The sequence below is a fragment of the Duganella lactea genome, assembly GCF_009857505.1.
GTDB lineage: Bacteria > Pseudomonadota > Gammaproteobacteria > Burkholderiales > Burkholderiaceae_D > Rugamonas > Rugamonas lactea.
This window is the reverse complement of record NZ_WWCP01000017.1, coordinates 55,782-109,657: the sequence shown is the minus strand read 5'-3', so window position 1 is coordinate 109,657 and position 53,876 is coordinate 55,782. Positions and strand designations below refer to the sequence as shown.

Genomic DNA, 53,876 nt, shown 5'->3' with positions numbered 1-53,876 from the left:
GCACGGACTGCTGGCCTGGCTGGAGCCGCCGCCGCGGCTTGCGGTGGCCAATCACCCAGCGGCGCCATGCCTGGGAGCCTTTAAGCAGGCCCCGACCGTGGCGCAGGCCGTGCGTAACGCCGGTTACCAGCGGTAGGTCGCTGTCACCAGCACTTGGCGCGGATCGCCGTAGTTGCAATAGCCGCTACCGCATTCCGCCAGGTAGCTGCGGTCGGCCAGGTTTTTCACATTCAGCGCATACTTCCAGTGACCCCGCTGATAATTCAGGCCGGCATCCGCCACCGTGTAGGCAGACACGCGGTAGTTATCGCCGGACGATAGCGTGGAACCGATGTAACGCACCCCGCCGCCCAGACGCAAGCCCGGCAGGCCGAACACCGAGAGCTGATAGTCGGCCCAGGCCGATGCCATGCTGCGCGGCGTATTCGGCTGGCGCAGGCCTACCGAAGCCTGGTCCGCAGCGCTGGCCTTGGTGATCTTGGCGTCGGTGTAGGTGTAGGACGAGATCAAGCGCAGGTCGCGGCTGATGTTGGTGCGCGCTTCAAATTCCACGCCGCGGGCGCGCACTTCGCCCAATTGCACCGAGTAGTCATTATCGACCGGATCCGGCGACAGCACATTGCTTTGCGTGAGCTGGTACACGGCGGCCGACAGTAGGGTATGGCTGCCCGGCGGCTGATAGCGCACACCTGCCTCGTACTGCGTCCCCTTGGTGGGCTTGAAGCGCTTGCCCAGACGGTCGCTGTCGCCCTGTGGCTGGAAGGACTGGCTGTAACTGAGGTAGGGGGCCACACCGCCGTCCGCTAGGTAGACCAGTCCGGCGCTGCCGGTGGTCGCGCTGTTTTTCTCTTCGCTCCAGTCGGTGACGAAATAGTCGCTGTTCCGGTACTTCACATCGTCGTGGCGCGCCCCCACCACCGCGACCCAGCGTTGATCGGCCTTGATCTGATCCTGCACATAAAAACCAGTCAGGCGTTCCTTGCGGCGATAGCCGTCATTGCCGTCGTCGCCATAGGGCTTGGCGCCATACACCGGCGTGAACAGATCCAACGGCGCAATGAGCTGATAGGCGCTTAGGCGGCGGTTATCCGCATCGCTGGCGTTGATGCCGACCACCACGGTATGCGCCAGAGCGCCGGTGACGAAGGCGCTTTGCAGGTAGGCGTCTGTGGTCCACGCCTTGACGTGTTCCATGCGGTTGACCGCAAAGCGGTTCAGAGTGCGCAAATCGTCCTGCAGCGAGTTGCGGCCGGCGTAATTCCAGTGCATCAGCGCGTCGCTGTGGCGCACGGAAAAATTCAGGCTGGTTTGCTCATCTAGCTTATGCGAGATCAGCGCCGCGATGTTCTTGTGTGTGTCTTCCTTCTTGTCGGTGGGCTCGCCGATGTAGCGTCCGGCCGGCAGCTTGCCGTTCGGGTTGTACAGCAGCGAGCCTTCCGGCGCCACGCCCCACTGGCGGTTGTAGCGGGACTTCTGGTACTGGGCTAACAGCGTGATCGAGGTGGTCGCCGACGGTTTCCACGTGAGCGCCGGCGCAACGTACCAGCGATTGTCGGGAACGAAGTCGATGAAGGTGTCGCTGTTGCGCTTCAGCGCAGTGAAGCGGTAGGCCAGGCTGCCGTCGTCGCTGAGGGCGCCACCGAAGTCGCCGGTGACCTGCTTGCGCTGGTAGCTGCCGCCTTCGACGCTGATCTCGTGCAGGCTTTCAGTGGTCGGGCGCTTGGTGACCAGATTGACGATGCCGCCCGGTTCGGCGGCGCCATACAGCAGCGATGCGGCGCCGCGCAGCACGTCAATGCGTTCCAGGCCAAACGGTTCCTGGCGGCCGGTGAAGGTGTTACTCGGCGAACGCATGCCGTCACGGCGGATGCTGCTGTTGTCGATACTGAAGCCGCGCAGGACGATATTGTCGGCGTCGCGGTAACCGTTGCCCTGGATGCCCACGCCGGGCGTAAACCCCAGCGCTTCGCGTAGCGAGGTAGAGCCCTGCGCCTCGATCTGGTCGGCCGTCACCACCGATACCGACTGGGGCGTTTCAATCAGCGGCGTATCGGTTTTGGTAGCGCTGCCGCTGCGCTGTGCGACGTAGCCGTCGACTTTTCCGGTGGCGGTTTCGGCGATGGCGCTGCCGCTGACGGTGACCGTCGTCAGGGTTTTTTCATCGGTGGCGTGGCCCCCTTGCTGGGCATAGGCCCAGCTGCCGCTGCAGGCCGCGCCCATCAGCGCTGCGTGCAGCGACAGCGACAGGACACTGCGGCATGGATGGTTTGGACGCGAAGGTATATCGTTATTTTTCATAGGAGATGCTTGAGTCATGCCTTGGTTGATAAATCATGATGGCCCGCCCATGCCGCCATTGCGGATGGCAAAGACCGGGGAATATAGCCTCGCACCGCTTGCACGGCGACGCCGAAGATGTCGAGCGAGCTCCCGTCCGAGCGCTGCGGCGGATGCGCCACTTTGCAGTGCGGGTTGTAAGGACATAGGGGGCGGCTCCGTGAGGTAGTGCCTCATAGACGTGTGAAGGCGTCATTTGTTTAATTACTAAACATGAGGGGCGCTGCGGCGTCTTAAGCGGAGCGACAGTGGGCAAGGACAATTTATGGGTAGGAAAGCAGTGCGGCTGGTTTCAGTGCTGGTCATCGTGACAGGCGTGCTGGCGCGCGACACCGCGGTGCGGCAGCCGGATGCTGCATGACGCTCTCCGGCCGCATCCTGCCGCAACGAGGTTTGCTGGTTCTGCTGCACCGCTATGTCGGCCTGGTGCTGGCGGGCTTTCTGCTGGTCGCCGGTATCAGCGGCACGCTGCTGGCGTGGAACGATGAGCTGGAGGCACTGGCCGCACCGGAACTGATGCTGGTGGAGCCGCCGCCGGGAGCGCTCCCGCTGGATGCCTTGCTGCTGCGGGAAAAAGTGCTGTCCTACTTTCCGGACGTGGAGCTGCGTTATGCGTCGCTGCATCTGGAGCCCGGCCAGAGCGTGATGTATTCCATCAAGCGTCGGCCGCCCGCGGCGGATGGCAGTGTCGGCGACGACCAGGCCTTCATCAATCCGTACACCGGTGCGCTGCTGGGCACCCGTAAATGGGGCGATCTTGCACAAGGCCGCAAAAACTGGATGCCGTTCATTTACCGCTTGCATACCACGCTGGTGCTCGGTACGGTGGGGACGTATGCCTTTGGCGTAGTGTCGCTGCTATGGACGCTGGATTGCTTTGCCGGCGCCTGGCTGACTTTCCCGCCGCGCACGCAGCGGCCCGCCGCAAAATCCTGGCGCGTGCGCTGGGGGCCGGCGTGGAAGATCCGCATTGTGGGCGGGTACAAGCTGGTGTTTGACCTGCATCGCGCCGGCGGCCTGTGGCCGTGGGCGTTGTTACTGGTGCTTGGCTGGAGCGGCGTCGCCTTCAATCTGAAGGAAGTCTACCAGCCGATCATGGGCAGCCTGTTTGCGCAGCAGTTGACGGAGGACGCGTATCCGCCATTGGCTGCTCCGCAGCGGCATCCAGACCTGAACTGGAGGGCCGCGCGCGCTGTTGCCAGGCGCTTGATGGCGCAACAGGCCGAGGAGGTGGGCTTCACCATCGTTGGCGAGGATTCGCTGGCGCATGTGCCGGAGCGCGGGCTCTATGTCTACGATGTGAAAAGCTCGATCGACGTGGCGCGGGTCAACGGCGTAACACGCGTGATCTTCGATGCCAACACTGGTGAATTCCGGGGGCGCTGGTTGCCGAGCGGTGCGGCCGCAGGTGACACGTTGCGCTCGTGGCTGACCTTGCTGCACCGGGCCGCCGTTGGTGGCTTGCTGGGCGGGCTCCCGATCAAGCTGATCATTTCTGCCGCAGGTGTCGCCGTGAGCATTCTGAGTGTGACAGGCGTATTGATCTGGTGGCGAAAAAGACAGGGGCGGAGCCGCTGAGCAGGCTCTGTTGCCGCCACTCATCGGCCGTTAAAAACTCACTGGTGAGGTGTCAATTGTGGCAATCGTCAGATATTGACTCATAACTGAGGGGAGCGTGCGAAGCCGTGTAGATGGGCTCGACTTCCATCCTCGCCTCCAAAGACTCCTGAGCGGGAGTTGCTCAGTTTGTATAGCGCAACTCTGCCAAAGTTGAGGGTGAGAGTTCGAGACTCTTCTCCCCCCTCAAAAATAAAGAAGGCAGCCTGATTTGGGCTGCCCTTTTTCACATTCACAGTTCATCGAGCAAGCGCACAGAAACTCACGGCGGCGCAGCAAATTGATTACAGCTTGGCTGTAATTGACCCGAATAGGCATGGGCGCCCACCATCCTGGACTAACCTCGATTCAGACCGGGCTTAGAAGTGCTCCCACTCTCCCGCGTCAGCTTTCGAGACTTCTTTCACTGGGTGCGTAGGCACAGGTGGCACGAGTACGATGCGCCGCACGGATGTCTGCGGGGAGAATGGTACTTCGGCAAGAGGTGTTGCCGCGTGGCTACCTGCCGCCGTCTGTTGCCTCAGCTGGAAAATGCTGACGACCTGGGACAACGTTGCGGCCTGCTCTTGCATGGAGTTGGCAGCTGCTGCTGCCTCCTCTACCAGCGCGGCATTCTGCTGGGTTACCTCATCCATTTGAGAAATGGCCGAATTAACTTGTTCGATGCCCGTGCTTTGCTCCAGGCTGGCCGAGGCAATTTCGCTCATGATGTCGGTCACGCGGGTTATGGAATGCACGATGTCGGTCATGGTTACGCCTGCTTCGTCCACCAATTTTCCTCCGGCATCCACCTGGATGACGGAATCGTCTATCAGGATCTTGATTTCCTTGGCGGCGGCGGCGGAACGGTGCGCTAGGTTGCGAACTTCGGTGGACACTACGGCAAAACCTCGTCCCTGCTCGCCGGCCCGCGCTGCTTCGACGGCGGCGTTGAGCGCCAGGATATTGGTCTGGAAGGCGATGCTATCGATTACCCCGATGATATCGACGATTTTTTTGGATGATTGACTAATCGACGCCATCTTATCGACCACCTGCGCCACCACAGCGCCGCCCTTTAGAGCCACTTCCGATGCCGACACGGCAAGTTGGTTGGCTTGGCGGGCATTGTCTGCATTCTGCTTGACGGTGGCGGTAATCTCTTCCATCGATGACGCGGTTTCTTCGAGCGAGCTTGCTTGTTGCTCCGTGCGTGAGGACAGGTCGAGGTTGCCTGCAGCGATTTGCGTCGAAGCTGTAGCGATGGTATCTGTACCGGTTCGCACGCGCCCGACGATATCGGCGAGTTGATCCCGCATAAGCCTAATGGAGGCCATCAAGCTGCTGCCGTCCCCTGCCCGAACCGCAATCGTGGTATTGAGGTTGCCGCTTGCGATCTCCTGAGCAACAGTCATTGCATAGGCTGGTTCTCCGCCCAACTGTTTCAAAATACTTTGCGTGATAGCATAACCGGCAGCGATAGATATGAAAATCCCCCCGATTGAAATGGAGATGATTAGTAGCCTGCTGGCCTCGTAGTTCGCATACGCAGCGCTAGCGGTTTGATTGCTTATTTTCTTCTCGTACTCGCGAAACTCAATCAATGTATTAACCCACTTATCCAGCGATGGCCCTGTTTCGCCCATCAAAACATCAGGCGCACTAGGATCGTTGGCAAATCCGAGTTCAGCGGCTTTCTTAATTAGGGGTAAAGCCGTAGCCTTCATGTCCGTGATCTTGATCAGGTAATTTTTCTCTTCCGGACTGGTATTGGGATCGCTTTGAAACAGCTTCTCCAATTCGGATATAGCCATATCATAAGCTTCAAGGCTGCTGTCGAATATTTCTTTCTGTACCTTCATTCTCGGTATGTCGCTGAGGACAATCAGGTTTCGCATGGCGGTAGAGGATTTTTGAGCTTCACCCAAGGCTTTTGAAATGATATTTGCCTCTTCAGCGTTAAAATCAACACATATCACAAGCGAATAATTCAACGAGGCAAGCTTGCTGATGCTAATTATGGAAACTATCATTAAAATAATCAGCAACAGCCCAAAGCCGAACGTCAGACGAGTTCTGACTTTAAAATTATTAAAAAACATATTTCCCCACGGATATAGTTGGTTTATTTTGAATAATTAGAAATATCTGCTTTTTTTCGCAGCGGTAGCTCATCCCGTACTGATGTAGGCGCAGAAATATTGATCGGATAGCGAGTTTGGTTGGTAAATAAAAATGCAATCTAAAAAGTAATTGTTTATATAAGGTTTTTCAATTCGGTTGAGATTTGAAATTCTTCAATGGAAAAATAAAAAACTCAACTGCAGATTTTTATGGTTTATGGTTATAGTTGTCGTTTCGAAATTCAGCCTCCTAAGCGTTTCAGGTCGTTTCCTTCATGGGTAATGGTAATTCAGGTGCAGCCATTTGATTCCAATCACTCAAGGCACTCGCCTAATCAATCGAAGACCTTGTTGGATTTTTTGAATCTCGAATTTCCGAGCATGGCATCCATGATTTTTCCTTGGATGAGGTCACCTTATGTTGTGGCATGAATAAGGGTGTTTTGATTTGTAATTTCAAATAAAAAGAGGCGCTCCTGCTTTCCTTTTTGAGCAGACGCGAATACGAGTAGGAAACCATTGGGCATATCCAGCTGCAGTGGAATAAATTAAGAAAATTTTCGGCCGGTCTGACCAATCGGGCTTTTCAATGCGGGAAAAAAAGAACCATTGCGAATATTTTTCTGCCACGCTTAGTTGTCCATCATTGTTGAGGACCTGTCCAAGTCATGTATGGCAACGGTATTGAATTGCTAGATACATGTCTAAAAAATAAAGGCGCATCGTTGAATGTCGCAAATTTCACCGCTTGAAAAAGGTAATGGCCCCTCGCCGCCGACGTCCGCTCTTCGCCCCGTGATGTAAATCCCTTCTTTTACAACCAAATTGGAAAATATCCTGCCATCCAACAACTCAACAGTTACCAAGCAGAATCCGGAGTTCGCGCCGGAACCCAGTTTAGGTAGGAGGTAATGTGGAATCTGAATTTTAGCCATTTATGCCTCTCATATTTTAAAATTTTATGAACTTATATTGTTCGACTAGGCGCCCTCAACATTAAGAATGATCTCCCCATTTTTCATTTGTGTCATGAGTAGGGCTGTTGTTTCGAAATCATTTATCCTCTGTATTGCTTGCTTGCTGGCCCGGCAAAACTAAGCGGCGTCTCATTTTTTTAGGCCATCTCATTTGACTGCATAGTTGGACAACGTAATACCCTTGATTTTCGTCGCAGCCCAGTTTCTTTAATATTTGGAGGTGTTTTTCCGTCTCGACGCCTTTTGCCACCACCGACATGCCTAGCCCTTGCCCATAGATAAGATCACCTGGAATAACAACCCTGCCTCATTTGACTCGTCTAGGCGCGAAGTAACGGCCTTGCCTGCCTTCAGGCCGCCCATCTTTAGATGCTGCAATTGCGACGATTAAGAATAACCGTTCCCGCAGTCATAAAAATGTAGCTTTATGCAAAGCTCCCGAATGGCTGACAGTTGCGCCAGTATTGTTTCTTGTTTACCGAGCATTGCAGATTCAGTGATTTTCACTTACGGTGGTTCGGCACTCGCGGGTGCCTTGCAAGTTGCCTGGCTGAATGATGAATGCCGCCGGGCTTGAACTGCTTGGGGATGCGTTGATCGAGACAGGCAACAGAGGCATCCTATCCAACTTTCTCCTAAAGGCTTTTCTCGCGTCGCTGAGAGTTGTTGCGTTCACGAAAGCTTTGAAACAGGCAACTGTATGCGGTTTATACCCATAGATATTAAAGTTACAGAAGGTCATTTAAGTCGGCAATGATAATTAATTGAATTTCCGCCAAGGCTCGCTTCGTCTCCAGCACTCACTTATGGAAGGGATGGGAAAATGGCAGCGGCAGAGTCGTGCGTGAGTGCGAGTTGCTAAGCATGGCAATCGGGATCGCTGGATTGGGTATGGTGCGGTATCACTTCCTCATCGGAAAATGGAGCCCGCCGCATAGGCGCCCAGCTTACTCGCTGAAAAATACGGGCTCAGCTTCTTCTCTCCGGCTCTTCGCAACGAATCGGGCGGGAGGGTAGCCTAGGACTCCGCGAAACATCTTGATGAAGCTGCTGGAATTGGCGTAGCCCAACTCAAAAGCGGCCGTCTGGACGCTTTGCCCATTGGACAGCAGTCCAACAGCAATCAGCGCATGAAGCCTATGCCTCCACTGCCGAAGCGTCATTCCGGTCTCTTCTAGGAACAGTCGGGAAAGGCTGCGCTTGCTCAGGGCGGCGGCCTTCGCCCAGGCTTCAGTGCCGTCCCGCTGGGACGGGGCGTTCAGTAAAATCAAAACGAGCTTCATCAGGCGTGAATCCTTCGGCATGGGCAGCTGCAGATCTTCGACCGGAGCCCTCGCGATTTCGTCGAGCAGTACGCCTAAAACACGTGACTCCGGACCATCCCCATCAGGCGCCCGCTGCTGCGTACAAGCGCGCTTTATCAGCTCCCCCAGCAGCGCGCAGACCGAAACTGTGCAGCAATGTCCGGGAAGCGCGACATTCTTGCCCGGTTCGAGGTAAATGCTATGGCACTTCGTCTCGCCCGATGCGAACACGCCGTGATACTGCCACCCGGGTATCCAAATCGCGCAACCCGACGGAACGGACCAGACCTTTTCCCCGGTCGTGCAATAAAGCATGCCTTTCACCGCATACATCAGCTGGGATTTCCGGTGCCTGTGCACGAATGCGGGGGCCCGGCTGCCCGTCGCGACCTCAAAGCTAACCGCCATGACGTCTCGCGTGTCGGAGTCGACCGCCTCGGACCAGCGCTGAACGGCCCTAAGAAGATCGGGCGGCGCTTCGATGGATGTTTTTCTCATTCGCGCATACTACAGCACCTGTTAATCCGGTGATGAAAAAATGGCCTGAACGGATTGCTGATTGGCGGATTCGGATCACCGGAAAAGTCTCTGCCGATCAATAATGAAAAATTTGGCGCGGAAGAAATGGGGGATTTTCATGCGTTTTCAGAATTGGGAAAAGATTCCGCGCGCCCCGTGGCGCGGCGTGCCATGGGGTTTCCGTTAGTTCGGCCAGGGCATCCCCACAGCGCGCATCAATTTAGGTTCTTCACTCCCTATTGAAAGAAAGACTCGGCAATGTTGAAAAAAATGAGGGTTGGCACAAAGATAATTGGCGGCTTTGTATTCGTTTCGGTAATGGGCGCAATCGTCGCATTTGTCGGGATATTGAACATGGCGAGAATAAACGACCTCGCCTCCGAGATGTACAGCAACGACCTGATGAGCGTGTCCTATGTCAAAGAGGCAAACATAAACCTAATTTACGTCGGCCGGGCACGGGGAAATTTCCTTTTGGCCAAGTCGGTTGAGGAGCGGGAAGAACAGCGCGGAAGAATCCAGAAATACATGCTTGCGGTGGATGAGAACCTCAGAAATGCTGAAAGCCTGTCCAGCAACGAAGACCAGAAGAAGCTGTTCAACGACTACAGAAAAGAATCGAAGCTGTACAGCCGGCTATTGAGCGAGACGATGGACCTTGCCGACTCGGAGCCCTTGCAAGAAAGACCGGAAGCTCTTTCGAAAGCCATGGCCGACGTAAGGTCCCAGGCGAACGTTCTTGACGACATGCTGACCGCAATTACAAAGGTCACGGAAAAAATGGCAAAGGAAAAGGCGGAGGAAACACATGGCTTGTACTTGGCGAGCCGGACCTTGATGGCTGGGCTGGTTATCGGGAGCCTGAGCCTCGGGATCATTCTCGGGATACTCATATCCCGCAATTTGGAACGACAGCTGGGCGGGGAGCCGCCCGACGCGGTTGCCTTCGCGAACAAGATTGCGGGGGGGAACCTCAGCGCTGACGTTTTGCTTGGCAAGGGGGACCGCGAAAGCCTGCTATTTTCTATCAGGTCAATGCGCGATAGCCTGGCGAACATCGTCGGGCAAGTCCGCTCTGGGACCGACCTTATAGCCGCCGCCTCTTCGCAGATAGCCTTAGGGACCCTAGACCTATCCGGCCGCACGGAGCAGCAAGCCGGCGCACTTGAGCAGACGGCGTCCTCCATGGAGGAGTTGACCTCGACAGTCAAAGCCAATGCAGACAACGCGCGGCGGGCCAGCAACCTGGCTAAGTCCGCATCCGATGTTGCCGTAAAGGGCGGCCATGCCGTCAGCGAGGTAATTGAGACCATGAAGGGCATCAATGATTCCTCGGTAAAGATATCGGAAATAATCAGCGTTATAGACGGCATCGCGTTCCAAACGAACATCCTCGCGCTGAACGCAGCAGTCGAAGCCGCCAGGGCCGGGGAGCAAGGCCGAGGGTTCGCGGTTGTCGCCTCGGAAGTTAGAAATCTGGCGCAGCGCTCCGCTGAGGCGGCGAAAGAAATAAAAAAGCTGATCGAGGATTCGGTCAGCAAGGTCGGGATAGGTTCCGAGCAGGTCGGCAGAGCGGGAGATACTATGCGCGAAATCGTTTACGAGATAAAAAAGGTCGCGGACATAGTGATCGACATTCAGCATGCGAGCAGCGAGCAAAGCGCGGGCATCGAGCAGATAAACCAGGCTATCATCCACATGGACCAGGTCACGCAGCAGAACGCCGCTTTAGTGGAAGAGTCGGCTGCTGCATCCCAATCCATGCAGGACCAGGCACGCGACCTATCTGCGCTCGTCGGAGTTTTCCAGCTGGGCGGCGAAGGCCACGGGGCTGGAAAAAACGAGCCGGAAGCGAGACGGCTGCCGCTCGCTATGGGTCACTCGGAAATCCGCCGTTGAGCAGAAAGCATTGGACTATGAGGAAAATTGCCTTCCGGCAAGCGGCGCGCGGACCGGAGGGCAATCCAATCGCTAAATAACGATGGCCGATTTGGCCCTGTTGAAAGCGTCGAGATAGCCTGGGTCCGCCCTGTCCAGGCCGACTATTTCTTGGTTGATTGCGACGAAGGGGCGCATTCTGGATTCGTAGGAGCGGAAGGCCGCTCCGAAGTCCCGTCCGTTCAGCCGCAGCTCGCTTGCAAGTATGTGCGCACCTATCAGCGCAAGGCTGGTGCCCTGTCCGGAGAAAGGCGACGCGCAGTAGCAGGCGTCGCCAAGCAAGGCGATGCGGCCGTTCGAGTAGCGATCCATGTGGACCTGCGCAATCGGAGAGAAATAGAAATCATCGGCATCGAGCATTTCCCGCATCAGCCTGGGGACGTGCCCGCCTAGTCCCTCCATGCGATTGGCGATAAGGCGCTTCTGGTCTTCGGCGGAAAAGCCCTCGCGAGATATCTCGTCGCTGTTGAACCAGATACCTGCCCGCAAAGCGGAGTTGTCCCGGACGGGGAACGCGAGGTAGTTGCAGTCCTCGCTCCGGTACCAGTTTTGCCAGTGATCGAGGCCCATGAAATTTGGACAGGTGAAAACTGCCAGGTACTGCCCCATGTGCTTCACGTAGCGTCGGGCGGGTCCGAATGCGGCCAGCCGGACCTTTGAGTGGAGGCCGTCGGCTCCGATTACCAGGTCAAATCTCCGTGACGGCGCCTTTTCGAAGCTGACATCGACACCGTTTGCGTCTTGTTCGAAGCCTTTTACTGAGTCGCCGAATATCTCCTCTGAATCGTAGTCGTCCCCGCCTCTCAGCAGAAGCATGATGTCGTCTCGCAAGACCTCTATATCGGGGGACTCCAACTCCCCCGTACCGAGTGTCCAATCTGTGTTCCTTTCCAGTTCAACGCCATTGCCGTCTACGACGGACATGCCGAGAACCCGGGTGCGAACTGCCCGCAGCCCGCCGAGGATGCCCATCTGGTCCGCGACATCGAGAGCGGGCCCCCGCACGTCCACAGGCTGCCCTCCCATTCGGGGCGACGCAGCACGCTCGACGACGGTAGTTTTCCATCCGTCATTTCTCAGCAGCCTGGCGATTGCGAGTCCAGCCACGCCCATGCCTGCGATAAGTACGCTCGGGGAAGAAGTGTTCATGTTAAGTTCTTTCAATTATGGTAATAAAGAATGGCTGGCCTGAATCAGGCCAGGCCTGCGATCAGTTCGGAATAGCTGCGAGCGGCGTTCACTGAGCTAAACATGCGCTCAAATCGCGCTCGGGCCAGCTTCCTTCCGAACGCGCCAGCGCTGGAGTTGTCGCCAGCGTTGTGAAGCATGTCTACCAGCGACGCGGAGAACTCCTGGTAGTTCCATGTGCGCTTGAGGCAGGCGTCCGAATAGTTCCGCAATGCCTCGCCGCTGCCATGCTTGATCTGGTCGGTAAGTGCCGAAGCAAGCGTATCCGCATCAAACAACGCGAGATTCATGCCTTTCCCGCCGACGGGGGATATTATGTGGGCGGCATCGCCCACGAGGTACAGGGGGCCGTAGCTCATTGGCTCGAATACGGCGCTTCGGAGCGGAAACACGAGGCGGTCGCTTATTGCCCCTGCGGCCAATGCGGGCTCGCCCATGCGCTCACGAAGAGCGGCCCAGATTCGTTCATCTGGCCAGTCGGCCTCTGTATCGTTGACCGAGCATTGCAGATAGAACCGGCTGTGCGGCCCTCGGGGGAATTGCGCTGCGAAGCCGCTGTTAGACATCGCCATAACGATTCTTGGCGGCACGTCGGCAAGCACGTTAAGCCAAGCGACGCCATAGTCCCGACTCGTGGCGGTCAGCACCGACTCCGGAATGCTCTTGCGGCTTACCCCGTGGAAACCATCGCAACCGGCGACGAATTCGCAAGTCAATTCACGGGGGACGCCTGATTCGTCAACGTACCGCACTACCGGCTTGCCAGTGTCCAACCCGCTTAGCCGTACGTCGCTCGATTCGAACCTGATATCCCCGCAAGCCTCCTTGAATGCCCCGACCAGCGTCCTTACCAGCAGTTGCTGGGGGCACAACCGCATTGCCGGAAGGCCATTCTCGTTGAACCCGTTCTCGTCGAGGATATAAGGAATCCCGTCAAGCCTAAATTCGGACAGGCCGTCGTAAGGAGCTCCGACGTCCACCAATTTCCCCATTCCCCAGCGCTCAAACATCTGCACAGCGCGAACCTCTACGGTGCCGGCGCGCTGACGCCGTTCCACATAGTCCAAGCTCCGCTGCTCAAGCACTACGCAGTTAATTTTCTGCCTGACGAGAATGTTAGCAAGGGTCAGTCCCGATACTCCGGCCCCGATAATGACTACCGTGGTTGATTCTTCCTTTTGTACAGACATTTTGTCGATCCGTTCCCTATTTGCGATGATCAACATCGTAGATCGGCGTTAAGCCAAGATGTGCTCCGCAGTGGCCAATCAGCCGTCCAAAGCAGCCATTTGGAAGCAGGGTCAAGTATCGCGCGCGTCAGGCGCAAGCAGAAGGTTAGGCATTGGTGCCTTTCTTCTTGTAGTCGACATGAGACATCGCGCAGAGTGTGTGCATGTGATTGCGACCACTCATGCCTTCCCGGTCAAAACGCCGAGTCATGAAGTGTGCGCGGCCGTTCTCCTTTAAGAGACGACAATCGGTCATGTCAATGCCTGCGGCGCGCGCCATCAGGTGATAGGCGTATTCGACGCGGCCGTAGTTCTCGGAGGCGCCAAGTTCGTGGTCGTCGCCGATTCCGTCGAACTTGAGCAGACAGTGTTCGAAGCCTTCCGGAGCCTCGAGTTGGCCCGAGCGGATTTCATCGGTCTTCGGGTTTCAGGCAATGACGGCTTTCGCCCGCGCGCCGCCGGCGGAAGTGCCGACGTCGATGATGCTGCGCAGCGCGGCGGTTGCATGGGCGTCGTCGTCCATGACATCTGTATTCCCAAGGTATGAAACAAATCAAAGAAAGAAATCTGATCGGCGCCATCGCCGTCGCACTCGCAGGCGAAATAAACCGAGTTGGCGAACGTTTTGGACAGTGCGGACTCGATCCGAATGAACCATCACAGGAGCGGCCAGCTTAAATTATCGGCTTACCGTGCAAACTCGAATATTTTTCGAGCACTGCGTTCAGTAGCTGACCAAGCACTAGCGGCTGGGTAGGCTTACGCCTGCGGTCCTGTGGGAGATTACAGGCGCAGTCAGGCGATATCTCAACCCAGATTTGAAATGCGCCTATTTTCTATCAAGCGAGTCGGTTCTCAATTCGCTAATCATTGGACCTTGGTGGTATATGATGTTGCCAAGTATCAATGAATGGGGTTGTGTGAATGGATTGGATCGACAGAGCGTTGGAGGTGATTTCGCTGGTCACAGTGAGCCGCCACCAAGAGGAAGTTACGGAAGTTAGCGCCCGCGAACGGGCAGCAGCTAGGAGACAGTTCGAACAGAACTTAAAGAGCGTTAGCGATGCGCATGCTGCTGCGTTGGCGAAAGAGGTGGCATCGTCGCGCGGGCTTGGATTCGAAGAGGGGAGGGCATTTGAGCGGCTGGATGTCGCCCGTAAGGAGCGGGAGGCAATCGAGGAAGCGGAGCGTCTCGAACGCGAAGCGGCGATTGAGCGGGCCAAGTGGTTAGTAAGCCCGAATCCACTTCCGATTAGCCAGCATATTGCCAAGTTCCAATCTGATGTGAACGGAAGGCTTGAGTATCCGCCGGAGTCGGAGTCGCACCAATGGGACATGATCCTATCGGACTGTCCCGCTACTTACGTCATTGCTGGCGCGGGTTCGGGCAAATCCACCTCCCTTGTCCTGCGTGTTCTTCTTCTCAATTTGTATGCCGAAATTGACAGAGGGCAGATATCCGTCTTCACCTTTACCAGAGCGAGCCGTGCAGATTTCATCAAGAAGTACCGCGAGCGGATGGATGAGTGGGGGTGCCCGATATCCGAAGACGAGGCGAAGTCCGTTGTTCGGACATTTCATTCGATGGTTTTAAAAATGGCGCGGTCGGCGATGCATCCTCGTCCTGTAGTCCTCGAGCTGCTCGACCGCGAAACAGAAGGACCCGTTCAGGATTTCGATGTCGACAACCTACTCGAATTGACGGAAAAAGAAGCTGAGGCGGTGATGGGCGAGGAGGCGGAAACAGGCGAAGCTAGGCACACGACAAAGCCAGAGTAGCCCGCAAGGCGCACGAAACGTGCGAACAGCTTGAGTTGGTCGTAGAACGAAGCGTCGTCAACGATTGTGCGTACCCCCAGCGCCTGGCGTGCATCGGTGCGGGTAGAGAATTCACCGCGGAGCCAGCGAATAGCATCGGACTTTAGCTGCTCGTTACCTTCGTCGAAGCCTTTGCAGTAGCAGGAAATGACTTCGGCAAAATCGAATCCATTGACCATTTCCGTCAGATGCTCCAGTTTCGCGCGAATGACCGCTTCAGCGGTCGTACCTGCAGTGAGCGCCTCCGTCTTTGCCGTTGCTACGAAGCGTTCGACGATGCCGTTCATGGCGCCACCGTCTGGCTTTGTTCTGGTCGATAGATTGCGCATCAATTCGGCGAAGAGCGACCTTGCCTGGCCGCCAGTAGCATGCAGTCGACGGTCCGGGTTTAAGTCGGCGTTTGCGGTGACGAGCTTGCGCTCCATGGCGACGGCTCGGACCAGATTGAGGAAGAAGGTCTTGCCCGCGCCGTACTCACCGATGACGAAGCGAATGGTTGAGCCACCGTCCGCGATGCGGTCAATGTCCTGGATGAGCGTTTCAATTTCGTGATTTCGGCCGACTTGAATAAGATGCTGGCCATGCCGTGGCGAGACCCCGGCTCGCAGGGATTGAATGACCGCATCACGGTCTTTGGGGCGAATAGTTGTCGTGGTCATTGCGTCAGGCTCTCTATCAGTTCTGCATTGATTTCTATCGGGTCATCGCCCTCTGTGAACGTTGTGTCCAGCTCATCAAGGCTCGCTTCGTTGAGCTTTTCGAGAGCTCCGTCCAGCATGATGTTCAAGTCTTGCGCCACATCAAGTAGCTCGGCCCGCTCCCAGATTGGACGAGACATGAGCATGCGGGCAAATGCGCTATGATTTTCGTCCAGGCCCAGTATATTGTTGGACTGCATGGGCTCCGCAGGAACTTCAGCCACTACTGGTGACGGTGCAGGTTCCTCGACAAAAATATCGGCAAGGCGCTGAGCAATCTTGTCACTCGATTCTTTGAGTGCTGCAATCTTCGACTGGTCCAGATTAAACCCAGGTGTCGTACCTCCAGTGCTAGCACTGGTAGATTGAGCGAGCGTCTTGGCGCCGTCATGGCCTGCATGGATGTCACTGTAAACGCTGGTCCGTTCCAGGCCCAGCTGAAGATATATCTTTTCCAGAAGTTTGACTTCTTCTGGCAATGCTACGCCGTCAGCCAAGACCATAGCAGCTGCAAACGCCGCGATTGCCTCGCGAGTTTGCTGGTCGAGTAGCTCAACTTTTTTCTTTATTGATGAAAGTGCGACAGAACTGTTCACCCGCACCTGCGCGTAGCCACCGCGCAGTCTTGAATTCGCTAGGTGCTGAAGGTATTTTGTAATCGCTGGCGCGAGCGACATTGGTAGCCGAGCCAAACGACTTCAGCTCGTCGTCCTCGAGCTGGGCTGCTTTACCGGTCGATTGCGGCTGGCTAGTCGGACGTGCGCTCCACGTGCGATTTGTCACGTTCGCTGTGTTGGCATGACCTACCGGTGCAGAGCTGGGCCTTGGCGCGGCGCTCGAGACAGGGTCTCGCTGCGATTGTTGCGAGTGGCGATAGTATCGGTAAATCGCATAGGCAGCTGCGGCGGCAAGGAAGAAGGGCCAGTAGTCGGCGACAAGCTTTGCCAGGACAACCAGTGCGGCCACGATAATTGCGATTGTGGAGGTAAGGCCATTGCCTCCTTTGCGACGCTTTGCCAAGCTAGTTCCCCTGTTTGGAATTCGTACAGCCGCGTCTTAAGACGTCTCTATTGCTGATTTTTTGAGTCTTGGTAATAAGTCCATGATACCTTAACGCTCATTAACCGAGAAGTTGTTTTATGGGCATTGTCATTGCTTTTTCTAAACCGCTTTAACTTGAAGAGTGCGCTTCCTAGTCACTCTCCCACTTTAGTTCAACTGTCATACCCGAGCACATTGACATTGTCCTGGGAAGTGTGAGGGGTAACGGAGAGATGAAGTGGTTGCGGGGCAATGGGCCTTGGTTTACCATCTGCCATAGCGGTACAAAAAATGGTACAAACCGCTGGTACAAACCCTTGTGAACATGTTCTATAAGTGTTTGATTTTATTGGTAGTATTTAAGTGACGTCGAATCTCACCGTTTCCGCCAAGACATAAAAAAACCGCCTAAAAGGCGGTTTTTTTATGTCTTGGCGGAAACGAGGGGAGCGCCTGCGCGCTCCCCGTGTGAGATTCGAAGGGCATGGCCCTACCGGGCCATCCCGCCCCGAATCGCCCAACTGCTGGCGCGCAGCGCCAGCCTCGCGCGCCGAAGGCGCGCGTTCCCCACCTAATCAACAGCCAACGGCTGAGTCCGTGTCAGAAGTGGCAGCGTAGCAGCGCAGCCGCTCACTCCGCAAACGGCGCCTCTTCGATGGCGATGCGCACCTGGTCCGCCGGCCCCAGATAGACATCGCCGCCGGTGGGGCCGTCCTGGAACGCGAAGTGCGCGCCGTCGTAGTCTTCGATCACCCAAATGTCGGTAATGAGGCGGTCGGTCGGGTCCAGAGGATTGACGACATCAATCTTGCGGCGCTCGCCTGGAATCAAGTCCTTGACGGCGTCCTTGGTGCGCTCGGTTGCGAGCGGCATGTATTTCGCAGCGATGTGTTCGTTCATGTCGGCCTCCCGATAACATTGTAGACCCGGCTTCAATCCGGTGACGCGCGATAAACCGTGCGCGGACCTGCCAGCAATCGCACTTGGTGCTATGCTATCCGAACGTTTTGAACAAGGAGGATGACATGCCTGCTTCTCACGACACCTATACCCGCAAGCAAGGTTTGAAGAAAACCTACGACGTCGAATACACGGCGTTGCGCTACAAAATATCCTTGGGCAACAAGGTGCTCAAGGATATTCAGCTCGGCCTGCAATCGGCGCCGGTGCTGGACCCGGAAGTGGCCTGGCGCCACGCTGTCGCCGATATTGAAAACTTACGTGGCATGACCGAGCAGTAGCCCGGCGGCGGCCGGCCCGTCGCGCCTCAGGCGAGGCGCGCTTGCGCCGCAAACCACGGCTGCATGCGGCGGATGGCTTCTTCGATTTCCGCCGTGGACACGGCAAAGCTGAAACGGATGAAGTGTTTGCCGTCGACCGGATCGAAATCGATGCCGGGCGCGGTGGCGATGCCGGTGTCCCGCAGCAGGCGCTGGCAGAAGGCCAGACTGTCGTCGGTCAGGTGGGCGATACTGGCGTAGATGTAGAAGGCGCCGTCCGGCGGCGCCACCGTGGTCAGGCCCAGGCCGGGCAAGGCGGCCAGCAGCAGGCGGCGGTTTGCGCGGTAGACCCGGAGGTGGCCGTCCAGTTCGTCCAGCGCATCGAACGCGGCCAGGCCGGCGTGCTGGCTCAGCGATGGCGCGGTCAGGAACAGGTTGCCGCAGTATGCCTGTGCGCGTTCGACGTGCTCCGGCGGCGCCAGCAGCCAGCCGAGACGCCAGCCGGCCATGCTGAAATACTTCGAGAAGCTGCTGACCACCAGCGCCTGCGGCGCGTAGGCGAGGACGGTCTGCGCCGGCTCGACGTAGCTGAGGCCATGATAGATCTCGTCCGAAATGAGGCGGATGCCGCGCGCGCGGCACACCTCGGCGATGGCTTTCAGCTCATCCGGCCGGATCAGCGTGCCGGTCGGATTGGCCGGGCTGGCGATGATGACGCCTTGCGGCGCCGGCTCGACCGCGGCCAGCGCGGCGGCCGTCAGCTGGAAGCCGACGTCGGCGCCACAGGCGATCTCCACCGGCTGCATGTGCAGCGCCTTCAGCGTGTTGCGGTAAGCCACGTAGCCGGGGCGCGCCATGGCGACGCGGTCGCCCGGCGCGAACAGTGAACTGAGCGCCAGCACCAGCGCCGGCGACGCGCCGCAAGTGAGGATAAACTGGCTGGCCTCGACCCGCACGGCATAGCGTTCCTGATAGAAGCGCGCCAGCCGCTCTTTCAGCGGCGCGCTTTCCCAGTAGCCCATGGCTTCAGCGTCGAGCACCGCGTGCGCCTTGGCGATGGCGGTCTGCGGCGCGCCGGTGGACGGCTGGCCAAATTCCATGTGGATGATCGAACGGCCTGCGGCTTTCAGGGCGTGGGCCTGTTTGCTGATGGCGATGGCGTGGAACGGTTCAAGTTGCGCATTCATGCTTCGATTATACTGTTGCCTGTAGCATAAAAACAGCAAAGGTTTTGGGCATGACGAGACGATTGAAGCCATGGGCAATTGGCGTGGCGGGCGCGGTGGGGATGTATGCGGTGGCCGGTTTCGTGCTACTGCCGGGCATCATCAAGAGCCAGCTGACCCAGTATGCGGAAACCGAACTGGAGCGCAAGGCCAGTGTCGCCGAGGTCAGCTTCAATCCCTTCACGCTGCGGCTGGAAGCCAAGAATGTGACCCTGACCGAGGCCGATGGCGCGCCGCTGTTGGCCGTCGGGGGGCTGGCGCTGGAGATGCAGTGGCGCTCGCTGTTCCGCCGCGCCTGGAGTGTGGCCGAGATCCGCATCAGCGCGCCGGCGTTGCAGTTGTCGATTGCCCGCGATGGCAAGTTCAACATCGCCGAGCTGCTGGCCACCATCGAGCGGCACAAGAAGAAGGACGAGCCCGATAGCGGCTTGCCGCGTCTGGTGATCGACCACTTTGCGCTGGAGGGCGGCCAGGTAGCGATGCACGACCAGCACGCCGGCTATGACGAGACCTTCACGCCGATTACCTTCTCGCTGAACAACCTGAGCACGCTGCCGTCCGAGAACGGCGACTACACGCTGAGCGCGGACGCGGGGCAGGGTGGCAAGCTGCGCTGGAAGGGCGTGGCGGCGGTCAATCCAATCGGCGGCAGTGGTTTGCTGACGCTGGAAAACGTCGCGCTGCCAGGCGTGGCGGCCTATCTGAAATCGTTCTCGCGCGTGGTGGTGGCCGATGGCAAGCTGTCGGCGCAGCTGCCGTACAAGTTCAGCTATCTCGACGGCAAGCTGGACGCCAGCCTGGTAGGTGCTGGTCTGAGCCTGGTAGACCTGTCGCTGCGGCGCGGCGCCGATGCGCCGTTTGTGCAAATGAAACAGTTGTCGGTCAACGATATCGGTATCGACTTGCTGAAGCAGTCGGTGCAGGTTGGCGCCTTGCGCGTGAACGGCGGGGCGTTGACGGTGCGGCGCGATGCGCGCGGCGAGCTGGACGTGGCGAATCTTACTTTGCCGGCGCGGCCGTCCGCGGCCAAGCCTGCGCCCGCCAAGGCCGGCGGCTGGAAGCTGCAATTCAAGCAGATCGGCCTGGACGGCGTGGCGCTCAATTATTTTGACCAGACCGTCAGCCCGGCGCTGAAAGTCAGCGCCAATCGCGCCAGGCTGAATCTGGCATTGCAGATGGATGGCGCAAAGCTGAACATCGACAAGGCGGCCTTTTCGCTGGATAACCTGTCACTCAACAGCGGCATGCAGGCGCCATTTAAGCTGGGGCGTCTTGGTTTCGATGACGCGTCGCTGGACCTGGAGGCGCACCAGATCAACGCCGGCCGCCTGTATGCGGATGGCGGCCAGCTGGACCTGTCGCGCGACGCCAAGGGCCAGTTCATGGTGCTGGATCTGTTGCCGAAATCCGGTGGTGGCGCGCCGTCCGCGACGACAGCCGAGCAGCGCGGTCCGGCGTGGACGGCGGACGTGAAGTCGGTCGAGGTGAACAAGGTCGGCGCGCTGTTCGCCGATGCCGGCTCCGGCATCAAGGTCAATCTGCAAAATTTCAACCTGAAACTGCACGACGCCAGCACGGACCTGAAAAAACCGCTGGCGTTCGAAGGCGGCGTCGGTCTGAAGGAGGGCGGTCTGTTACAGGCCAAAGGCAAAGTGGTTCCCGCCAGCGGCGCGCTCGATAGCGAACTGAAGCTGACCAAGCTGGCGCTGGCGCCGGTGCAGCCGCTGCTGAGCAAGTACGTCAAGCTGAAGATCGCGGACGGCAATATCAACGCGCAAGGCTGGTTACGGACCGGCAGCGGCGCCAGCAAGGCCGACCCGGCGCTGCGCTACAATGGGTCGTTCGAGGTGGCCGGACTGTCGCTGAACGAACTGGACAACGACCGCTTCGCCCACTGGACCAGCGTGCGCGCCGAACAACTGGCGCTGAGCGTCAAGCCGAATCTGCTGGATGTGGCCGAGTTGCGCGTGGTGGAGCCGAACGCGATTCTGATCATTGAGAACGACCGCAGCTTGAACGCTCAGCGCTTGCTGGTGGAGCAGCCAGCCGCCGCGCCTGCCGCATCTGCCGCGCAGCCAGCGGAGCCGTCCGCCGAAGCCTTCCCGCTGCGCGTGCGTCGCGTGCGCGTGCAGGACGCCAAGCTGGACTTCACCGACCTCAGTTTGCGTCCGCAATTTGGCGCCAGGATTTACGAGTTGAACGGCGTGATCAACGGCCTGTCGTCCAGGCGTGACGCGCGCACCCAGATCGAACTGGACGGCCGGGTGGATGATTACGGCCTGGCCCGCGTGCGTGGTCAGCTCAATCCCTTCGTACCGGCCGATAACACCGATCTGAACGTGCTGTTCAAGAATATCGACATGGTGTCGGCGTCGCCTTACACCATGAAGTTCGCGGGCTACCGTATCGCCGAGGGCAAGATTTCGCTGGACTTGCAGTACAAGGTGCGCAACGGTCAGATGGATGGCAACAATCAGGTCATCCTCGATCAGCTGACTTTGGGCGAGCGCATCGATAGCCCGGACGCGCTCAAGCTGCCGCTGGAACTGGCGTTGGCGGTCCTCAAGGACAGCAACGGACGCATCGACCTCGGCATCCCGGTGACGGGTAATCTGAACGACCCGAGCTTCAGCTATGGCGCGCTGGTGTGGAAAGCCTTGGGCAATGTGCTGACCAAGGTGGTGACGTCGCCGTTCCGCGCGCTGGGCAATCTGTTCGGCGTCAGCGGCGAGAAGCTGGAGGCGGTGGAGTTTGATGCCGGCAGCGCCGTCGTGCTGCCGCCCGAGCGTGAGAAGCTCAAGCAGGTTGCACAGCTCATGACGAAGAAGCCGGATTTGAAGCTGACCGTGCCGGGCCTGTACAGCGAGGCGGCCGATGGCGCGGCGCTGCGGATGCAAGCCTTGCGGCGCGAGGTGCTGGGCCGCGCTGGCGTCAAGCTGGCGGCCAATGAGCAGCCGGGGCCGCTGGATATGTCGCAGCGCACGGTGCGCGGCGCGATACGCGCTCTGTACGCCGAACGTTTCGGTGCCCCCGAGCTGGAGCGGGAGAAGCAAGCCGCCGAAGTTGCCGGCGCCGCTTCCACCTCGGCCTCCGCCGGCCCGGCGCAGCAGAAACTGCCGGTGCTGCGGCGTCTCGGCAACCTGGTGCAGGGCGAGCCGCAGGTGGCGGATGCGACGGCGTTCTATGGCAAGCTGGAGGAGCGCCTGCTGCAGCATCAGCCGCTGCCGAAGGAGGCCTTGCCGGAACTGGGCGCGCGGCGCGCGGCGGCGGTGGTGGCCACGCTGAAGGAGGCGGGCGGCGTGGCGGCGCCGGGCGCGCCGGTGGCGACCGAAGAGGCCAGCGGCAAGGCCGTCGCGGTCAAGCTGGCACTGTCGGCACGCCCAGCCTTGCGCTAGATCAAACCGGCTCAGCTTGCCTGAACCGGCTTTGGCCGCCTAAGCTGCGTGCATGGCAACCACGACACAACTCGGCAATGCTGAACAACGCCGTGCCGCAAGCGCCGCCGGCGCCGCCCACGCCCATCGTCATCCAGGGGCCCGCCTACCAATAGCCACGGCTTGTTTGGCGCGTAAAAGTCTTGCCAGACCTGGTGGAGATGCTCTAGTATCGATCCCGATGCAGCAGCATCGACGTCGCTCGGACGGTTCCGGGCGCTTACGTGAGACATCTATGACTGACACCCAACATCCGCGCAGCTTTGCGCGTATTGATCGCCTGCCCCCCTACGTTTTCAATGTCACCGCCGAGCTCAAGCTGGCGGCGCGCCGTCGTGGCGAAGACATCATCGATATGTCGATGGGCAATCCGGACGGCGCCACGCCACCACACATCGTGTCCAAGCTGGTCGACACGGTGCAACGTCCGGACACCCATGGCTACTCCGCCTCGAAGGGGATTCCACGCCTGCGCCGCGCGATTTCGCGCTGGTACCAGACGCGCTACGACGTCGAGTTCGATCCGGACGCCGAAGCCATCGTCACCATCGGCTCGAAGGAGGGCCTGGCGCACCTGATGCTGGCCACGCTGGACCAGGGCGATACGGTGCTGGTGCCGAATCCCAGCTACCCGATCCACATCTGGGGCGCGGTGATCGCCGGCGCGAATATCCGCTCGGTGCGCATGACGCCGGGTGTCGATTTCTTCGACGAACTGGAACGCGCGGTGCGCGAGAGCTATCCGAAACCGAAGATGATGATCCTCGGCTTCCCGTCGAACCCGACCGCGCAATGCGTGGAGCTGGAATTTTTCGAGCGTGTGGTGGCGCTGGCCAAGCAGCACAACATCCTGGTGGTGCACGATCTGGCCTATGCCGACATCGTCTTCGACGGCTGGAAAGCGCCGTCGATCATGCAGGTGCCGGGCGCGCGCGAGGTGGCGGTGGAATTCTTCACGCTGTCCAAGAGCTACAACATGGCCGGTTGGCGGGTCGGCTTCATGGTCGGCAACAAGGAGCTGGTGGCGGCGCTGGCGCGCATCAAGAGTTACCACGACTACGGCAGCTTCACGCCGGTGCAGGTGGCGGCGATCGCGGCGCTGGAGGGCGACCAGACTGGCGTCAGCGACATCTGCGCGCAGTACCAGAGCCGCCGCGACGTGCTGCACAAAGGCCTGGCCGAAGCCGGCTGGCCGGTGGACAAGCCGAAAGCCTCGATGTACATCTGGGCGCGCATTCCCGAGGCCTACCGCCATCTGGGCTCGCTGGAGTTCGCCAAGCTGCTGCTGGCCGAGGCCAAGGTTTGCGTGTCCCCCGGCATCGGTTTCGGAGAGTACGGTGACGAGTACGTGCGCTTCGCGTTGATTGAGAACGAAGCGCGCATCCGGCAGGGCCTGCGTGGCATCAAAGCGATGTTGCGCAAGACTGCCGCATAAAATCTGCGCAGAGTTTAAGCCGCATCAAACCTTTGTTTGATGCGGCGGCTACTGTAGCTCTCTGGACCATTAGAGGAGCTGCCATCATGTCCCAAATTCCCACTGGAATCAGCGCGCGCCGCCTGGTTGACGCCGTCCAAAAACTCGAACGCAACCTGTCCAGCGCCGGTTTGCCACACTTTGTCGCGCGGATGCCGGTGTGGTGGCTGGCGTGGTATTACTGTCGCATGCTGGATCAAAAGATTGCGCGCATCACGCGCATCAGGGGCAAGTTCGACCGCTGGGGGCCGGCGATCCGCGAAGCGTCGCCGGTGGCGCAGGAAAAGCGGGAAATGCTGGACCTGGACCACGGCATGCGCACCGATATCGAATTCACCAAGGTGACGATGCGGGATCTGGGCTCGTGCTGCGAGGATATCGACCGCATGTTTGCGCAGCTTGGATACGAATCGGCGCGGCTGAAGAAGCGGCAGGTGGCTTTTTTGGCGCTGCTGGAAGCGTCCTGCGTCTCGGCCACCCGCATGCAGGAGGCGTTGACCCGGCACGATGACGCCGTGCTGGCGCGCCTGCGGGCCGAGGCGGATTCCGCCACGGCCCATGCGGCCAGGGTTTAAAAGCCTTCCAACACAATCTTGCCTTTGGCGCGGTTGCTCTCGATCAGGGCGTGCGCGCGTTTGAGGTTTTCGGCGTTGATCTTGCCGAAGCGCGCCGTCAGCGTGGTCTTGACCGCGCCGGTTTCCACCAGCTTGGCGACATCATTCAGCAATTGATGCTGCTGCTGGATATCGGCGGTCTGGAACATCGAGCGGGTGTACATGAACTCCCAGTGCAGCGACACGCTCTTGCGCTTCAGCGTGCGCACGTCGATGGCGGCCGGATCGTCGATCAGCGCGACCTTGCCCTGCGGCGCCACCAGTTCGCTGATCGCGGCCCAGTGGTGGTCGGTCTGATTCAGCGCCGCGACATACGTTACCGGTGGCAGGCCGAGACGGGCGATTTCCTCATTCAACGGCTTGCTGTGGTCGATCGCGTGATGGGCGCCCAGCTGCTTGATCCAGTCGCCGGTTTCGGCGCGCGAGGCGGTGCCGATGATGGTCAGGCCGGTCAGCTGACGCGCCAGCTGCACCAGGATCGACCCGACGCCGCCCGCCGCGCCGATCACCAGCAGCGATTTGCCTTGCGTCGCGCCAGCGTCGCGACCCACTTGCAGACGGTCGAACAGCAGTTCCCACGCGGTGATGGTGGTCAGCGGCAGCGCGGCGGCTTGGGCGAAGTCCAGATTCTTCGGCTTGTGGCCGACGATGCGCTCGTCCACCAGGTGCAGCTCGCTGTTGGTGCCGGCGCGGGTCAGGTCGCCGGCGTACCAGACTTCATCCCCGACCTTGAACAAGCTGACGTCGGGACCGACGGCCTGGACCACGCCGGCGGCATCCCAGCCGATCACCTTGGCCTGACCGTCGGCCGGCGCCACGTTGCGGCGGATTTTGGTGTCGACCGGGTTGACCGAAATGGCGCGCACCGCCACCAGCAGGTCGCGGCCGGTGGCTTGCGGCGCCGGCAGGTCGATATCGATCAGCGATTCAGCGTGTTCGATCGGCAGGGACTGGCGGTAAGCGATGGCTTTCATTGAAATTTCTCCGAAAAGTTGGGGGATGGGCGTATCATGATTTAATTCGTGGCGATGAAAAAGAGGCGCCACACCGAAACACTTTCAAGGAAATGAAGAAAATTGCTCAGGCTGGATGATTTGACCGTATTTGTTCGCACCGCCGACCGTGGCAGCCTGTCGGCCGCCGCGCGCGAGCTGGAGATCTCGCCGGCGTTGGCCAGCGCGGCTGTCAAACGGCTGGAAGGCGAGTTGAAGCTGCGGCTGTTCGCCCGCACCACGCGCTCGTTGCGGCTGACGGAGGAGGGCGAGCATTATCTGCGGCACGCGCGCGAGGCGCTGCGGCTGCTGAAAGAGGGCCACGATGCGTTGATCCAGGGCCAGGCCAGCCTGGGGGGCACGCTGAAAATCTCGCTGCCGTCGGACCTGGGACGCAATATGGTACTCGGCTGGCTGGATGCGTTTCAGGCGCAATATCCGCGGGTGACGCTGCAACTGAGCATCAGCGACCGCGTGGCGGATATGTACCGGCAGCCGGTCGACATCGCCATCCGCTACGGCGCCCAGGAGGATTCCAGCCTGATCGCCTTGCCGCTGGCGCCGGACAACCGTCGCGTGCTGGTGGCCGCGCCAGCCTACCTCCAGCAGCACGGTCAGTTGGAGGCGCTGGAAGACCTGGCGCGCCACAACTGTTTGCGCTTCATGCTGGAAGATGTGATCCATGACCGCTGGAGCTTTTACCGCGATGCCCATGCCGGGCCAGCCGTGGTCCACGTCAACGGCAACCGTAGCGCCGATGACGCCGACGTGGTGCGGCGCTGGGCGGTGGCCGGCGTCGGCGTCGCCTACAAGTCGCGGCTGGACGTCAGCGCCGACCTGCGCGCCGGCCGGCTGCAAGTGCTGCTGCCCGGCGTGCTGGGCGAGCCGGCGCCGCTCAACTTGCTGTGCATGCACCGTTCGCAGATCTCGCCGACCGTGCTGCAATTGCGCGAATTCCTGCGTGCGCAGTGCGAGAAAGCTTAAGGCGGCCTGAAATCTGCCTTGCGCATAGTTGCGCCGCAACAAAATACGCTTAACATAGCGCCAATAAGAACTATCGGGAGAGAGCAATGACCGAAACCCAGCGCGATATCCTCAGCGCCGGCTTTTCGCTGACGCTGATTGCGCTTGCCGCCTTCGTCATGCAGCGCTTCTTCCTGCCGCTGATCTGGGCAGGAATCTTGTGCGTGGCCACCTGGCCGCTGTATCGGCGGCTGCGCGCGCGTATCGGCCACGACATCATCGCCGCCGCCTTGCTGACGTTGCTGATGGCGGCGGTGTTCATCGTGCCGGTGCTGCTGGGCGTGACGCAAGCCATGCGGCAGGGGCCGGAGCTGGCCAATTACATCGTCACCGCCAATACGGACGGTATCGCCGTGCCGGACTTTGTGCAGCACTTGCCGGTGATAGGCGATTCGCTGGCCGAATGGTGGCGGGCGACATTGAGCCAGCCGCACGGCCTGGCGCATCTGTTCTCGGACCGGCAGATCAACGGCTTCCATTCGGCCAGCGACATCATCAAAGTGGCCGGCGTCGGCCTGATGCACCGGCTGGTGGACTTCGGCCTGGCGTTCCTGTGCCTGTTCTTCTTCTACAAGGACGGCGAGGCGCTGACCCGGCAGATCACGCACATCGGCAGCCGCTGGTTCGGCGAGCAGCGCTGGGCGCGGTATTCGGACAAGATCCCAACCGCGATCCGCGCCACCGTCAACGGCCTGGTGCTGGTGGGCCTGGCGGAGGGCGTGTTGATCGGCCTCGCCTACTGGCTGGCCGATTTGAAATCGGCCGCGCTGTGGGCGGCGGCGACCGGCGTCCTCGCCATCATTCCCTTCGGCGCGCCGCTGGCGTTTGTCAGCGCCGCCGGCCTGCTGGCCGTGGGCGGCGCGCTGCCGGCGGCGCTGGCCGTCGTGGTCTGGGGCACGCTGGTGCTGTTCGTCGCCGATCACTTCGTCCGGCCCGGCATCATCGGCAACGCCACGCGCTTGCCTTTCCTGGCCGTGCTGTTCGGCATATTAGGCGGCGTCGAGACGCTTGGCCTGGTGGGACTGTTTATTGGTCCAGTGGTGATGGTGCTGTTTGTAACGCTGTGGCATGAGGCGCGCACGCATCCTCAGGATGTCGGCTCGCCAGTTGCCCAACCCAGGTGAGGAGCGCAAACGCGGCCGCGGCATCGGCCGGCCGGTCATACGCATGGGCAGGGCAACTGGCACCGGCAACCATTAATGTGCTTTCGATTTGGACAGGATCAGCAGCCAGCGGCGGAATAGCAGCACTTCCAGATGGCCCGCTTGCACGCCGGTGTCGCATTCCAGGATCGGGTTGACGGCGTAGAATCGCTTGCGGAAGTCACGGCACACCATCATTTCGCGTTTGCCCATGCGAACCATGAAAGACGTGGGCAGGTATTCCAAGCCAAAGCGGGAACCGTAGCTGCTGTTCAGAGTGCTCATGACATTTCCTTTGTTGTTGGAGTTGTTTAACGAGGAGTTCAGAATAGCATAACCACTGTATGAATAAACAGGTACTGTGCAAATAAACAGTAAATTTGTTGTTTGCTCGTTTTTGCAGCAACTTTATCGGCGGTCAAGCAGGGAGCACCAAATTTTTAGCAAATTAGCGCGTTTCGTGGAGGCAAGACTGTCTCCGCACGGTGAATTCGGTCTGCATCTGACCGTTGGCATGGTATTGCTGTTCATTTCCGGGCTGGTGTTCCATGAGCTGGCCGAGGCGGTCATGGGGCAGGCCGCCATCACGGTGCTGGATGTGCGTATCGCCGACTGGTTCAACGCCCATGCGGCCGAGCCGTTCACCACCATCATGTACCTGATCACCTATCTGCATTCGGTGGCGGGCATGCTGGTGCTGCTTGGCTTGCTGGCATGGCATCTGCGGCGGCGGGGCGCGCGCTACTGGCTGCTGGCGCTGGGCTTTGCCGTGCCCGGCGGGATGCTGCTGAACGTGGCGCTCAAATACTATTTCCAGCGCGCGCGGCCGGTGTTCGAGGAACCGATGGTGACGCTGGCCACCTACAGCTTCCCGAGCGGGCATACCACCGCCGCTACCTGTTTCTACGGTTTGATGGCCTGCTACCTGGTCATCGCCCGGCCGGCGTGGAGTGTGCGTCTGGGAACGGTCATCTTCTGCCTGACGATGATATTGTTGGTGGCGTTCAGCCGTGTGTATCTGGGCGCGCACTATCTCAGCGACGTGCTGGCGGCCATGGCCGAGAGCGTGGCGTGGCTGGCGGTGTGCATCACGGCCATTTCCACGCTGCGCCGCCGGCGCGAGGGTAAAACGTTATAAATAATATGAATAATATCGTCGTCATCGTCAATGCGAGTGCCGGACTGGGCTACTGCGGCGGCTGGAGCGCCGCGCTGAAGGAGCAGTTTCGCCGTCACGGCGCGGCGGCCGAGATCACGCTGGCGCAAAGCGGCGACGAGATGATCGCGCGCGCCGAGCGGGCGTTGGCCGAGGGCGCGCCGCTGGTGGTGGCGGGCGGCGGTGACGGCACCATCAACGCGGTGGCGTCGGTATTGGTCGGAACGGCGACGCGGCTCGGCGTGTTGCCGTTGGGCACGCTGAACCACTTCGCCAAGGATCTGAAAATCCCGCTGGCGCTGGAGGGCGCGGTGGCCAACGTGGTGCATGGCGTCGTGCGCCAGGTCGATGTGGGCGAGGTCAACGGCCGCATCTTCGTCAACAATTCCAGTCTCGGCATCTACCCGGACATCGTGCGCGACCGCGAGCAGCAGCAGCGCCATCTGGGACGCGGCAAGTGGCCGGCGTTCGGGCGCGCGCTGTTCGCGGCGCTGCGGCGCTTTCCGTTCCTCAGCGTGCGGCTGAAGATCAACGGCGCCGAGCATCTGCGGCGCACGCCCTTCGTCTTCATCGGCAACAACGAATACCTGCAGGGACTGACGCTGGGCGCGCGCGAGCGGCTCGACAGCGGCAAGCTGTGCCTGTATGTGGCGCAGAAACCGACTCGTCTCGGGTTGTTGCGCTACGCGCTGCACGCGCTGTTCGGCAAGTTGCGGGAGGCGCGCGATTTCGATGTGCTGTCGGCCACCTCGCTGGAAATCGAGACGCGCCACCGCCACCTGCGGGTGGCCACTGACGGCGAGGTCACGCTGATGAAGCCGCCACTGTGCTATCGTTCCAGGGCCGCCGCGCTGCACGTCATCGTGCCGGCGGCATAGGAGGCAAGCATGCGCACCATCGTCCATCTATCGGATTTGCACTTTGGCCGCGTCGATCAGGCGCTGCTGCGGCCGCTGCAGGAACTGGTGACCCGGCTGGCGCCGGACGTGGTGGTGGTCTCCGGCGATCTGACGCAGCGCGCCAAGACCGAGGAATTCAAGGCCGCGCGGGCCTGGCTGGACACCTTGCCGGGGCCCCAGATCGTCGTGCCCGGCAACCACGACATCCCGCTGTACAACGTCGCCAGCCGCTTCCTGACGCCGCTGCGCAAATACACGCGCTACGTGACGCTGGACCTGGCGCCGGAATACGTGGACGACGAGATTGCCGTCCTCGGCATCAACACCGCGCGCTCGCTGACCTTCAAGGACGGCCGCGTCAACCAGGAACAGCTGGCGCAGATGCGGCGGCGGATGCAGGCGGCGGGGCCGCAACACACGCGCATCATCGTCACCCACCACCCGTTCGACCTGCCGCAGAATTTCGACCAGCACGACCTGGTCGACCGCGCGCCGATGGCGATGCAAGCGTTTGCCGAATGCGGTGTCGACGTGCTGCTGGCCGGCCACCTGCACGCCAGCCACGCCGGCAACAGCGCCGGCCGCTACAAGATCGCCGGCTACGCCGCGCTGGTGGTCCAGGCCGGCACCGCCACCTCCACCCGCGGGCGTGGCGAATCCAACTCCTTCAACGTCCTGCGCATCGCCCCCGACGACGTCCAGGTCGAGCGCTACAGCTGGGTGGAAGGCACAGGCAGCTTCGAGCCGGTCCACACCGAATACTTCCGCCGCAGCGGCGACGTGTGGGCGCTGGCCGCCGAAGCCTAAAACGGTGTCAGGTCTGACATTCGCACACGGGCTCAACTGCGGAGCAGTTGAGCCCGTGTGCGAATGTCAGACCTGACACCGTTTTTTTCACAGCCAGTAGTTCATGAAGCGGGCTGACCATTCTTTCATGCGGTTGCTCAGCGGGCGCTTGCGCCAGCTTTCCAGCGTTACCTGGGTGGAGTCGCGCAGGTCTTCCTGGAAGGCTTTTTCCATTTCGGTGCCGAACGCTTCGCCCATGACGATGACGTTGACCTCGCTGTTGTGCAGGAAGCTGCGCATGTCGATGTTGGTCGAGCCGACCGTCGACCATTTGCCGTCGATGACGGCGGTCTTGGCGTGCAGTACCGCCAGCTTCAGCTGGTAGATGTGGACGCCGGCCGCCAGCAGTTCGTCGTAGAAGCTGTGGCCGGCGTAGGCCACCATGCCGACGTCCGATACGCCGGGCACCACCAGCTTGACGTCGACGCCGCGCCGGGCGGCCGCTTTCAGCGCGTCCACCGTCTGCCGGTCCGGCACGAAGTAGGCGACCGTCAGGTGGATCGATTTCTTGGCCTCCTGAAGCGCCAGCGCGTAGGCCTTGTAGATTTCAAAGTGGCCGTCCGGCTCGCTGCCCAGCACGCGCACCACCTTGTCGCCGGCGATCACCGGCTTGGGGAAGTAGTCCGCTTCCCGCAGGTCGCTCTGGTCGGCCTTGGTCCATTGGCGGATGAACAGCCACTGGAAGGCCTGCACCGCCGGCCCTTCGATTTTGATGTGGGTGTCGCGCCAGCCGACGTCGGCTTCGCTGGTCGGCCGCGAGGCCGAGCGGAACAGCGAACTCTTGGCATATGTGACGCTGATGTTGACGCCGCCGGTGAAGGCGGTCTTGCCGTCGACGATCAACACCTTGCGGTGGTCGCGGTGGTTGAGCTTCCAGCCGTCGCCGTTGACCTTGGCGGGATTGACCGGGTTGAATTCGATCAGCCGGATGCCGGCGTCGCGCATGCGCTGGAAGAACTCGGCCGGCACGCCCAGCGTGCCCACGCTGTCGTAGATGATGTTGACCGTCACGCCTTGCCGCTGCTTTTCTATCAGCGCGTCGGCGAACTTCAGGCCCAGCGCGTCCTGGTCGAAGATGTAGGTTTCAAAATTGATGTGGTTGCGCGCGCCCTGGATCGCCTTGAGCATTTCCGACAGCGTCTGCGGGCCGTCGAACAGCAGCGTGCATTTGTTGCCGGCGATGAGAGGCACGCCGGTCGCCGCTTCCTCCAGCGACGCTTGCGTTTGCAAGTCCAGCGTGCCCTTGTTCCAGCGCTTGGACAGCAGCGCCTTGGCGCGCGCGTCGCTCAGCGCGCCGTCCTTGCCCTTGACTGTCGGCGCCGTCGCGGCGGCCGGCTCCAGCTTGCCGCTCAGCCCGGTGACGTCGGGCAGTGATGCACATGCGCTCAGCGAGGCCAGACACAGGGTGCCAGCGGCAAGCCAGTAACGCATGGGCAAGATTTTCATGGGTCGACCTTTTCGATGAGCGCGATGGATGCTTCTTTTGAGCCGAACAGGAACGAGATCGGCCCGGTCCGGAACCGGCGCCCCAGCGCCTTCGTCAGCTGCCAGCCTTGCTTGAAACGCACCTGGCGCGACCGCAGCGCCACCCACAGCGCCAGGCCAAAGCTGACCAGCAAGTTGACGATCCCGATGGACAGAAAACCCGCCACCGAGGTGACAACCAGTTCCCAGCCGACATTGTGATCGAGTCCAACAATTGCTGTCGCAAAATTGGCGGACGAGAACGTCACGTGGCGGATGTCGAGCGGTATGCCCAGTACGAAGCCGATGAACGGCATCGTGCCCAGCAGGATGCCGAAGAAGAAATTCCCCATCAGACCACCCAGATTATTCTCCAGATACACGCCCAGCCGCTGCACCCGCTGCTGGCCCAGCAGCCGGCCGAGACCGCGCAACTGGGCGATCCGCTGCGCCCAGCGCGTGTACAGCGCCTTGTTGTCGTAGTAGCCGGAAATCAGCCCGGCCACGAACAGGCAGACGCCGGCGATGGCCGCGTAAATCAGTGTCGGCGCGTGGATCGGGTCGATGTCGTGCAGCAGGTGCATGGCCTTCTCCGGCGACACCAGGTGGTGGCCGGTCAGGCGCGGCCACGCCATGGCGATCAGCCAGGCGGTGGGAATGCAAATGGCCAGATTGCCCAGCACCGCCATGACCTGCGTGCGCAGCACCTTGTTGCAGAGCTCGGCCATGCTGTCGATGTCGATGTTGCGCCCGTCCCGCGAATGCAGCCCGGAGGCGATGCGCGAGGCGGTCATCGCCGGCTGCTTGGTGGCCACCGTGAAGTGCAGCAGGTGGATGAACACGAAGCCGAGCGAATAGTTCATGCTGAACAGGAAGGCTTCCACCAGCGGCGCCGCGTGCAGGTAGGACAGCAGGATCTTGAACAGCGCCATGAAACCGATGATCAGACCGGCGCCGGCGGCTGAGAAGAACATGGCGCCCAGCTCGCGGCGCGTGTTGGCCACGTAGTGCTCGCCGGTGTGGCTGGCGTTCTCGGTGACGTTGCGCGCCAGCAGGTTGATATTGTCGCGCAGCAGATCGCCCACCATGTATTTCTTGTTGTGCGCCTCGATCAGCTCCAGCGCCAGCGCGATGCCCTCGGCGCGGCGCGCGTGGTCGTCGGCCTCGCCGGGCTGGTCCACATCGACCAGCACCAGCAGCTTGCGCATGCGGTCCATGCTTTGCGTCAGCGACACCAGCAGGTAGGTCAGCGCGATGCTGGTGCCCTGGCTCAGCGCCTTCTTGCGGATTTTGCTGATGACGGTGTCGCACTGGTCCAGCATCACCAGCAGGTGGCGGGCGTCGGCCAGCGCGACTTCCTGGCCGGCCAGCTTGCGCTGGTAGGCGTCGAGGTAGGCGTTGACCTCGAAATTCTGCACCATGAAGGGCGATTCGTAGGTCTCCATTTCGGTGTGAAAGTTGGTCAGGCGCGGCTCCAGGCCGATGGCGCACACGCGGTAGGACAGCGTGCGGATCGCTTCCAGCAGCCCCTGCAACATCAGGTTGCCGAGGTACGGCTGTCCGCCGCGCGGCACGCTGGCGCGCTGCTCGGAGTGGATCACCACGTCCAGCAAGGCCAGCCAGTCCTCGGCCGGCACGGCGCGCATCCACAGGTAATCGGTGCGCTTGTAGACGATCTGGTCCAGCGCCTCGTCCAGGTAGTCGTTGCCCAGCGCGGGCGGCAGCATGCGGTAGGCGATGCGGGTGCGCAGTTCGCTGAAGAAGCCGTCGTTCGACAGCACGCCGAGCTCGGTGTACAGGCTGGAATGGCGGCGCGACGCGATGAGGTTGCGGGCGTAGTCGCGCAGCGCGTTGGCGTGCGCCAGATTGCCTTTTAATAGCTGGGTCAGGGTGCGCACGTTGGCGGTGGCGCGGGCGCCGTCGGTGGCGCGCTTGGGACGCAGGGTGTCGAACAGCGCGATCATCGGACCGATGTCGTTGCTGTCTGCGTGGATGCGTTCCAGAATATCGAGCATGGAAAGAGCTTTGTAATGCAAAAAACGCAGTATAACCGCCGGCATGCGGCAAGTATGTACGGTGTCGAACATAGGTTTCCGCGATGAAATGATAAAGATGCGTGATGATGCGCACAGAACGGGCCCGGGGAGGGGGCTACACTGAGCCTGACCATCCCAACGTACCTTGCTCATCATGAAACCCGCTCCGCTCACATTGGTAATGCTGATGCCGCTGGCCGCGATGGCGCAGACGGAGGTGTATGGAATGCTCGACGCCAACGCGCCGCAGCAAAAGGCCAATCCGTTCAAGCGGCCGGCGGATGTCGGCATCGATGGTCCGCTGGGCGTGGTGGCGCTCGGTCGCCAGTACAACCTGATCGACGAAACGCGGGCCGTTCTGGCCAAGCCGCTGCAGGATGGCGCTGCCAATCTGGCCGGCTATACCAGCGAGCGCTACGACAACACGGTGCGCTATCAATCGTCGCGCTCGCGCAGCGGCATCATCGGTTCCATGACGTACAGCCTGGGCGAATCGCAGTTCAGCAGCGCGACCAATCGCGCCTATGGTGCCACCCTGGGCTACGAGGGCGGCAAGGCCAAGCTGCGCATCAGCTACCAGCGCAAGGAAAACACGCTCGACGCCACCGGCGCCTCGCCCGAGCTCGACCACACCGCGCGCAACGCGCTGATGGCGGCGAGTTATGATTTCGGCGGCTTCGTCGGTTACGCTGGCTATGGTCACAGCAAGGGCGACATCAGCAGCCAGTGGAGCGAAGCCAACCCGTATGGCCTGGTCGGCCAGCGCGACCTGTACACCAACAGCCGCGACTCGCTGGTCGGCGTGGTGGTGCCGCTGGGCCGCGCCACCACGTTGCTGGCGTCCTTCATCCGCAAGGACGACCGCGGCATCGCCGACCGCGACGCCAACCAGTTCGCCATCGGCGCCAGCTACGCGTTTTCCCGCCGCAGCGATGTGTACGCGGCGTTTTCGACCATTCAGAACCGCAACGGCGCCGGCTTTACCTCTGGCAACGCCACCTACCGGGCGATCAACGTCGGCTTCCGCCGCGCCTTTTAGGCACGCCGCCAAACATGCTACATTGCTGGTTTTGTTGACCAGGAACGCCGCATGTACCTCACTTATTTCAACGGCAATTGGGCCGAAGGCAACGCGCCGCTGTTTGGCGCCATGGACCACAGCGTCTGGCTGGGCTCGTCCGTATTCGACGGCGCCCGTTCGATACGCGGCCAACTGCCTGACCTGCGCCCGCACCTGCAACGCGTGATCCACTCGGCCGAGCGGGTCGGCTTGCGCTGCCCGCTAAGCGTGGAGCAGATGGAGCAACTGGTGCGCGAGGGCGTGGCCAAGTTCCCGGCTGATGCCGAGCTGTACATTCGTCCCTTGGTGTTCGGCACTGACGGCCTGCTGATTCCGGTGCCGGAGAAGAGCGCCTTCGCGCTGACCTTGTTCGATGCGCCGATGCCGCCGGTCACCGGTTTCTCGGCCTGCCTGTCGACGTTGCGCCGTCCGGACGCGTTGATGGCGCCGACCGACGCCAAGGCCTCATCGCTGTACGCCAACACCAGCAAGGCGCTGCGCGAGGCGCGCGACCGGGGTTTTGACAACGCGGTGGTGTGCGACAGCGCCGGCCATGTGGCCGAGTTCGCATCGGCCAATCTGTTCTTCGTTACGCCGGAGGGCAAGGTGGTGACGCCGGTGCCGAACGGTACTTTCCTGTCCGGCATCACCCGCGCGCGTGTGATCGACTTGCTGGCGCAAGCCGGCGTCCCGGTGGAGGAGCGCAGCGTGCGGCCGGAAGAGCTGGACAGCGCCGTGGAAATTTTCAACACCGGCAATTACGGCAAGGTCACGCCCTGCGTGCGCTACGAAGGCCGCACCTTGCCGGTCGGCCCGATCGCCACGCTGGCGCGCGACCGCTACATGGCCTTCGCGGCCGGCGCGTAACTAGCGCGCCGTGGCCGGGCAGGTGGCGCCCAGCCAGCGCCCGGTCGACTCGACGGTGGCGTTGCGCGGCCCGGTGCCGCTGTTGTTGGTGACGTTCATCGTCGCGGTGTAGGCGTTGTCGCCCTGGAAGCGAATCTGGCCGTTGCCGCTGGAGGCTGGATTGGTGCAGGTGAACGACACGTTCAGCCCGCCCGCCACCGGGTCCTGCCGCGACGTGCATTGGCCCTGTTGATTCAGCGGCAGTTCTTTGCGCGCGGCCATTTCCGGCGTGACGCAGGCGGTCACCTTGAGGCTGCCGTCGGCGCCGGCCTGCGGCATCGACACGCCGTTCTGCGCCATCATGCCGGCCACTTTCGCGCGCTGATCAGGCGGCAGTACGGCCAGTTGCGCCAGCGCGGCGCTGAGCGCCTGGTCGGTCTGGCTGTCGCCGGTTTTGATCTTGTTGGTCAATTCCCATAAGCCGGGCTTGACGGTTTGCGCCGATGCGTGCGCCGCGGCCAGCATGGTCAGCGATATGAACAGACGTTTCATCATGAATCCTCCTTGAGTCAGCAGCATAAATGAAAACGGCGCCGCCGGCGCCGTTTCCTCTGGAACGATGGGTTCCGCGCTAGATGCCGCGACCGCTAATCAGGCGCAGCAGCACCATGATGATGGCGACCACCAGCAGGATGTGGATGAAACCGCCGATGGTGTAGGAAGTTACCAGGCCCAGCAGCCACAGGATCAGCAGAACGACAGCGATGGTATAAAGCATGATGATCTCCTCGGGTTGTGTTGGATCTATTATCAGTCGTACCAGTGTTTCTTTCTGTACGCTGCCGAACCTTGTGCCTTAGTCCAGCGAACGCAGTTGGCCGTTGACGACGCGCACCGCGTCGCCGTTACGCCATTGCGGTGCCGACGACGAGTGAATCGTGCGCTTGGTGCCGTTGTCCATGCGGACCACGATGTTCCAGCTGTAGGTGGTTTTCATGCTGCCTTCGATCTGGTTGCCGGCCACCGCGCCGCCGACGGCGCCCGCCACCGTGGCCAGCTGACGGCCATGGCCGCCGCCCACCTGGTTGCCCAGCAGGCCGCCGAGCACCGCGCCGCCGACCGCGCCGACGCCGCTGCCTTCCGGACGATGTTCAATCTGCCGCACCGATTCCACCACGCCGCAATTGCTGCATGGGGCGTTGCGGCTTTCCTGCTCTTGCGCCTGGCCACGGCCTTGCGACACGGCCGGCGCGGTGTTCTGTGCGGCACGTGGGGCGCCGTTGTCGGCGTAGCCCATCTGCTGCGATTGCGGCGGCGGCATGCCCGCCATCTTGTCCGGAACGTTGGCGTTGGAGGTCGGTAGCCAGCCGAGCATGGCGGCGGCGCCCACGCCGCAGAACAGCACCACCGCAACGGCGGCGATGATCATGATGGGATGGGTGCCAGGTTTGGTGTTTTGCGTATCCATGGGTAAGTCCTTTTTTGTTTTGAATGCCGCTATTTTCCGAGGGGACATGTTTTGCTTCCGTGCGTCACCGTACATACAGAGCAAATAATTGCCACTAAGCTGTTTCCATGCATACTCATATTTCACATTCCCCCGACGACGACCGCGCGCTGCCGCGGTTGGCGAACAATCGCCTGTTGGCCAGTCTGCCGGATGACGATCAGGCCCAGCTTGCTGAAAAATGCGAGACGGTGCGGGTCGACAACGGCGAGGTGTTGTCGGAGCCGGGGCAGCAAGTGCGGTATGTGTATTTCCCCATCGATTGCCTGGTGTCGCTGCTCGGCGTGGCAGACGGCCGCATGACGCTGGAGGTGGGCTCGATCGGCCGCGAGGGCATGCTCGGCGCGCCGGTGGTGCTGGGCCACGAGCTGGCGCAGGTGCGCGCGGTGGTGCAGCGCTCGGGCCGGACCTACCGCATGGCGGCGGGCGATTTTGTGGCCGAGTTTTATCGGATGGAATCGTTGCAGCGCTTGCTGCACCGTTATACCGATACCGCGCTGGCGCAGGCGATTCAGATCGCCGTGTGCAGCCGCTTCCATGTGCTGGAGGCGCGGCTGGCGCGCTCGCTGTTGATTACGCGGGACAGGTTGCAGTCGGAGAAATTCCACCTTACGCATGAATTTCTGGCGCATTCGCTGGGCGTGCGGCGGGTAGGGGTGACCAAGGCCGCCAGCGCGTTGCAGCAGCAGAAGCTGATCACCTACAGCCGTGGCAATATCGAGATTCTGGATTCGGCGGGACTGGAGTCGGCGTCCTGCCACTGCTACGAAATGTTCAAAGACAAATAAGACGACGAGGACGTTAACACGTCCACAAATCATCCACAAATCATCCACAAATCATCCACAAATCATCCACAAATCATCCACAAACGCCAAAACGCCAAAACGTTATTCCCGCTTTCGCGGGAATAACGTGTGAGCGGGTGGTGGTAGATTAACGTGGTGGCTTCTGCACTTGGTTACCGATCACGCCACCCACGGCCGCGCCACCGACGGTGCCGATGGCGCTACCGCCGGTCAGCACCGAACCAGCCACGGCACCGACACCGGCGCCAATGGCGGTATTTTTGTCCTGGCCCGACATATTGGCACAGGCGCTCAGGCCCAGGGTGGCCGCCAGCACGGTGGCGGTTGCTGCGATACGCTTGATGTTGTTCATGATTTTTCTCCTCTGGCAGGCCAGGCGCGGTATTGCACCCGGGCGATGAGGTCAGAATAAGTCAAAGCGGCAACCAGTTCTGTTCGCCATCACACATACGGGAAACATCAACGCTGTGGATTGCCCGGTGGCGGCGCCACCGCCTTGCCGCCCAGTTGCGCGATCAGCGTGCGGCAGGCCGGCGTTTCACCCGGCGCTGTGCTGACCAGTGGCACAATCGCCGCCACCGGCGCCACCACCGCCAGCGCCAGCGCGCCGCCGGCGCGCAAGGCCAGCGTGCCCTTGTCGACGCTGACGTCCGGGGTCTTGAAGGTGCCGCGCACATAGATCGGCGCGCGCAGCGAAATCACGCGCACCGATTTGGCGTCCGGCTTTAGCGTCAGGTCCAGCTTCTCGTTGCCGAGGTTGACCGTGCCGTGGATATCGATGCGCGCTTCCGAGGTGTCCACCGTGAACAGCCGCGACTTCATCACGCCGTTGCTGACGGCAAAATCGGTCACCATGCAATTGAGCTTGACCTGCTGGTCGCCGGCGATCCGCGTCAACACCACGCTGCCGATGTTCAGTCCCATGGTTTCAAGCATCAGCTTGCTCACGCTGCCCTGGTTGATCACGCCTTTCAGTTCGCCGTTGGACGCGCCCAGCAGGTCGGCCACCGAGTTGCCGCTGGCCGACAGCGAGACGTCGGCATTGATTTCGCCCACCGTGGCCTGCATGCCGTCGATCGACGGGAACAGCTGCTTCAGCTGCAACTGCCGGGCATCGGCCTTCAGCTCGGCGCGGATAGCGTCCGGCGTGATCTTGCCGCTGCCGTCCAGCATGACGTTGGCGGTGAAGCGGCCGCCGGCGATGTCGAAGTTCAGCGGCGTCAGCGCCAGCACGCCGTCCTTGAGGTGGATCCGCGTGGTCAGGTTCTGGATCGGCAGATTCTGCTCGCGGGTGATCTGCGCCGCCGTGAAGTTGACGTCGGCATCAATCGCGGTCCAGCGCTCGGTGCGGAATTTTTCCACCGGCAGCACCTTGTTGCCGGGTTGAAGTTCGTCGGCGCCGCGCGCCTCCTTGCTGGCGTTGGAGTCGGCGCCGATCAGCGGACCGAGGTCGGACACCTGCAGTAGCTTGGACTGCACCGTGCCGCTCAGCAGCGGCCGCGGCGCGCCGGTCTTGAATTCCAGCTTGCCGGCGATGTCGCTCTGGCCGACCTTGCCGGTGAATTGCTGGTACACCCAGCGGCTGGCGTTGGCGCCGAGGTTGCCGTTCAGGTGGCCCTCGGTGGCGAAGGGCGGCGTTTCCGGCAGCAGCACGCCGGTCAGGCCGTAAAGCCGCGCCATGCTGGGGCCGGACAACTTGAGTTGCATGTCGATCGCCGCCAGCGAGGCCGGCTTGGTCAGCGTGCCGTCGAAGCTGATGCGGGTGCCGCCGACGTCGAGGCTGGCCGCGAGCGGGTAGGGCTTGATCTGTTGTAGCGCCAGCACGGCGCCGGCCTTGCCGCCACCACTGACGTCCTGGCCGTTCCACTTGCCGCGCAACCGCCAGGCCACGCCGTAGCGCGGGTCGTCGATGGTGTCGACTTGGGCGCTGGCGTCGACGTGGGTGATGGCGTCGATGTAGCGCACCGTGCCTTTGGTGAACACCACGCTGTGCACGTTCAGCGTCCATGCCGACGGCGCGTCGTCGTCGCCGAAGGTCCAGTTGTTGCGGCCGTCGACCTCGCGTTGCAGCAGCAGCCGTGGATTGTCGAAGCGCAGCTGCGGAATCTCGATGCGTTGGCGCAGCAGCGGCAGCGGCTCGATGGCAAAGGCGAACTGATCCACGCTGACCATCTCGGCCGGCGCGCGCATGCCGCGCGGATTGCCGATGTGGACGTCGCGCGCCACCAGGTGCGGCAGCGGCAGCCAGCTGCCGTGCTGGCGCCAGGCCAGCGACACCGCGCCGCGGATTTCGAACGGCCGCTCGATGGCCGTACCGATCTTGTCGTTGAGCCAGGGGCGCGCGCGATTCCAGTCGACGCTGTTGAGGGCGACAACGGCGATCACGGGGATGGCCAGCGCCACGGCGCCGGCGGCGATGGCGATGCGGGTACGGCGGGGCAGGGGCATAGTCAACCTTGAAACGCGAGTTGCATCATTTTACACACTCCGGCTTTTTGTGCGTCACCGTACTGATGCTGAGGCGGCAAGCGCCTATAACGTCAACCGTACCATCAACTTTTAAGGAGAATAAGAATGATGACGATGAATACCCGGTGGCAGCTGTTGTGTGGCATGGCCGTGCTGGTCGGTCTGAGCGGTTGCGCCAGCGAGAAAACCCCGGCCACCGCCGATGTGGCCGTGTCGCGCCAGGCCGTGGCGGCCGCCACCAGCGCCGGCGCCGCCGACCTGGCCCCGGCCGAGATGCAGTCGGCCCGTGAAAAACTGATGCGCGCCAACCAGGCGCTGGCCGCGCGCGATTACAAAACGGCGCAGGACCTGGCCACCGAGGCCTCGGCCGACGCGCAACTGGCGCAGAGCAAGGCCAATTCGGCCAAAGCCACCGCCGCCTCCGATGAACTGCAACAAAACATCCGCCTGCTGCGCGAAGAACTGGCACGCGCCAACGCCACCAACCAACAATAAATAATAAGGAATCACGACCATGAAAAAATTCGTTCTGGCGCCTGCCGCCCTGACCATCTCGATGCTGTTCGCCGCCTGCAGCACCACGCCGACCACTACCCGTCAGCTGGACCAGGCGCGCAGCGATTTCATGACCGCCCAAAGCAACCCGTCGGTGGCCGCCAACGCGCCGCTGGAATTCAAGGCCGCGTCGGACGCGCTGGACAGCGCCAATACCGCCGCCGCGAAACGCGAGAGCCTGGACGACATCGACAAGCTGGCCTACATCGCCAAGCAGAAGATCGCCACCGCGCAGGAAGCGGCCAAGGCCAAGCAGGCTGAAAACGAGGTCGCCAGCGCCGCCCGCCAGCGTGATGAAATCCGCCTGCAGGCGCGCACCGCCGAAGCCAATAGCGCCCGCGTCGCCGCCGACCGCGCCAAGGCCGAGGCCGACGCTGCCCGCGCACAAGCGGACGCCGCCGCCAACTCGGCGCGCGACGAGGCCGCCAAGAACGCCGCGCTGCAACAGCAACTGGCCGACCTGCAAGCCAAGCAAACCGAGCGCGGCATTGTCATCACGCTGAGCGATGTGCTGTTCCAGGTCGACCGCGCCGAGCTGAGCGCCGAAGGCCTGCGCACCGCGCAGAAGGTGGCCGACGTGCTGGCGCAGGAACCGCAGGCGGTGGTGCAGGTCGAAGGGTTTACCGACAGCACCGGCACCTCGTCGCACAACCTCGAATTGTCGCAGCGCCGTGCCGAATCGGTGCGCAACGCGCTGATCGGCCTGGGCGTGCCGAGCGCCAAGATCGCCACCCGCGGCTATGGCGAAGCGTTCCCGGTGGCCAGCAATGCCGACGCCGGCAGCCGCCAGCTGAACCGCCGCGTCGAGATCGTGCTGTCGCAAAACGGCACGCCGATCGCCAACCGCCGTTAATTTGACTTTTACCAAGGAAGGAAAACCCCATGGCTGAATCCACCCCCACCCAACCGGCAGGCATCGATACCGAGGCCATCCGCGCCGCCGCCCGCAACCTGGAGGACGGCGCGGTCACCTCAGGCTATCAGGGCAACCGCCAGGCAGTGATCAAGATGCTCAACGACGCGCTGGCGACCGAGCTGGTGTGCATCAACCGCTACAAGCGCCACTACTACACCGTCAGCGGGCGCGAGAACGCCGCCATCAAGGCCGAGTTCCTCGCGCACGCCAACGAGGAGCAGCAGCACGCCGACTGGCTGGCCGAGCGCATCGTCCAGCTGAACGGCGATCCTGATTTTAATCCTGCAACATTGCTTGCACGCAGCCATGCCGAGTATGATGCGTCTGAAGACGTACAATCGATGGTGCGCGCCAACCTGATCGCCGAGCGCGTGGCCATCGAGGCCTACCGCCAGATGATCCAGCAAATCGACGACACCGACCCCACAACGCGCCATCTCTTGATCAAGATCATGGCGAGCGAAGAGGAGCACGCGGACGATATGCGTGATATGTTGACCGAACACGGTTGACACGGCGCAAGGCGATTTGCTATACAGTTTTCACATCAACAACCCAAAACAGGAGCCTCATCATGCTGGAACAAAACATCAGTACCGTGAATAACGACGTGAAAACTCTGGTCAAGGATGCCCAGGCATTGTTCACCGCCGCCACCGCGCTGACCGGCGAAAAGGCTGACGAACTGCGCGGCCGCGGCATGCGCGTGCTGGACACCGCGCTGGCCAAGGCCCATGAAGCCCAGATCAGCGCCGTGGCCGCCACCAAGGAAGCCGCCCAGCACGCCGACGAGTACGTCAAAGAAAACCCATGGCGCTCGATCGCCGCCGCCGCCGGCATCGGCCTGCTGATCGGCGTCATCATCGGCCGCAAGTAATGGCGCAAGACGACGGCACCCGTCCGCCGGGCCTGATCGCGTCGCTGGGTCTGGTGACCCGCAACGCGCTGGCCTTGCTGCTGAACCGGCTGGAACTGGCCGCGCTGGAGTTGGCGCAGGTGCGCAATCACCTGCTGCAACTGGTGGTGGTGTTCGCGCTGGCTGTGCTGCTGGGCGGCTTTGCGCTGATCTACGCCTCGATCACCATCGTCTATCTGGCGTGGGCGGTGATCGGCTGGGTGATCCTGCCGATCATCACCGTGGTGTTCCTGCTGGTCACCATCGGCCTGATCCTGTACGCGCGCGCGATGCTGCGTAGCGGCAAGCTGACGCTGCCGGCGACCATGGCGGAACTGAAGTCCGACCGTGACATGCTGGTGTAAGGAGAGGCCATGAGCAACAAGCACGAAGACGATGCCGCGCTGGCGGCGGACAAGCAGCGGCTGATCCGTGAGGGCGAGCTGCTGCGTATCAAGGTGGTGCATTCGAAGGCGCTGGTCGGTCAGGCCTTGCAGCCGGACGCGCTGATGCATGGGGCGGTCGACCATGCGGTGGCGCTGGCGCAGGCGCGCCTGGGTGGCCTGCTGCAGCCGGGTGGTGGCGGCTTGTTGGGGGGCTTGAATCTCAAGTCGCTCAGGTCGTTGTTGCCGTATGCGTTGACGGTGGGGTCGTTCATCGCGCGCAAGCGCTTGATCAAGCCGGTGTTGGTGCTGACGGCGGTGGCGGGAGCGGGCGTGGCCTGGCTGATGCGGCATCAGCGTTCGGAATGAAGCAAGGGCCGCTAATAGCGGCCCTTGTGTTTTATTGACCCGCCAGCAGTTGCGGCACTTTGGCCATGTCGGCCTGGTAGGTGTGCTGCGCGTCCTTCAGACAGGCGCCGCGCTCGGTGGCGGGCACCTGCTTGCATGCTTGCCTGGCTTCGGCCAGCGCGGCGCCGATTTCCTTGCGCAGTGTGCGTTCCCGTTCCTGCGGCGTGCGGTCCGGCCGCGACCAGCGCGCCGGATCGCCGTGCGCGATTTCCTGTTTCTGCAGTTGGGCGTTGAGCGGTGGCGTGGTGTCTTGTTGCGCGTGCGCGGCCAGCGCCGCGCACGCCATCATCACGCCGGTGATGATGCGATGGTGCATGATAGTCTCCCGAGTTTACAGTCTGCCGGTCAGCAGCATAATCAACAGTATCACCACGATCAGGCCGGTGACGCCGCTGGGGGCGTAGCCCCAGTTGCGGCTGTGCGGCCAGGTCGGCAGGGCGCCGATCAGGGCCAGCACCAGGATAATCAGAATAATAGTGCCCATGAGGTTCTCCTTATAGTGGTGGCGGCGGGGCCGCGGTCAGCTTTCAGTAGCGGTACAGGCGGCCGTCGATCAGGCGCACACGGTTGCCCACACGCAGGTCATACACGCTGTCCTGCTGGATGATGCGGGTATCGCCGTTGTCCATGCGCACGCTGATCTGGTATTCCTGCTTGCCGGCGTTGTTGTTGTTCTCGACATTGTTGCCGACCACCGCGCCGCCGACGGCGCCGGCGATGGTGGCGGCGGTGCGGCCGCTGCCGCCGCCGACCTGGTTACCCAGCAGGCCGCCGATCAGGCCGCCGGTGACGGCGCCGACGCCAGAACCGCCGCGTGCCTGCATGATCTGGATCGAGTCGATGGTGCCGTAGGTCGAGGAGTCGTTGCTGATGTAGCCGATCTGTTGTGGCTGTTGGGTGTTGGCGCAGCCGCTCAGGACGGCAACGCCGGCCAGCAGGGCGGCGGCAAAGGTCGTGGTGCGTTTCATGTGATTCTCCTTGGAAAAGTGTGGGTTCAGCTTAGACAGCCGCACACGCCGGGTCTGTGCGATTCCGCACCAAGCGCCCACGTGTCAGTTTATGTACGCTATCGAACAGTAAAGCGCCGGGAAGCGGCGTTTAATGGCGACATCGGTAGCAGAGACGGCAAACAAACGTCCCGCTGGCTGACAAACTCAATTTCAACACCAAGGAGAAATCGCCATGAAAATCGCACATAAAATCGCTACTGCCCTGTTCACCGTATCGCTGCTGGGCGCCATGACCGGTTGCGCATCGACCTCGACCAAAGAAGGCACCGGCGAGTATGTCGACGATTCCGTCATCACCACCAAAGTCAAAGCCAGCATCTTCAACGAGCCGACCCTGAAATCGACCGAAATCAATGTCGAAACCTTCAAGGGCACCGTGCAGCTGAGCGGCTTCGTGGCCCAGCCTGAAGACATCGCCAAAGCCGGCCAGGTGGCCCGTGGCGTCAAAGGCGTGACCGCCGTGAAAAACGACCTGCACGTCAAGTAATCCCCCCGACTGGCGCGCGTCCGCGGCGGCGCGCGCCGGCGTCCTCTTTGTGAGTCATCATGAACCAGCCTGTCGATCTTCCACCGACTCAAGCACAGGCGGTCCACGCCGACGCTGAGATTCACCACCCCATCCTGCCTTCCCGTCTTCCCCTGCATGTCAACGCGCGCGGCCTGGCGCTGGGCGTGATCGCCACCGTGACCTTCGTCTGGGCGCTGCAATGGGCGCGCGACTTCCTGGTGCCGCTGCTGCTCGGGATCCTGCTGACTTACATGCTCAGTCCGCTCGTGTGCTGGCTGGAGCGCCTGCGCCTGCCGCGCGTGATCGGCGTGACGCTGGTGACCGCCGCCATCCTGGGGGGCTCGGTGCTGGTGGTCGACAAGGTGCAGGGCCAGTTCCAGGCGATCATGGAGGAGCTGCCGACCGCCGGTCACAAGCTGTCGCGTCTGCTGCAGCAGCATTTGCACAGCGGCGGGCCGAGCGCCATACAGCGCATCCAGGACGTCGCCAGCGAATTGCAGCAAGCCACCACCGCCAACGCCCAGGAGCGGCGCGCGGCGCGCCGTGCGGCGGCCTCGGCGGCGCCGTCGGTGTTCCCGGTGATGGACTGGATCTGGGCAGGTTCGATGGGGGTGGCCGGGTTTCTGAGTCAGGCCACGATGGTGGTGTTCCTGGTGTTTTTCCTGCTGCTGTCCGGCGATACCTTCAAGCGTAAGCTGGTCAAGCTGACCGGGCCGTCGTTGACCAAGAAGAAGATCACCGTGCACATCCTGGACGACATCAACACCTCGATCCAGAAATACATGCTGATGCTGCTGGTCACCAACGCCGCGCTGGCGCTGCTGATGTGGGTGGCGCTGCGCTGGATCGGCCTGGAGAACGCCGGCGCCTGGGCCATCGTCGCCGGCCTGTTGCACCTGATGCCGTATTTCGGCCCGTTGCTGATCATGATCGCCACCGGCCTGGTGTCGTTCCTGCAATTCGAGTCCTTGCAGATGAGCTTGCTGGTGATGGGCATCTCGCTGGCCATCGCCACGCTGATCGGCACCATCGTGACCACCTGGATGACCGGTCGCTTCGCGCGCATGAACGCGGCGGCGGTGTTTGTCAGCCTGCTGTTCTGGGGCTGGCTGTGGGGTGTCTGGGGCTTGCTGCTCGGCGTACCCGTGATTGTCATCGTCAAGGTGGTGGCCGAGCGGGTTGAGGGGATGGAAGTGCTGGCCGAGCTACTTGGCGAGTGATCCCAGCTGCAAGGCATACTGCCTTGCGAACTCGGCGCCGACGAAGAAGATCTGCGCCGAGTAATACACCCACAGCAGCAAGGCGATCATCGAGCCGGCCGCGCCAAAGCTGCCGGCCACGCCGCTGTTGCCGATATACGCGCCGATCGCATATTTCCCCAGCGTGAACAGGGCGGCGGTACCCAGCGCGCCGATGCTCACGTCATGCCACGACAGCTTTACACGCGGCAGCATCTTGAAGATGACGCCGAACAGCGCCGCGATCACCGCGAAGCTGATCGCCATATTGATCGCCGTCAGCACCATGCCGGCGTCGGTCCAGTAACTGCCCCATAACTTCTCCAGCAGCGTCAGCGCCGCGCTGACCACCAGTGACACCATCAACAGGAACGCCAGCACCAGCACCATGCCGAACGACAGCAGGCGGGTGCGCACGGTGTCCCATGCGGTGCCGCGGGTCAGCGGCGGCACTTGCCAGATGGCGTCCAGACTGGCCTTGAGCTCGGCGAACACGGTGGTGGCGCCGAACAGCAGCAGGGCGCTGGCGATCAGCGTTGCCAGCAGGCCTTGTTCCTTGTTGCGGGCGCCGGCCAGCACCGCCTGGATCGCTTCCGCGCCTTGCGCGCCGACCAGGCCGCGCAGTTGCGCGAACAGTTCGCCCTGCGCCGCCTGCGGCCCGTAGAACCAGCCGGCGATCGCCAGCACCAGGATCAGCACCGGCGCCAGCGAGAACAGCGTATAAAACGCCAACGCCGCGCCCATGCTGCTGCCGCGGTGTTCAAACCATTCGAGAACGGTGCATTTCAGCACCGAGAAGAGCATTTTTTTAGTCATAAAAAGAAAAAAGCCCCGCAACCAGGGTTGCGGGGCTGTGGTGACGAGGGTTTATTGCACGCGGCGTTCGATGGTGATCTGTTCCACCTCGACGCGGCGGTTAGGCTCCAGGCACTTGATCAGGTCGGCGCGTTTCTTGTCGTGGCACTCAACCACTGGATTCGACTCGCCCTTGCCGACGGCGGTCAGACGGTTGGCGGCGACGCCTTTGGCGACCAGGTAGTCCTTGACCGAATTGGCGCGGCGCTCGGACAGCTTCTGGTTGTACTTGTCGTTGCCGAGGCGGTCGGCGTAACCGGAGATGGTGACGTCGTTGATGCTTTGGTTGGCATTCAGCACGTTGGCGATCTCGTCCAGCTTAGGCTGGTTTGGATTCAGCTTGGCGCTGTCGAAGCCGAACAGCTCGGTGGCCGACATCGTCACCTTCTCGAAGCGCGCTGGTGGTGGTGGCGGTGGTGCTGGCGGCGCTGGTGGCGGTGGTGGTGGTTCGGCCACTGGCGGTGCTGGCGGCGCAGGTGGTGCCGGACGCGGTGGCGCGTTGAAGGCGATGTTCAGGCCGACGGTCGCGTAGTAGTTGTTGCTCTTGCTGTTCGGGAATTCATCGCCGCGGATGAAGCCGTGCACGTTGCGGATGTCGGCCTGCAAGGCGACACGCTCGCTCAGGTCGGCCTGGAAGCCGAGGCCGGCGCTGACGTACGGGGAGGTTTTGCGGCGCTCGATGTCGCCGATCAGGTTGGCTTTGTCGCGTTCCGCGCCGACACCGACCAGGATGAAGGGACGGAAGGATTTGCGCGAGAACATGTACAGGCCGTCCACGCCCAGCGTTTCCTGCTGGTAGCGCTGGCCGTTTTCACGGGAGCGGCCATAGGTGTAGCCGGTCTGGATATCCCAGTTTTCGTTGACGGCCTTACCGAATTTCAGGCCGGCGCCGTAGCCGGTCTTGTCCGTAGCGCCGAAATCCTTGTCCGGCTTGACGGCGTTGACGCTCGGCTGGATGTACCAGGACGGGTTGATGACCGGGTCTTGCTGGGCCATGGCGGAGAACGAAGCGCAAAGTGCTGCTGCGGCTAAGGCGATTTTCTTGGATTTATTCACAGGGTGCTCCCGTTATGTTTAAAAGATTTCATTGCCAGCAATGTTGTTGCATCGCTGTTGGACCGAAGATTAGGGGACATGGTGCGGGTCTTCCGTTCGCTACCGCACCAAACTTTGCGGTGTATCAAATCCGTCACATTTCCTGAAACTTATCCCAACACCGCGTGTCCGACCTTAAACACCAGTGATGCTTCACTAATGTTCGTTGACGCACAGACTGTGGGGGCGCGAGCGGGCATTCTGTGGGTCAAGCCGTACCAATTCGCGCATTAAATTTAAGGAGTGATCCCATGCACGCAGTCAGCAAACAACAAACCATGGTCCAGAACGAGATGAAAGCCTCGCCGGAAATGCATTCCACCACGGCGCGCCTGGTGATGATGGCGCGCTCGACGCCTGCGCCGCTGGACCGCAAGCCTGCCCTGTCGATGGCGTCGATCGAGCGGGTGCGTTCGACCTCGGCCACGCTGCGCCGTATTGAAAACATGCAAAAACTGATTGCCGAGCTGTCCATGCACGAGATGCTGGCCGACGAAATCGCCTGGTTCCTGAAATTCTCGCCCTCCGGCGCCCGCAAATACATCCGCGACCTGCGCGAAGCCGGCGTGATCGAGTTGGCCCGCTACGTCGAGGGCACCGCCACCTACCTGGGCAAGGCGGTCTACCAGCTGACGCCGGACCCGGAGCGCATCGCCGCCTTCCTCGCGGCCATCGCCCAGCCGAAGCGTGAAGGCGCGCCACCGCGCAAGGAGCGTCCGGGCCTGCGCGAGCAAGCGATGGCGGGCAGCGGCCGTCACTTCCACATTCTGGCCGACGACACCCACTACGCGATCCGCGTCAACCGCGGCCCGGTGATGCGCGATCCGCTGGTGGCGGCACTGTTCGGCAGCGCGCCGTCGCAGCAAAAAGCGGAATAAACTGCCCGCAAGGGGAGCAGAAACAGCCGGCGCATGCGCCGGCTGTTTTCGTATTGAAATGTTGATATGCAGCCCCACCTTGGCTGGCATGACATCTTACGGACCCCGCCGCACATGGAAGCTTTGATCTGGATCGGCCTGTCGGCGCTGGCGATCGCGCTGCCCTTCATCTACCCGCGCTGGCGTCTGCGGCGGGTGCTGGCCCGGCCTTTGCCGCCCGAGGCCGAGGATATCCTGCGGCGCAACATCCCCGTCTACAGCGGCATGCCTGCCGATTTGCAGCAGCAATTGCGGCGCATGGTGGTGCAGTTCCTGCATCAAAAAAAGTTTGTCGGCTGCGAGGGGCTGGAGGTCACCGATGAAATGGCGGTGACCATCGCCGGGCAGGCGTGCATGCTGCTGTTGAACCGGCCAAGCAAGGTGTATCCGGCCTTGCACACCATCCTGCTGTATCCGACGGAATTCGTGGCGCAGCGCGCCGAGGTGGGGCCGGGCGGCGTGGTCACGCCGGGCAGGCAAAGCATGCTGGGCGAGTCGTGGGACGATGGCCGCGTGGTGCTGTCCTGGGACGATGTGCGGCGCGGCGCCGGCGACTGGACCGATGGCCACAATGTCGTGCTGCACGAATTCGCCCATCAGCTGGACAGCGAATCGGGCCGCGCCAACGGCGCGCCTTACCTGGGTAATCCCGCCAGCTACAGCGAATGGTCGGAAGTGCTGTCGCGCGCCTACCAGAACCTGCGCTGGCATGCCATGTACCGTCAGCCTGCGGTGATGGACCACTACGGCGCCACCAATCCGGCCGAATTCTTCGCCGTCGCCACCGAAACCTTCTACGAGAAGCCGTACCAGATGGCCGAGCATTATCCCGAATTGTTCGCGGAATTCCTCAAATACTACCGCGTCGATCCGCGCGAATGGATGTCGCCACCGCCGCCGCCTTCGCCGGAGCCGCCGCTCGGCTACGCCCACGGCTGGTGAACGGCGGATGTATCGCAGGCTATTTTCAGTTGCAGGATGAAATCGCCGATGCGCGCCTGGCATTGCCCGGCGTGGTGCAGGGCAGCGCCCACGTCGGCTCGCTGTACAGCCTGAACAAGATGAAGGAACGCGGCGAGCCGGACGAGGACGGCAGCAATGTCCAGCCGCCACGCAAGGCCGCCATGCCAGCCGCCGCCCTTGTTGCTTATCGGCGACGATGCCTGCGCCAAGAGCAATTTTCGGTATGATAGCTCCACGACATCACACCGAGCGCGGAGGCGGCAATGACTCAGGCATGGCTAGTACTCACACGTCCGGACGGACGCGACGTTGCGGCGCCGTCCGAAGCCCAGATGGCGGCCGCCCTGGCCGACGTCTACAGCGGCAAGATGGGCGATCCCGACGGCGGTCCCGGCAGCGCGGTGCTGCGTTTCGGCTATGACGACGGCCTGATGTACGAGATGGAAGTGGCGGCCGGCGGCGCCGTGCGCTTTGCCGAGTGGTCGGACCGCGATTGCGAAATCGCGCTGGCCGCGCCGCGCACCATGACCGTCGCGCGGCAGGCCGACGCCTTGCAGCTGTGGCGGCTGATGGCGCAGCGGCAGGTGGCCAAGATCCGCAGCCAGCCCTGGCTCAGCGACGACTAGCGCCGCGCTTGCTCCAACCGCGTCTGGCAATGGATGCAAAAACGCGCTTCCGGGCGGGCGTTCAAGCGCGAATAGCCGATCGGCTCGCCGCAACTTTCACACAAACCATAACGCTGGTCGTCGAATTTGGCCAGCGCGCGACGCACATGGCCCAGCTGGCGCGCGGTCAGCGTGGCCGCCTCGTGCACGGCGGCGTGCAGCGTGCGCTGGCTGGCGTTGTCGGCCGGCGAGGCCTCGGCCTGATGCGGCAGCGGCGTGCGCAGGTCGGTGCTGCGGTCGAGGTCGTCCGCAAGCTGGCTGAGCAGCGCGGCGCGGGCCTGCTCCAGGCGTGCCTGCAAGGTCTGCCATTGTTCGTCGTCCAGTCCGTTCATGCCGCGTGCTCCTTAGGGCGTTGGACTAGCGCGGCGGCGAATCGTTCTACAGCGCCTCGATGTGGTGCTTGAGTTTTTCCAGCGACGACAGGATGTGTTCCGGCTTGCCGCTGGCGATGGCCGCGCCGGCGCCGATCAGTTCGCCGGCGAGGTCGGCCAGATCCTTGACGCGGTCGACGCAGGCGATGATCTGTTCCGCCTTCGCGGCCAGCTCGGCCAGCGCCTGCCGCTGCGGCGCCAGGTGGCCGCCGGCCTGCACGGCGGCGTCGAGGTAGAGCAGGTTGGCGCGCTGGCGCAGCTGCACCTCGCTGTCAAACAGCGCCTGCGCCACCGGGTGCGAAATGCCGGGCAGCGGGGCGTCGGGTGTGGGCTGGCGCAGCGCGCGCATCAGGCGCCGGTGCAGGGCGTCGGCGCAGGCCGACAGCGTATCGGCCAGCGCTTCGGGACTGGGTGGTTGCGGGTCGGGCATGACGGCTCCTTAGTCGGCGGGCAGGTGGTCGAGCAGCGCGCGCTGTTTTTGCGCGATCAGATCGAGGTTGTTGCGGGCCAGCGTGAAGCGCAGGCCGATCAGGCGGAACTCGGCCTGTTTTTCTTGCTGCTTGGCCTTGGCCAGCGCCAGCAGCAGACGCTTGCGGTTGGCGTCGAGGAAGGGGATTTCCGATTCCAGCATGCCGAGCACCAGGTCCTCCTCGTTGTCGCTGGATTTGCTGTACAGGCGCAGCAGCGTGGCCATGGCGTCCAGCACCTGTTGCATGGGCGCGCTGCCCTCGCGCAGCAACTGGTCGACCGTGTTCTCCTGCAGCGGCCGGGTGAGGGCGCGCGCCGCCAGCCGCGTCAGCCCGGCGTAGGCGTTGACGTGACGGTCTTCCAGGCCGCTATCGGGCCAGGCCTTGATGCCGCTGCCGATGCTTTTGACCTGGTCCTCCAGATCGTACTGGTTGTCACCGGCCAGCTTGCCCAGCGCCCGCATATAGGCTTGCAGGCCGTATTGCAGCTTGACGAAATCGTCGCAGGCTTGCTGGCGGCGCGCGTCCAGCAGTTGCTCGCGGGCGTCGGCGGCCGGATACATGTACGGCTGCTGGCGCTGATAGGTGTTGCGGTAGCGCTCGGTCAGCTCGTGGTAGGCGCCGAGCTTGGGCGCGTCGGCGGCGAAGGCGCGCACCGCCGCCATGCGCGGCGTGCTGCTGGCGCAGCCGGTGAGCAGGGCCAGCAGGCACAGGAGCAGACAAAGACGTTTCATGGATCCCCCCACAAATGAGTGGGACGATTGTGGCGCGGGGCGGCGCGGCGCGTGTTGCGCGAGCGCAGACTAAGTGGTCAGCGCCTCGCGCCAGCCGAGGCCGGCGTTGGTGTCGCCGGCCGGGAGGTACTCGCAGCCGAGCCAGCCGTCATAGCCGAGGCGGTCGATCAGCGCGAACAGGTGGCGGTAATTGATCTCGCCGGTGCCGGGTTCGTGGCGGCCGGGGGTATCGGCGATCTGCATGTGCTTGATCAGCGGCAGGTGGGCCTGGATGGTTGCCGACAGTTCGCCCTCCATGCGCTGCATGTGATAGATGTCGTATTGCAGGAAGAGGTTGGGGCTGCCGACCTCGGCGATGACATCCAGCGCCTGGCGGCTGCGGTTGAGGAAATAGCCGGGCATATCGAAAGAATTGATCGGCTCGATCAGCACACGCACGCCGGCCGGCGCCAGGCGCGCCGCCGCATAGCGCAGATTATCGACATAGGTGGCGTGGGCCAAGGAGTGCGCCAGGCCATCCGGCAGCCGGCCCGCCATGCAATGCACCTGCTGGACGCCCAGTTCGGCGGCATAGTCGCGTGCGGCATCGACGCTGTCCCGGAACGCCGTCAAGCGGCGCGGATCGCAAGCCATGCCGCGATCACCGGCCTGCCAGTCGCCGGCGGGCAAATTAAACAAGACCAGCTTCAGCTGATAACGGCGCAGCCGTTCGGCGATCTGCTGTGGCGCAAAGGCATAAGGAAAAAGAAACTCGACCGCCTCAAAGCCCGCCTCGTGGGCGAGGGCAAAGCGGTCCAGAAAAGGGACGTCGGTGTACAGCATCGACAGGTTGGCAGCAAACTTAGGCATGGCAATAAAGGTCCGGTGTCAGGTCTGACAATCGCACACGGGCTCAACTGCGTAGCAGTTGA

The 53,876-nt window shown here is 61.8% G+C and carries 57 protein-coding genes, 1 tRNA gene and 1 pseudogene; 28 read left to right on the top strand and 31 right to left on the bottom strand.

Features of this window, described 5'->3' with window-relative positions; translation table 11 throughout:
- Positions 1-123 precede the first annotated feature (123 nt).
- Positions 124-2,298: a TonB-dependent siderophore receptor gene (locus tag GTP44_RS15370; RefSeq protein ID WP_161020110.1), complete on the bottom strand. Its 2,175-nt coding sequence runs from the start codon at positions 2,296-2,298 to the stop codon at positions 124-126.
- Positions 2,299-2,694: 396 nt separating this feature from the next.
- On the opposite strand from GTP44_RS15370, the gene GTP44_RS15365 reads away from it, so the two are divergent.
- Both GTP44_RS15365 and GTP44_RS15360 read left to right on the top strand, forming a co-directional pair.
- On the top strand, positions 2,695-3,915 hold the full coding sequence (locus GTP44_RS15365; protein WP_161020109.1) for a PepSY-associated TM helix domain-containing protein: 1,221 nt from the start codon (positions 2,695-2,697) through the stop codon (positions 3,913-3,915).
- 154 nt (positions 3,916-4,069) lie between these two features.
- Positions 4,070-4,140: transfer RNA gene (locus GTP44_RS15360), tRNA-Gly, on the top strand.
- 173 nt (positions 4,141-4,313) lie between these two features.
- On the opposite strand, the gene GTP44_RS28040 is transcribed toward GTP44_RS15360, so the two are convergent.
- The 4 genes from GTP44_RS28040 to GTP44_RS15340 form a co-directional block, all read right to left on the bottom strand.
- Entirely contained in the window at positions 4,314-6,035 is a 1,722-nt protein-coding gene (locus GTP44_RS28040; protein ID WP_161020108.1) for a methyl-accepting chemotaxis protein, read from the bottom strand.
- A 725-nt stretch (positions 6,036-6,760) separates the two neighbouring features.
- Positions 6,761-6,991 (bottom strand): hypothetical protein, encoded by a 231-nt coding sequence (locus tag GTP44_RS15350; protein ID WP_161020107.1) that lies wholly within the window; start codon positions 6,989-6,991, stop codon positions 6,761-6,763.
- A 118-nt stretch (positions 6,992-7,109) separates the two neighbouring features.
- Positions 7,110-7,292 (bottom strand): EAL domain-containing protein, encoded by a 183-nt coding sequence (locus GTP44_RS28230; protein ID WP_161020106.1) that lies wholly within the window; start codon positions 7,290-7,292, stop codon positions 7,110-7,112.
- A 688-nt stretch (positions 7,293-7,980) separates the two neighbouring features.
- Positions 7,981-8,835, bottom strand: a complete 855-nt coding sequence (locus GTP44_RS15340) for an AraC family transcriptional regulator (RefSeq protein WP_161020105.1) — start codon at positions 8,833-8,835, stop codon at positions 7,981-7,983.
- 279 nt (positions 8,836-9,114) lie between these two features.
- On the opposite strand from GTP44_RS15340, the gene GTP44_RS28035 reads away from it, so the two are divergent.
- A complete protein-coding gene (locus tag GTP44_RS28035) occupies positions 9,115-10,755 on the top strand; it encodes a methyl-accepting chemotaxis protein (protein ID WP_161020104.1) in 1,641 nt (546 codons plus the stop codon).
- Positions 10,756-10,827: 72 nt separating this feature from the next.
- Here GTP44_RS28035 and GTP44_RS15330 read toward each other — a convergent pair whose 3' ends face one another.
- From GTP44_RS15330 to GTP44_RS28225, 3 genes are all read right to left on the bottom strand, one after another.
- Positions 10,828-11,943 (bottom strand): FAD-dependent monooxygenase, encoded by a 1,116-nt coding sequence (locus tag GTP44_RS15330; RefSeq protein ID WP_161020103.1) that lies wholly within the window; start codon positions 11,941-11,943, stop codon positions 10,828-10,830.
- 44 nt (positions 11,944-11,987) lie between these two features.
- On the bottom strand, positions 11,988-13,208 hold the full coding sequence (locus tag GTP44_RS15325) for a 4-hydroxybenzoate 3-monooxygenase (protein ID WP_202424089.1): 1,221 nt from the start codon (positions 13,206-13,208) through the stop codon (positions 11,988-11,990).
- Positions 13,209-13,317: 109 nt separating this feature from the next.
- Entirely contained in the window at positions 13,318-13,620 is a 303-nt protein-coding gene (locus tag GTP44_RS28225; RefSeq protein ID WP_371867229.1) for a HipA domain-containing protein, read from the bottom strand.
- 515 nt (positions 13,621-14,135) lie between these two features.
- Between GTP44_RS28225 and GTP44_RS27835 the strand changes: the two genes are divergently transcribed.
- The gene (locus GTP44_RS27835) at positions 14,136-14,990 is read left to right on the top strand and encodes a UvrD-helicase domain-containing protein (RefSeq protein ID WP_161020102.1); all 855 of its coding nucleotides are present in this window, start codon (positions 14,136-14,138) and stop codon (positions 14,988-14,990) included.
- Here the strand turns inward: GTP44_RS27835 and GTP44_RS15310 are convergent.
- From GTP44_RS15310 to GTP44_RS15295, 4 genes and pseudogenes are all read right to left on the bottom strand, one after another.
- Positions 14,951-15,688, bottom strand: a pseudogene (locus GTP44_RS15310) (BREX system ATP-binding domain-containing protein); the annotation flags it as partial. The gene GTP44_RS27835 and the pseudogene GTP44_RS15310 overlap by 40 nt on opposite strands.
- On the bottom strand, positions 15,685-16,323 hold the full coding sequence (locus tag GTP44_RS15305; protein WP_161020101.1) for a tellurite resistance TerB C-terminal domain-containing protein: 639 nt from the start codon (positions 16,321-16,323) through the stop codon (positions 15,685-15,687). The gene GTP44_RS15305 and the pseudogene GTP44_RS15310, both read right to left, overlap by 4 nt.
- On the bottom strand, positions 16,280-16,747 hold the full coding sequence (locus tag GTP44_RS15300) for a hypothetical protein (RefSeq protein ID WP_161020100.1): 468 nt from the start codon (positions 16,745-16,747) through the stop codon (positions 16,280-16,282). Before GTP44_RS15300 ends, GTP44_RS15305 begins: the two co-directional genes overlap by 44 nt.
- Before the next feature lie 651 nt (positions 16,748-17,398).
- The gene (locus tag GTP44_RS15295; RefSeq protein ID WP_161020099.1) at positions 17,399-17,668 is read right to left on the bottom strand and encodes a hypothetical protein; all 270 of its coding nucleotides are present in this window, start codon (positions 17,666-17,668) and stop codon (positions 17,399-17,401) included.
- 125 nt (positions 17,669-17,793) lie between these two features.
- Here GTP44_RS15295 and GTP44_RS15290 point away from each other — a divergent pair, with 125 nt between their 5' ends.
- Entirely contained in the window at positions 17,794-18,009 is a 216-nt protein-coding gene (locus GTP44_RS15290) for a hypothetical protein (protein WP_160992877.1), read from the top strand.
- 26 nt (positions 18,010-18,035) lie between these two features.
- Here the strand turns inward: GTP44_RS15290 and GTP44_RS15285 are convergent, their stop codons facing one another.
- The gene (locus GTP44_RS15285) at positions 18,036-19,175 is read right to left on the bottom strand and encodes an aminotransferase class I/II-fold pyridoxal phosphate-dependent enzyme (RefSeq protein ID WP_161020098.1); all 1,140 of its coding nucleotides are present in this window, start codon (positions 19,173-19,175) and stop codon (positions 18,036-18,038) included.
- Positions 19,176-19,225: 50 nt separating this feature from the next.
- On the opposite strand from GTP44_RS15285, the gene GTP44_RS15280 reads away from it, so the two are divergent.
- The 3 genes from GTP44_RS15280 to GTP44_RS15270 all read left to right on the top strand — a co-directional run bounded on the left by GTP44_RS15280 (position 19,226) and on the right by GTP44_RS15270 (position 24,697).
- Positions 19,226-22,609, top strand: coding sequence for a DUF748 domain-containing protein (locus GTP44_RS15280; protein WP_161020097.1), 3,384 nt, complete (start codon positions 19,226-19,228; stop codon positions 22,607-22,609).
- A gap of 274 nt (positions 22,610-22,883) precedes the next feature.
- Positions 22,884-24,083: an alanine transaminase gene (gene alaC / locus GTP44_RS15275; RefSeq protein WP_161020096.1), complete on the top strand. Its 1,200-nt coding sequence runs from the start codon at positions 22,884-22,886 to the stop codon at positions 24,081-24,083.
- A gap of 86 nt (positions 24,084-24,169) precedes the next feature.
- Complete coding sequence (locus GTP44_RS15270; protein ID WP_161020095.1) at positions 24,170-24,697, top strand: hypothetical protein; 528 nt, start codon at positions 24,170-24,172, stop codon at positions 24,695-24,697.
- On the opposite strand, the gene GTP44_RS15265 is transcribed toward GTP44_RS15270, so the two are convergent.
- The gene (locus tag GTP44_RS15265; RefSeq protein WP_161020094.1) at positions 24,694-25,710 is read right to left on the bottom strand and encodes a zinc-binding alcohol dehydrogenase family protein; all 1,017 of its coding nucleotides are present in this window, start codon (positions 25,708-25,710) and stop codon (positions 24,694-24,696) included. The two genes, GTP44_RS15270 and GTP44_RS15265, sit on opposite strands and share 4 nt — an antisense overlap.
- A 102-nt stretch (positions 25,711-25,812) precedes the next feature.
- Here GTP44_RS15265 and GTP44_RS15260 point away from each other — a divergent pair, with 102 nt between their 5' ends.
- Both GTP44_RS15260 and GTP44_RS15255 read left to right on the top strand, forming a co-directional pair.
- Positions 25,813-26,712, top strand: a complete 900-nt coding sequence (locus tag GTP44_RS15260) for a LysR family transcriptional regulator (protein ID WP_160992883.1) — start codon at positions 25,813-25,815, stop codon at positions 26,710-26,712.
- Positions 26,713-26,798: 86 nt separating this feature from the next.
- The gene (locus GTP44_RS15255; RefSeq protein ID WP_161020093.1) at positions 26,799-27,875 is read left to right on the top strand and encodes an AI-2E family transporter; all 1,077 of its coding nucleotides are present in this window, start codon (positions 26,799-26,801) and stop codon (positions 27,873-27,875) included.
- 72 nt (positions 27,876-27,947) lie between these two features.
- Here GTP44_RS15255 and GTP44_RS15250 read toward each other — a convergent pair whose 3' ends face one another.
- Positions 27,948-28,178 carry a hypothetical protein gene (locus tag GTP44_RS15250; RefSeq protein ID WP_160992885.1) on the bottom strand — a complete coding sequence of 77 codons (231 nt, stop codon included), beginning with the start codon at positions 28,176-28,178 and terminating at the stop codon, positions 27,948-27,950.
- A gap of 229 nt (positions 28,179-28,407) precedes the next feature.
- Here GTP44_RS15250 and GTP44_RS15245 point away from each other — a divergent pair, with 229 nt between their 5' ends.
- The 3 genes from GTP44_RS15245 to GTP44_RS15235 are packed head-to-tail and all read left to right on the top strand — an operon-like array spanning position 28,408 to position 30,755.
- The gene (locus GTP44_RS15245; protein ID WP_161020092.1) at positions 28,408-29,031 is read left to right on the top strand and encodes a phosphatase PAP2 family protein; all 624 of its coding nucleotides are present in this window, start codon (positions 28,408-28,410) and stop codon (positions 29,029-29,031) included.
- 5 nt (positions 29,032-29,036) lie between these two features.
- Entirely contained in the window at positions 29,037-29,927 is an 891-nt protein-coding gene (locus GTP44_RS15240; protein WP_161020091.1) for a diacylglycerol/lipid kinase family protein, read from the top strand.
- Between the two features lie 9 nt (positions 29,928-29,936).
- The gene (locus tag GTP44_RS15235) at positions 29,937-30,755 is read left to right on the top strand and encodes a metallophosphoesterase family protein (RefSeq protein WP_161020090.1); all 819 of its coding nucleotides are present in this window, start codon (positions 29,937-29,939) and stop codon (positions 30,753-30,755) included.
- Between the two features lie 87 nt (positions 30,756-30,842).
- Here the strand turns inward: GTP44_RS15235 and cls are convergent, their stop codons facing one another.
- On the bottom strand, positions 30,843-32,240 hold the full coding sequence (cls, locus tag GTP44_RS15230) for a cardiolipin synthase (protein WP_161020089.1): 1,398 nt from the start codon (positions 32,238-32,240) through the stop codon (positions 30,843-30,845).
- Positions 32,237-34,273 (bottom strand): site-specific recombinase, encoded by a 2,037-nt coding sequence (locus GTP44_RS15225; protein ID WP_161020088.1) that lies wholly within the window; start codon positions 34,271-34,273, stop codon positions 32,237-32,239. The genes cls and GTP44_RS15225 overlap by 4 nt, the downstream gene beginning before the upstream one ends.
- 175 nt (positions 34,274-34,448) lie before the next feature.
- Here GTP44_RS15225 and GTP44_RS15220 point away from each other — a divergent pair, with 175 nt between their 5' ends.
- Together GTP44_RS15220 and GTP44_RS15215 are read left to right on the top strand one after the other, a co-directional pair.
- Positions 34,449-35,333, top strand: a complete 885-nt coding sequence (locus tag GTP44_RS15220) for a porin (protein ID WP_161020087.1) — start codon at positions 34,449-34,451, stop codon at positions 35,331-35,333.
- Positions 35,334-35,384: 51 nt separating this feature from the next.
- On the top strand, positions 35,385-36,221 hold the full coding sequence (locus GTP44_RS15215) for a branched-chain amino acid aminotransferase (RefSeq protein WP_161020086.1): 837 nt from the start codon (positions 35,385-35,387) through the stop codon (positions 36,219-36,221).
- Here the strand turns inward: GTP44_RS15215 and GTP44_RS15210 are convergent, their stop codons facing one another.
- The 3 genes from GTP44_RS15210 to GTP44_RS15200 all read right to left on the bottom strand — a co-directional run bounded on the left by GTP44_RS15210 (position 36,222) and on the right by GTP44_RS15200 (position 37,668).
- Positions 36,222-36,755, bottom strand: coding sequence for a DUF3617 domain-containing protein (locus tag GTP44_RS15210; protein ID WP_229256926.1), 534 nt, complete (start codon positions 36,753-36,755; stop codon positions 36,222-36,224). It lies immediately after the preceding gene.
- A gap of 76 nt (positions 36,756-36,831) precedes the next feature.
- Entirely contained in the window at positions 36,832-36,978 is a 147-nt protein-coding gene (locus tag GTP44_RS15205; protein WP_139168812.1) for a lmo0937 family membrane protein, read from the bottom strand.
- A 78-nt stretch (positions 36,979-37,056) separates the two neighbouring features.
- Positions 37,057-37,668 (bottom strand): glycine zipper 2TM domain-containing protein, encoded by a 612-nt coding sequence (locus tag GTP44_RS15200; RefSeq protein WP_229256925.1) that lies wholly within the window; start codon positions 37,666-37,668, stop codon positions 37,057-37,059.
- 107 nt (positions 37,669-37,775) lie between these two features.
- Here GTP44_RS15200 and GTP44_RS15195 point away from each other — a divergent pair, with 107 nt between their 5' ends.
- Positions 37,776-38,495, top strand: coding sequence for a Crp/Fnr family transcriptional regulator (locus GTP44_RS15195; protein ID WP_161020085.1), 720 nt, complete (start codon positions 37,776-37,778; stop codon positions 38,493-38,495).
- Positions 38,496-38,643: 148 nt separating this feature from the next.
- On the opposite strand, the gene GTP44_RS15190 is transcribed toward GTP44_RS15195, so the two are convergent.
- The gene (locus GTP44_RS15190) at positions 38,644-38,868 is read right to left on the bottom strand and encodes a YMGG-like glycine zipper-containing protein (RefSeq protein WP_160992401.1); all 225 of its coding nucleotides are present in this window, start codon (positions 38,866-38,868) and stop codon (positions 38,644-38,646) included.
- A 107-nt stretch (positions 38,869-38,975) separates the two neighbouring features.
- Complete coding sequence (locus GTP44_RS15185) at positions 38,976-40,964, bottom strand: AsmA family protein (protein ID WP_161020084.1); 1,989 nt, start codon at positions 40,962-40,964, stop codon at positions 38,976-38,978.
- A 129-nt stretch (positions 40,965-41,093) separates the two neighbouring features.
- On the opposite strand from GTP44_RS15185, the gene GTP44_RS15180 reads away from it, so the two are divergent.
- The 6 genes from GTP44_RS15180 to GTP44_RS15155 all read left to right on the top strand — a co-directional run bounded on the left by GTP44_RS15180 (position 41,094) and on the right by GTP44_RS15155 (position 44,103).
- On the top strand, positions 41,094-41,480 hold the full coding sequence (locus GTP44_RS15180) for a DUF4398 domain-containing protein (RefSeq protein WP_371867228.1): 387 nt from the start codon (positions 41,094-41,096) through the stop codon (positions 41,478-41,480).
- Positions 41,481-41,499: 19 nt separating this feature from the next.
- The gene (locus GTP44_RS15175) at positions 41,500-42,393 is read left to right on the top strand and encodes an OmpA family protein (RefSeq protein WP_161020083.1); all 894 of its coding nucleotides are present in this window, start codon (positions 41,500-41,502) and stop codon (positions 42,391-42,393) included.
- Positions 42,394-42,422: 29 nt separating this feature from the next.
- Positions 42,423-42,968, top strand: coding sequence for a ferritin-like domain-containing protein (locus tag GTP44_RS15170; protein ID WP_161020082.1), 546 nt, complete (start codon positions 42,423-42,425; stop codon positions 42,966-42,968).
- 62 nt (positions 42,969-43,030) lie between these two features.
- The gene (locus GTP44_RS15165; protein WP_160992406.1) at positions 43,031-43,333 is read left to right on the top strand and encodes an ElaB/YgaM/YqjD family protein; all 303 of its coding nucleotides are present in this window, start codon (positions 43,031-43,033) and stop codon (positions 43,331-43,333) included.
- A complete protein-coding gene (locus tag GTP44_RS15160; RefSeq protein WP_161020081.1) occupies positions 43,333-43,716 on the top strand; it encodes a phage holin family protein in 384 nt (127 codons plus the stop codon). The genes GTP44_RS15165 and GTP44_RS15160 overlap by 1 nt, the downstream gene beginning before the upstream one ends.
- A 9-nt stretch (positions 43,717-43,725) precedes the next feature.
- Positions 43,726-44,103: a hypothetical protein gene (locus GTP44_RS15155; protein ID WP_161020080.1), complete on the top strand. Its 378-nt coding sequence runs from the start codon at positions 43,726-43,728 to the stop codon at positions 44,101-44,103.
- A gap of 31 nt (positions 44,104-44,134) precedes the next feature.
- Here GTP44_RS15155 and GTP44_RS15150 read toward each other — a convergent pair whose 3' ends face one another.
- The 3 genes from GTP44_RS15150 to GTP44_RS15140 are packed head-to-tail and all read right to left on the bottom strand — an operon-like array spanning position 44,135 to position 45,110.
- On the bottom strand, positions 44,135-44,458 hold the full coding sequence (locus tag GTP44_RS15150) for a hypothetical protein (RefSeq protein ID WP_161020079.1): 324 nt from the start codon (positions 44,456-44,458) through the stop codon (positions 44,135-44,137).
- Between the two features lie 15 nt (positions 44,459-44,473).
- Entirely contained in the window at positions 44,474-44,626 is a 153-nt protein-coding gene (locus GTP44_RS15145; RefSeq protein WP_160992410.1) for a DUF3309 domain-containing protein, read from the bottom strand.
- A 43-nt stretch (positions 44,627-44,669) separates the two neighbouring features.
- Positions 44,670-45,110: a glycine zipper 2TM domain-containing protein gene (locus GTP44_RS15140; protein WP_161020078.1), complete on the bottom strand. Its 441-nt coding sequence runs from the start codon at positions 45,108-45,110 to the stop codon at positions 44,670-44,672.
- A 214-nt stretch (positions 45,111-45,324) separates the two neighbouring features.
- Between GTP44_RS15140 and GTP44_RS15135 the strand changes: the two genes are divergently transcribed.
- Positions 45,325-45,639 (top strand): BON domain-containing protein, encoded by a 315-nt coding sequence (locus tag GTP44_RS15135; protein WP_160992412.1) that lies wholly within the window; start codon positions 45,325-45,327, stop codon positions 45,637-45,639.
- A 59-nt stretch (positions 45,640-45,698) separates the two neighbouring features.
- Positions 45,699-46,880, top strand: a complete 1,182-nt coding sequence (locus GTP44_RS15130) for an AI-2E family transporter (RefSeq protein WP_160992413.1) — start codon at positions 45,699-45,701, stop codon at positions 46,878-46,880.
- Here GTP44_RS15130 and GTP44_RS15125 read toward each other — a convergent pair.
- Both GTP44_RS15125 and GTP44_RS15120 read right to left on the bottom strand, forming a co-directional pair.
- The gene (locus GTP44_RS15125) at positions 46,866-47,714 is read right to left on the bottom strand and encodes a YihY/virulence factor BrkB family protein (protein WP_161020077.1); all 849 of its coding nucleotides are present in this window, start codon (positions 47,712-47,714) and stop codon (positions 46,866-46,868) included. The genes GTP44_RS15130 and GTP44_RS15125 overlap by 15 nt on opposite strands.
- A 51-nt stretch (positions 47,715-47,765) precedes the next feature.
- Positions 47,766-48,809, bottom strand: a complete 1,044-nt coding sequence (locus tag GTP44_RS15120; RefSeq protein ID WP_160992415.1) for an OmpA family protein — start codon at positions 48,807-48,809, stop codon at positions 47,766-47,768.
- 290 nt (positions 48,810-49,099) lie between these two features.
- Here GTP44_RS15120 and GTP44_RS15115 point away from each other — a divergent pair, with 290 nt between their 5' ends.
- From GTP44_RS15115 to GTP44_RS15105, 4 genes are all read left to right on the top strand, one after another.
- Positions 49,100-49,726, top strand: a complete 627-nt coding sequence (locus GTP44_RS15115) for a winged helix-turn-helix domain-containing protein (protein ID WP_229256631.1) — start codon at positions 49,100-49,102, stop codon at positions 49,724-49,726.
- A 114-nt stretch (positions 49,727-49,840) separates the two neighbouring features.
- Positions 49,841-50,707 (top strand): M90 family metallopeptidase, encoded by an 867-nt coding sequence (locus GTP44_RS15110; RefSeq protein ID WP_160992416.1) that lies wholly within the window; start codon positions 49,841-49,843, stop codon positions 50,705-50,707.
- 29 nt (positions 50,708-50,736) lie between these two features.
- The gene (locus GTP44_RS27205; protein WP_202424088.1) at positions 50,737-50,955 is read left to right on the top strand and encodes a hypothetical protein; all 219 of its coding nucleotides are present in this window, start codon (positions 50,737-50,739) and stop codon (positions 50,953-50,955) included.
- Positions 50,956-50,991: 36 nt separating this feature from the next.
- Complete coding sequence (locus tag GTP44_RS15105; RefSeq protein WP_161020076.1) at positions 50,992-51,354, top strand: hypothetical protein; 363 nt, start codon at positions 50,992-50,994, stop codon at positions 51,352-51,354.
- Here the strand turns inward: GTP44_RS15105 and GTP44_RS15100 are convergent.
- The 4 genes from GTP44_RS15100 to otnI form a co-directional block, all read right to left on the bottom strand.
- On the bottom strand, positions 51,351-51,725 hold the full coding sequence (locus tag GTP44_RS15100) for a TraR/DksA family transcriptional regulator (RefSeq protein WP_161020075.1): 375 nt from the start codon (positions 51,723-51,725) through the stop codon (positions 51,351-51,353). The two genes, GTP44_RS15105 and GTP44_RS15100, sit on opposite strands and share 4 nt — an antisense overlap.
- A 46-nt stretch (positions 51,726-51,771) precedes the next feature.
- Positions 51,772-52,194, bottom strand: a complete 423-nt coding sequence (locus GTP44_RS15095) for a hypothetical protein (RefSeq protein WP_161020074.1) — start codon at positions 52,192-52,194, stop codon at positions 51,772-51,774.
- 9 nt (positions 52,195-52,203) lie between these two features.
- Positions 52,204-52,965 (bottom strand): hypothetical protein, encoded by a 762-nt coding sequence (locus GTP44_RS15090; RefSeq protein WP_161020073.1) that lies wholly within the window; start codon positions 52,963-52,965, stop codon positions 52,204-52,206.
- A 69-nt stretch (positions 52,966-53,034) separates the two neighbouring features.
- Positions 53,035-53,814 (bottom strand): 2-oxo-tetronate isomerase, encoded by a 780-nt coding sequence (gene otnI / locus GTP44_RS15085; RefSeq protein ID WP_161020072.1) that lies wholly within the window; start codon positions 53,812-53,814, stop codon positions 53,035-53,037.
- Positions 53,815-53,876 lie beyond the last annotated feature (62 nt).

Excerpts from the sequence above, each read along its gene's own strand:
- GTP44_RS27835 (WP_161020102.1), top strand. The coding sequence starts at position 14,136 with ATGGATTGGATCGACAGAGCGTTGGAGGTGATTTCGCTGGTCACAGTG.
- GTP44_RS15285 (WP_161020098.1), bottom strand. The coding sequence starts at position 19,175 with ATGAATGCGCAACTTGAACCGTTCCACGCCATCGCCATCAGCAAACAG.
- GTP44_RS15180 (WP_371867228.1), top strand. The coding sequence starts at position 41,094 with ATGACGATGAATACCCGGTGGCAGCTGTTGTGTGGCATGGCCGTGCTG.
- GTP44_RS15110 (WP_160992416.1), top strand. The coding sequence starts at position 49,841 with ATGGAAGCTTTGATCTGGATCGGCCTGTCGGCGCTGGCGATCGCGCTG.
- GTP44_RS15185 (WP_161020084.1), bottom strand. The coding sequence starts at position 40,964 with ATGCCCCTGCCCCGCCGTACCCGCATCGCCATCGCCGCCGGCGCCGTG.
- GTP44_RS15100 (WP_161020075.1), bottom strand. The coding sequence starts at position 51,725 with ATGAACGGACTGGACGACGAACAATGGCAGACCTTGCAGGCACGCCTG.
- cls (WP_161020089.1), bottom strand. The coding sequence starts at position 32,240 with ATGAAAATCTTGCCCATGCGTTACTGGCTTGCCGCTGGCACCCTGTGT.
- GTP44_RS15205 (WP_139168812.1), bottom strand. The coding sequence starts at position 36,978 with ATGCTTTATACCATCGCTGTCGTTCTGCTGATCCTGTGGCTGCTGGGC.
- GTP44_RS15280 (WP_161020097.1), top strand. The coding sequence starts at position 19,226 with ATGACGAGACGATTGAAGCCATGGGCAATTGGCGTGGCGGGCGCGGTG.
- GTP44_RS15225 (WP_161020088.1), bottom strand. The coding sequence starts at position 34,273 with ATGCTCGATATTCTGGAACGCATCCACGCAGACAGCAACGACATCGGT.
- GTP44_RS15175 (WP_161020083.1), top strand. The coding sequence starts at position 41,500 with ATGAAAAAATTCGTTCTGGCGCCTGCCGCCCTGACCATCTCGATGCTG.
- GTP44_RS15095 (WP_161020074.1), bottom strand. The coding sequence starts at position 52,194 with ATGCCCGACCCGCAACCACCCAGTCCCGAAGCGCTGGCCGATACGCTG.
- GTP44_RS15295 (WP_161020099.1), bottom strand. The coding sequence starts at position 17,668 with ATGAACGAACACATCGCTGCGAAATACATGCCGCTCGCAACCGAGCGC.
- GTP44_RS28035 (WP_161020104.1), top strand. The coding sequence starts at position 9,115 with ATGTTGAAAAAAATGAGGGTTGGCACAAAGATAATTGGCGGCTTTGTA.
- GTP44_RS15265 (WP_161020094.1), bottom strand. The coding sequence starts at position 25,710 with ATGAAAGCCATCGCTTACCGCCAGTCCCTGCCGATCGAACACGCTGAA.
- GTP44_RS15240 (WP_161020091.1), top strand. The coding sequence starts at position 29,037 with ATGAATAATATCGTCGTCATCGTCAATGCGAGTGCCGGACTGGGCTAC.
- GTP44_RS15200 (WP_229256925.1), bottom strand. The coding sequence starts at position 37,668 with ATGGATACGCAAAACACCAAACCTGGCACCCATCCCATCATGATCATC.
- GTP44_RS15235 (WP_161020090.1), top strand. The coding sequence starts at position 29,937 with ATGCGCACCATCGTCCATCTATCGGATTTGCACTTTGGCCGCGTCGAT.
- GTP44_RS15340 (WP_161020105.1), bottom strand. The coding sequence starts at position 8,835 with ATGAGAAAAACATCCATCGAAGCGCCGCCCGATCTTCTTAGGGCCGTT.
- GTP44_RS15165 (WP_160992406.1), top strand. The coding sequence starts at position 43,031 with ATGCTGGAACAAAACATCAGTACCGTGAATAACGACGTGAAAACTCTG.
- GTP44_RS15135 (WP_160992412.1), top strand. The coding sequence starts at position 45,325 with ATGAAAATCGCACATAAAATCGCTACTGCCCTGTTCACCGTATCGCTG.
- GTP44_RS15160 (WP_161020081.1), top strand. The coding sequence starts at position 43,333 with ATGGCGCAAGACGACGGCACCCGTCCGCCGGGCCTGATCGCGTCGCTG.
- GTP44_RS15090 (WP_161020073.1), bottom strand. The coding sequence starts at position 52,965 with ATGAAACGTCTTTGTCTGCTCCTGTGCCTGCTGGCCCTGCTCACCGGC.
- GTP44_RS28040 (WP_161020108.1), bottom strand. The coding sequence starts at position 6,035 with ATGTTTTTTAATAATTTTAAAGTCAGAACTCGTCTGACGTTCGGCTTT.
- GTP44_RS15370 (WP_161020110.1), bottom strand. The coding sequence starts at position 2,298 with ATGAAAAATAACGATATACCTTCGCGTCCAAACCATCCATGCCGCAGT.
- GTP44_RS28230 (WP_161020106.1), bottom strand. The coding sequence starts at position 7,292 with ATGTCGGTGGTGGCAAAAGGCGTCGAGACGGAAAAACACCTCCAAATA.
- alaC (WP_161020096.1), top strand. The coding sequence starts at position 22,884 with ATGACTGACACCCAACATCCGCGCAGCTTTGCGCGTATTGATCGCCTG.
- GTP44_RS15220 (WP_161020087.1), top strand. The coding sequence starts at position 34,449 with ATGAAACCCGCTCCGCTCACATTGGTAATGCTGATGCCGCTGGCCGCG.
- GTP44_RS15215 (WP_161020086.1), top strand. The coding sequence starts at position 35,385 with ATGTACCTCACTTATTTCAACGGCAATTGGGCCGAAGGCAACGCGCCG.
- GTP44_RS15270 (WP_161020095.1), top strand. The coding sequence starts at position 24,170 with ATGTCCCAAATTCCCACTGGAATCAGCGCGCGCCGCCTGGTTGACGCC.
- GTP44_RS15325 (WP_202424089.1), bottom strand. The coding sequence starts at position 13,208 with ATGTTGATCATCGCAAATAGGGAACGGATCGACAAAATGTCTGTACAA.
- GTP44_RS15245 (WP_161020092.1), top strand. The coding sequence starts at position 28,408 with ATGGTATTGCTGTTCATTTCCGGGCTGGTGTTCCATGAGCTGGCCGAG.
- GTP44_RS15330 (WP_161020103.1), bottom strand. The coding sequence starts at position 11,943 with ATGAACACTTCTTCCCCGAGCGTACTTATCGCAGGCATGGGCGTGGCT.
- GTP44_RS15250 (WP_160992885.1), bottom strand. The coding sequence starts at position 28,178 with ATGAGCACTCTGAACAGCAGCTACGGTTCCCGCTTTGGCTTGGAATAC.
- GTP44_RS15365 (WP_161020109.1), top strand. The coding sequence starts at position 2,695 with ATGACGCTCTCCGGCCGCATCCTGCCGCAACGAGGTTTGCTGGTTCTG.
- GTP44_RS15255 (WP_161020093.1), top strand. The coding sequence starts at position 26,799 with ATGACCGAAACCCAGCGCGATATCCTCAGCGCCGGCTTTTCGCTGACG.
- GTP44_RS15115 (WP_229256631.1), top strand. The coding sequence starts at position 49,100 with ATGCACGCAGTCAGCAAACAACAAACCATGGTCCAGAACGAGATGAAA.
- GTP44_RS15290 (WP_160992877.1), top strand. The coding sequence starts at position 17,794 with ATGCCTGCTTCTCACGACACCTATACCCGCAAGCAAGGTTTGAAGAAA.
- GTP44_RS15145 (WP_160992410.1), bottom strand. The coding sequence starts at position 44,626 with ATGGGCACTATTATTCTGATTATCCTGGTGCTGGCCCTGATCGGCGCC.
- GTP44_RS15350 (WP_161020107.1), bottom strand. The coding sequence starts at position 6,991 with ATGGCTAAAATTCAGATTCCACATTACCTCCTACCTAAACTGGGTTCC.
- GTP44_RS15140 (WP_161020078.1), bottom strand. The coding sequence starts at position 45,110 with ATGAAACGCACCACGACCTTTGCCGCCGCCCTGCTGGCCGGCGTTGCC.
- GTP44_RS15190 (WP_160992401.1), bottom strand. The coding sequence starts at position 38,868 with ATGAACAACATCAAGCGTATCGCAGCAACCGCCACCGTGCTGGCGGCC.
- otnI (WP_161020072.1), bottom strand. The coding sequence starts at position 53,814 with ATGCCTAAGTTTGCTGCCAACCTGTCGATGCTGTACACCGACGTCCCT.
- GTP44_RS15150 (WP_161020079.1), bottom strand. The coding sequence starts at position 44,458 with ATGCACCATCGCATCATCACCGGCGTGATGATGGCGTGCGCGGCGCTG.
- GTP44_RS15210 (WP_229256926.1), bottom strand. The coding sequence starts at position 36,755 with ATGATGAAACGTCTGTTCATATCGCTGACCATGCTGGCCGCGGCGCAC.
- GTP44_RS15105 (WP_161020076.1), top strand. The coding sequence starts at position 50,992 with ATGACTCAGGCATGGCTAGTACTCACACGTCCGGACGGACGCGACGTT.
- GTP44_RS15130 (WP_160992413.1), top strand. The coding sequence starts at position 45,699 with ATGAACCAGCCTGTCGATCTTCCACCGACTCAAGCACAGGCGGTCCAC.
- GTP44_RS15125 (WP_161020077.1), bottom strand. The coding sequence starts at position 47,714 with ATGACTAAAAAAATGCTCTTCTCGGTGCTGAAATGCACCGTTCTCGAA.
- GTP44_RS15195 (WP_161020085.1), top strand. The coding sequence starts at position 37,776 with ATGCATACTCATATTTCACATTCCCCCGACGACGACCGCGCGCTGCCG.
- GTP44_RS15155 (WP_161020080.1), top strand. The coding sequence starts at position 43,726 with ATGAGCAACAAGCACGAAGACGATGCCGCGCTGGCGGCGGACAAGCAG.
- GTP44_RS15170 (WP_161020082.1), top strand. The coding sequence starts at position 42,423 with ATGGCTGAATCCACCCCCACCCAACCGGCAGGCATCGATACCGAGGCC.